46 protein-coding genes and 1 tRNA gene (2 of these 47 running past the window's edge) are annotated in these 57,671 nt (G+C 51.5%); 20 read left to right on the plus strand and 27 right to left on the minus strand.

All coding sequences use genetic code 11. The features are described 5' to 3' along the window. The 3 genes from REH51_RS07830 to REH51_RS07840 all read right to left on the minus strand — a co-directional run. Positions 1 to 1,025, minus strand: the 5' portion of a protein-coding gene (locus REH51_RS07830; RefSeq protein WP_009723101.1) for a sodium-dependent transporter. Its footprint begins 436 nt before the window's first position; the window shows 1,025 of its 1,461 coding nt (coding positions 1-1,025); its start codon is at positions 1,023 to 1,025; its stop codon lies off the left edge, out of view. A 381-nt stretch (positions 1,026 to 1,406) separates the two neighbouring features. Beyond that, positions 1,407 to 2,969, minus strand: coding sequence for a sigma-54-dependent transcriptional regulator (locus REH51_RS07835; protein ID WP_498937472.1), 1,563 nt, complete (start codon positions 2,967 to 2,969; stop codon positions 1,407 to 1,409). A gap of 85 nt (positions 2,970 to 3,054) precedes the next feature. Continuing rightward, a complete protein-coding gene (locus REH51_RS07840) occupies positions 3,055 to 3,531 on the minus strand; it encodes an Lrp/AsnC family transcriptional regulator (RefSeq protein ID WP_009723103.1) in 477 nt (158 codons plus the stop codon). 129 nt (positions 3,532 to 3,660) lie between these two features. Between REH51_RS07840 and hppD the strand changes: the two genes are divergently transcribed. The 8 genes from hppD to REH51_RS07880 all read left to right on the plus strand — a co-directional run bounded on the left by hppD (position 3,661) and on the right by REH51_RS07880 (position 13,812). Next, the gene (gene hppD, locus REH51_RS07845) at positions 3,661 to 4,767 is read left to right on the plus strand and encodes a 4-hydroxyphenylpyruvate dioxygenase (protein ID WP_498937474.1); all 1,107 of its coding nucleotides are present in this window, start codon (positions 3,661 to 3,663) and stop codon (positions 4,765 to 4,767) included. Positions 4,768 to 4,812: 45 nt separating this feature from the next. Next, positions 4,813 to 5,178, plus strand: a complete 366-nt coding sequence (locus REH51_RS07850) for a Rieske (2Fe-2S) protein (RefSeq protein ID WP_009723105.1) — start codon at positions 4,813 to 4,815, stop codon at positions 5,176 to 5,178. Positions 5,179 to 5,606: 428 nt separating this feature from the next. Next, positions 5,607 to 7,184: a pyridoxal phosphate-dependent decarboxylase family protein gene (locus REH51_RS07855; RefSeq protein ID WP_009723106.1), complete on the plus strand. Its 1,578-nt coding sequence runs from the start codon at positions 5,607 to 5,609 to the stop codon at positions 7,182 to 7,184. 18 nt (positions 7,185 to 7,202) lie between these two features. Then, positions 7,203 to 8,531, plus strand: a complete 1,329-nt coding sequence (locus REH51_RS07860) for a lysine N(6)-hydroxylase/L-ornithine N(5)-oxygenase family protein (RefSeq protein ID WP_009723107.1) — start codon at positions 7,203 to 7,205, stop codon at positions 8,529 to 8,531. Continuing rightward, positions 8,528 to 9,703, plus strand: a complete 1,176-nt coding sequence (locus REH51_RS07865) for an MFS transporter (protein WP_498937476.1) — start codon at positions 8,528 to 8,530, stop codon at positions 9,701 to 9,703. Before REH51_RS07860 ends, REH51_RS07865 begins: the two co-directional genes overlap by 4 nt. Positions 9,704 to 9,705: 2 nt before the next feature. Further along, complete coding sequence (locus tag REH51_RS07870) at positions 9,706 to 12,153, plus strand: GNAT family N-acetyltransferase (protein WP_009723109.1); 2,448 nt, start codon at positions 9,706 to 9,708, stop codon at positions 12,151 to 12,153. An 85-nt stretch (positions 12,154 to 12,238) separates the two neighbouring features. Next, complete coding sequence (locus REH51_RS07875; protein ID WP_498937478.1) at positions 12,239 to 12,760, plus strand: RNA polymerase sigma factor; 522 nt, start codon at positions 12,239 to 12,241, stop codon at positions 12,758 to 12,760. Positions 12,761 to 12,885: 125 nt separating this feature from the next. After that, a complete protein-coding gene (locus tag REH51_RS07880) occupies positions 12,886 to 13,812 on the plus strand; it encodes a YihY/virulence factor BrkB family protein (protein WP_009723111.1) in 927 nt (308 codons plus the stop codon). 10 nt (positions 13,813 to 13,822) lie between these two features. On the opposite strand, the gene REH51_RS07885 is transcribed toward REH51_RS07880, so the two are convergent. Beyond that, entirely contained in the window at positions 13,823 to 15,010 is a 1,188-nt protein-coding gene (locus REH51_RS07885; protein WP_039868887.1) for a toxic anion resistance protein, read from the minus strand. An 85-nt stretch (positions 15,011 to 15,095) separates the two neighbouring features. Next, positions 15,096 to 16,037 carry a hypothetical protein gene (locus REH51_RS07890; RefSeq protein WP_009723113.1) on the minus strand — a complete coding sequence of 314 codons (942 nt, stop codon included), beginning with the start codon at positions 16,035 to 16,037 and terminating at the stop codon, positions 15,096 to 15,098. Positions 16,038 to 16,593: 556 nt separating this feature from the next. Between REH51_RS07890 and dndB the strand changes: the two genes are divergently transcribed. From dndB to REH51_RS07910, 4 genes are read left to right on the plus strand one after another with little or no spacing between them, the layout of a single operon-like run. Further along, on the plus strand, positions 16,594 to 17,670 hold the full coding sequence (gene dndB, locus REH51_RS07895) for a DNA sulfur modification protein DndB (protein WP_039868890.1): 1,077 nt from the start codon (positions 16,594 to 16,596) through the stop codon (positions 17,668 to 17,670). After that, entirely contained in the window at positions 17,667 to 19,190 is a 1,524-nt protein-coding gene (gene dndC, locus REH51_RS07900; protein WP_009723115.1) for a DNA phosphorothioation system sulfurtransferase DndC, read from the plus strand. Before dndB ends, dndC begins: the two co-directional genes overlap by 4 nt. Next, the gene (gene dndD / locus REH51_RS07905) at positions 19,190 to 21,184 is read left to right on the plus strand and encodes a DNA sulfur modification protein DndD (RefSeq protein ID WP_498937480.1); all 1,995 of its coding nucleotides are present in this window, start codon (positions 19,190 to 19,192) and stop codon (positions 21,182 to 21,184) included. The genes dndC and dndD overlap by 1 nt, the downstream gene beginning before the upstream one ends. A gap of 1 nt (position 21,185) precedes the next feature. Continuing rightward, a complete protein-coding gene (locus REH51_RS07910) occupies positions 21,186 to 21,542 on the plus strand; it encodes a DndE family protein (RefSeq protein WP_009723117.1) in 357 nt (118 codons plus the stop codon). Here REH51_RS07910 and REH51_RS07915 read toward each other — a convergent pair. The 7 genes from REH51_RS07915 to REH51_RS07945 all read right to left on the minus strand — a co-directional run bounded on the left by REH51_RS07915 (position 21,528) and on the right by REH51_RS07945 (position 34,226). Continuing rightward, the gene (locus REH51_RS07915) at positions 21,528 to 22,676 is read right to left on the minus strand and encodes a hypothetical protein (protein ID WP_009723118.1); all 1,149 of its coding nucleotides are present in this window, start codon (positions 22,674 to 22,676) and stop codon (positions 21,528 to 21,530) included. The two genes, REH51_RS07910 and REH51_RS07915, sit on opposite strands and share 15 nt — an antisense overlap. Before the next feature lie 2 nt (positions 22,677 to 22,678). Beyond that, on the minus strand, positions 22,679 to 24,619 hold the full coding sequence (locus REH51_RS07920) for a ParB N-terminal domain-containing protein (protein ID WP_498937482.1): 1,941 nt from the start codon (positions 24,617 to 24,619) through the stop codon (positions 22,679 to 22,681). A gap of 102 nt (positions 24,620 to 24,721) precedes the next feature. Continuing rightward, the gene (locus tag REH51_RS07925) at positions 24,722 to 25,852 is read right to left on the minus strand and encodes a PIN-like domain-containing protein (RefSeq protein WP_009723120.1); all 1,131 of its coding nucleotides are present in this window, start codon (positions 25,850 to 25,852) and stop codon (positions 24,722 to 24,724) included. Further along, positions 25,849 to 30,960, minus strand: coding sequence for a DNA phosphorothioation-dependent restriction protein DptH (dptH, locus tag REH51_RS07930; protein WP_498937484.1), 5,112 nt, complete (start codon positions 30,958 to 30,960; stop codon positions 25,849 to 25,851). Before dptH ends, REH51_RS07925 begins: the two co-directional genes overlap by 4 nt. Then, complete coding sequence (dptG, locus tag REH51_RS07935) at positions 30,941 to 32,275, minus strand: DNA phosphorothioation-dependent restriction protein DptG (protein WP_009723122.1); 1,335 nt, start codon at positions 32,273 to 32,275, stop codon at positions 30,941 to 30,943. Before dptG ends, dptH begins: the two co-directional genes overlap by 20 nt. Continuing rightward, positions 32,272 to 33,867, minus strand: a complete 1,596-nt coding sequence (gene dptF / locus REH51_RS07940) for a DNA phosphorothioation-dependent restriction protein DptF (protein WP_498937486.1) — start codon at positions 33,865 to 33,867, stop codon at positions 32,272 to 32,274. Before dptF ends, dptG begins: the two co-directional genes overlap by 4 nt. A gap of 282 nt (positions 33,868 to 34,149) precedes the next feature. Then, positions 34,150 to 34,226: transfer RNA gene (locus REH51_RS07945), tRNA-Arg, on the minus strand. Between the two features lie 143 nt (positions 34,227 to 34,369). On the opposite strand from REH51_RS07945, the gene REH51_RS07950 reads away from it, so the two are divergent. From REH51_RS07950 to REH51_RS07960, 3 genes are read left to right on the plus strand one after another with little or no spacing between them, the layout of a single operon-like run. Next, on the plus strand, positions 34,370 to 35,368 hold the full coding sequence (locus REH51_RS07950; RefSeq protein ID WP_498937488.1) for a TRAP transporter substrate-binding protein: 999 nt from the start codon (positions 34,370 to 34,372) through the stop codon (positions 35,366 to 35,368). Continuing rightward, positions 35,368 to 35,892, plus strand: coding sequence for a TRAP transporter small permease (locus REH51_RS07955; RefSeq protein ID WP_009723125.1), 525 nt, complete (start codon positions 35,368 to 35,370; stop codon positions 35,890 to 35,892). Before REH51_RS07950 ends, REH51_RS07955 begins: the two co-directional genes overlap by 1 nt. Further along, complete coding sequence (locus REH51_RS07960; protein WP_009723126.1) at positions 35,889 to 37,151, plus strand: TRAP transporter large permease; 1,263 nt, start codon at positions 35,889 to 35,891, stop codon at positions 37,149 to 37,151. The genes REH51_RS07955 and REH51_RS07960 overlap by 4 nt, the downstream gene beginning before the upstream one ends. Positions 37,152 to 37,309: 158 nt before the next feature. Here REH51_RS07960 and REH51_RS07965 read toward each other — a convergent pair whose 3' ends face one another. From REH51_RS07965 to REH51_RS07995, 7 genes are all read right to left on the minus strand, one after another. Further along, on the minus strand, positions 37,310 to 39,103 hold the full coding sequence (locus tag REH51_RS07965) for a methyl-accepting chemotaxis protein (protein ID WP_039868894.1): 1,794 nt from the start codon (positions 39,101 to 39,103) through the stop codon (positions 37,310 to 37,312). 302 nt (positions 39,104 to 39,405) lie between these two features. Beyond that, the gene (gene ureG / locus REH51_RS07970; RefSeq protein ID WP_009723128.1) at positions 39,406 to 40,038 is read right to left on the minus strand and encodes an urease accessory protein UreG; all 633 of its coding nucleotides are present in this window, start codon (positions 40,036 to 40,038) and stop codon (positions 39,406 to 39,408) included. A gap of 23 nt (positions 40,039 to 40,061) precedes the next feature. Beyond that, complete coding sequence (locus tag REH51_RS07975) at positions 40,062 to 40,784, minus strand: urease accessory protein UreF (RefSeq protein ID WP_498937735.1); 723 nt, start codon at positions 40,782 to 40,784, stop codon at positions 40,062 to 40,064. Then, on the minus strand, positions 40,774 to 41,334 hold the full coding sequence (gene ureE / locus REH51_RS07980) for an urease accessory protein UreE (RefSeq protein WP_009723130.1): 561 nt from the start codon (positions 41,332 to 41,334) through the stop codon (positions 40,774 to 40,776). Before ureE ends, REH51_RS07975 begins: the two co-directional genes overlap by 11 nt. A gap of 150 nt (positions 41,335 to 41,484) precedes the next feature. Beyond that, positions 41,485 to 43,200 carry an urease subunit alpha gene (gene ureC / locus REH51_RS07985; protein ID WP_009723131.1) on the minus strand — a complete coding sequence of 572 codons (1,716 nt, stop codon included), beginning with the start codon at positions 43,198 to 43,200 and terminating at the stop codon, positions 41,485 to 41,487. Next, on the minus strand, positions 43,197 to 43,517 hold the full coding sequence (locus REH51_RS07990; protein WP_009723132.1) for an urease subunit beta: 321 nt from the start codon (positions 43,515 to 43,517) through the stop codon (positions 43,197 to 43,199). The genes ureC and REH51_RS07990 overlap by 4 nt, the downstream gene beginning before the upstream one ends. A gap of 38 nt (positions 43,518 to 43,555) precedes the next feature. Further along, positions 43,556 to 43,858, minus strand: coding sequence for an urease subunit gamma (locus REH51_RS07995; protein WP_498937489.1), 303 nt, complete (start codon positions 43,856 to 43,858; stop codon positions 43,556 to 43,558). 373 nt (positions 43,859 to 44,231) lie between these two features. On the opposite strand from REH51_RS07995, the gene REH51_RS08000 reads away from it, so the two are divergent. The 5 genes from REH51_RS08000 (at position 44,232) to REH51_RS08020 (ending at position 50,478) form a co-directional block, all read left to right on the plus strand. Beyond that, entirely contained in the window at positions 44,232 to 45,167 is a 936-nt protein-coding gene (locus REH51_RS08000; protein ID WP_498937491.1) for a helix-turn-helix transcriptional regulator, read from the plus strand. Between the two features lie 127 nt (positions 45,168 to 45,294). Continuing rightward, positions 45,295 to 47,439 carry a TonB-dependent alcaligin siderophore receptor FauA gene (gene fauA, locus REH51_RS08005; protein WP_498937493.1) on the plus strand — a complete coding sequence of 715 codons (2,145 nt, stop codon included), beginning with the start codon at positions 45,295 to 45,297 and terminating at the stop codon, positions 47,437 to 47,439. A 7-nt stretch (positions 47,440 to 47,446) separates the two neighbouring features. Beyond that, positions 47,447 to 48,424 (plus strand): ABC transporter substrate-binding protein, encoded by a 978-nt coding sequence (locus REH51_RS08010; RefSeq protein ID WP_498937495.1) that lies wholly within the window; start codon positions 47,447 to 47,449, stop codon positions 48,422 to 48,424. A 14-nt stretch (positions 48,425 to 48,438) separates the two neighbouring features. Further along, entirely contained in the window at positions 48,439 to 49,440 is a 1,002-nt protein-coding gene (locus REH51_RS08015; protein ID WP_498937497.1) for a FecCD family ABC transporter permease, read from the plus strand. A 3-nt stretch (positions 49,441 to 49,443) separates the two neighbouring features. Next, a complete protein-coding gene (locus REH51_RS08020) occupies positions 49,444 to 50,478 on the plus strand; it encodes a FecCD family ABC transporter permease (protein ID WP_050801090.1) in 1,035 nt (344 codons plus the stop codon). On the opposite strand, the gene REH51_RS08025 is transcribed toward REH51_RS08020, so the two are convergent. The 8 genes from REH51_RS08025 to urtC all read right to left on the minus strand — a co-directional run. Continuing rightward, entirely contained in the window at positions 50,479 to 50,754 is a 276-nt protein-coding gene (locus REH51_RS08025; protein ID WP_498937499.1) for a DUF3325 family protein, read from the minus strand. Next, positions 50,751 to 52,265, minus strand: a complete 1,515-nt coding sequence (locus tag REH51_RS08030; RefSeq protein WP_009723140.1) for a PepSY-associated TM helix domain-containing protein — start codon at positions 52,263 to 52,265, stop codon at positions 50,751 to 50,753. Before REH51_RS08030 ends, REH51_RS08025 begins: the two co-directional genes overlap by 4 nt. Before the next feature lie 19 nt (positions 52,266 to 52,284). Further along, positions 52,285 to 52,566 (minus strand): hypothetical protein, encoded by a 282-nt coding sequence (locus REH51_RS08035; protein WP_009723141.1) that lies wholly within the window; start codon positions 52,564 to 52,566, stop codon positions 52,285 to 52,287. A 97-nt stretch (positions 52,567 to 52,663) separates the two neighbouring features. Further along, a complete protein-coding gene (locus tag REH51_RS08040; RefSeq protein WP_009723142.1) occupies positions 52,664 to 53,548 on the minus strand; it encodes an urease accessory protein UreD in 885 nt (294 codons plus the stop codon). 182 nt (positions 53,549 to 53,730) lie between these two features. Next, entirely contained in the window at positions 53,731 to 55,098 is a 1,368-nt protein-coding gene (locus tag REH51_RS08045) for a diguanylate cyclase (protein ID WP_498937501.1), read from the minus strand. 182 nt (positions 55,099 to 55,280) lie between these two features. Next, positions 55,281 to 55,991 (minus strand): urea ABC transporter ATP-binding subunit UrtE, encoded by a 711-nt coding sequence (urtE, locus tag REH51_RS08050; protein WP_498937503.1) that lies wholly within the window; start codon positions 55,989 to 55,991, stop codon positions 55,281 to 55,283. After that, entirely contained in the window at positions 55,991 to 56,827 is an 837-nt protein-coding gene (gene urtD / locus REH51_RS08055; RefSeq protein WP_498937505.1) for an urea ABC transporter ATP-binding protein UrtD, read from the minus strand. The genes urtE and urtD overlap by 1 nt, the downstream gene beginning before the upstream one ends. Next, positions 56,824 to 57,671: the 3' portion of an urea ABC transporter permease subunit UrtC gene (urtC, locus tag REH51_RS08060; protein ID WP_009723146.1), read on the minus strand. Its footprint extends 298 nt past the window's final position; 848 of the gene's 1,146 nt are visible here — the last part of the coding sequence; its start codon lies off the right edge, out of view — the gene reads right to left on this strand; its stop codon occupies positions 56,824 to 56,826. Before urtC ends, urtD begins: the two co-directional genes overlap by 4 nt.

Genomic DNA, 57,671 nt, shown 5'->3' on the forward strand with positions numbered 1-57,671 from the left:
CTTGCAACGAGCCAGGCCACTGTCGCCTCGATCATCGAAATCGACGATGTAAGTGCGGCCATCGACAACATCACAAAGAACAGGACGCCAAACAACGTACCAAACGGCATTGCTTGGAAGGCCAATGGCAAACTCATGAAGATCAACCCTGGTCCTTGGCCGGGATTCATTCCGTTAGCGAAAATAATCGGGAAAATAGCCAAGCCAGCCATCAGAGCGACAACGGTATCAGCAATGGCCACGCTGAATGTCGTACGCGCGATGGAGTGCCCTTCTGGCAGGTAAGAGCCGTAGGTAAGAATCGCACCGGACGCGAGCGACAAGGTAAAGAAGGCATGCCCCAGTGCCGCCAACAACCCTTCACTGCTTAACCCTTCAGTATTGAAAGAGAACAGAAAAGACCATGCTTCAGCAAAGCCACCGGAAAAAGCCCCGTAGCCAATCAGTATGCCCAGCATGATGACCATGCCTGGCATCATCCAACTGACACTCTTTTCAATGCCCGCTTGTACGCCCTTGCCCACGATGAACATGGTTAGCACCGTCACCAGCGTGCTCCAGGCGCCTAGCGTGAAAGGATTGGCATTATTCGCGGCGAAAATTGCCGCCATGTCATCGACGCTGTTGCCCGCCAGTCCGCCGCTCAGCATTTTCCACAGATAGGAAAATGACCAGCCAGCGACCACCACATAGAACGACAGGATCATGAACCCACAGAGCATGGCCATCCAACCGAAGATCGACCAAAAACTGCCATGGCCCGATTCATGTACCACTCGGCGGATAGCGTCAATCGGGCTGCCCCTTCCACGGCGGCCAAAGCTGATTTCAGCCATCATGATAGGAACACCTACCGCCAATATGCAGGCCAGATAGACCAGCACAAAAGCGCCACCCCCGAACTCGCCAGTGATGTAAGGAAACTTCCAGATATTACCCAGGCCCACTGCAGAACCAGTGGCTGCCAGTACAAACCCCCAGCGCCCCAGCCACAGCGTTTTGGGAGGCGTATTTGTCGTTGTCATTGGGAAACCTTATAAATTTATATTGTTTTTTAGGCTATTTATTGTTGAGCAGCTAGAACAGCTACTTAAGAGCGATTAGCTGCCTATAAAAGCCAACCAACTGCGGTCAACCGGTCATAAAGAGCAATCTATAAGGAGTCTATGGGGATAGCGATAGGGCAGGAATGGGGTTAAATCGCATTCGGCGAGACGCTGCCCGTATAAACGGGCCGCAACTGTAAATTAATCGTTACATTTAAGAAGAAATGCCGGAAGGTGGGGTCCAGCCGTTGCTTTTTCCTGACACCCCGTAAACAAATCGTGACAGTTAATTTACCTGTCATAAGGACTTTTTTAAGAATTCGCTTAAGTATCCTCTTGAGGACTGTTTTAAGGACTGCTTTAAGGGCTGTCTTGGGCACCAATGCCATAACGTTTGAGCTTATTGGCAATAGTGGTATGCGAAACGCCTAACCGCTTTCCTAACTGGCGACTGGAGGGGTACTGCTGATACAGCGTACTTAAGATATTTCTTTCCACCTCACCTAGCATGTCACTCAAGCTTCCCTCTAATGGAATACCCGCCAGTTCAGAAGACGCTTCGCTATGGGGAAGGCGCAAATGCACCGGCTGAATGGTCTTCTCTTCACACAGCGACACCGCCTGGAACAGAACATTTTCCAGCTGACGCACATTACCCGGCCAGTCGTAGCGGGTGATTTTTTCCAACGCTGCAGGCGAAAGCTCCGGCAAAGGGCAGCCTATCTGACGCGCCGCACGATCAAGCACATAGGCCGCCAACTCTTCGATGCCGTCCAAGCATTCACGTAAAGGTGGCACCTGTAGCGAAAGCACATGGAGCCGATGATAAAGATCCAGCCGAAACAGTCCTTCGCTACACAGCTGAGGCAGGTTTTGTTGGGTGGCACAGATCACTCTGACATCCAGGAAGGTTTCCTCCTCGCTCCCCACACGCCGGAAGCCGCCATCCTGAAGAAAGCGCAATAGCTTCGTCTGCAGCCGTGAGCTCATTTCACCGACTTCATCCAGAAAGACCGTGCCGCCCTCATTAAGCTCTAGAAGGCCAAGCTTGCCTTCTGGGCGAGCGCCCTCGAAGGCACCGGGTGCGTAACCGAAGAGCTCTGTCTCGGCCATTGATTCGGGAAGCCCAGCACAGTTCAGAACCACAAACGGCGCTTGTCCGCGCGGGCTTGCTAAATGACAGGCGCGGGCCACCAGTTCTTTCCCAGTCCCCGTTTCACCCACAATCAACAGCGGTGCATCCAGCGGCGCCATGCGACGCGCCTCGTTAATCACGGCTGACAACCGCGAACTCGACTGAAAGATAGCCTCAAAACCACGCAGTTCCTGGCGCTGCACCTGATAAATACGTGCACCGATACGGTCGGCACGGTGCAACGTCACCACCGCCCCGGCTAATGAGTCCACTTTCGTGTCTTCGGTGTGCAGAGGCGCAATATCGGCAAGATAGGTGTCACCTTTTAGTTTGATCCGCAGCCCATTGATGCGTGAGTTGTTGCGGCGAATCAAATCGGGAAGATCGACTTCGTCAAGGTAACGATCCAGCGAGAGCCCTGGCACTTCTTGAACACGCACCCCCAACACCTGAACGGCGATACGATTGGCCGCTACAATCCGACCCTGCATATCTATCGACATGACAGGGTCAGAAAGCGAGGATAACAGCGCATCCAATTCCAAATGACGGCGCTCACTGGGCATCAAGTTAGCGCGCTTAACCCCAAACACGCCGGGGATGGCTTCTAATACCGGCTTAAGTGTCAGTAGCTGCGCATTGAGTAATTTCGGGACATGTAAATAGATGGTATTGCCCTGATCCCCGCCTACTTCTCCCCGCGCGACATTAATTCGATAGTCAGCAAACTGAGCCACTATATCGCGAAGAATGCCGATTCGATTCTGACAGTAAAATTTAAGACGCATAGAACCCTCAGGGCATAAAAAAATCACTTACTTAACAAGCCTTTGATTAGGCGTTGCCTGAAAAGCCGGCGATTTCGGACAGAGCCTAGCTACCACTCACCGGCAGTCCCTGCTCCTCTTTCATACTACGCAGTATGATTTCAGAGCGAACCTGGGTGACATTAGGATGAGGCAATAAATGATGATGAATAAAGTCCGAAAATTCGGTTAGGTCCTTGGCGATAACGTGCAATACATAGTCCGCATCCCCCGACACAGAATAGGCCTCACGAACCATGGCGTGTTTTGTCAGTAATGTCACAAAATCATCATCCATGCTTTCACCATGCGCCTTGAGATTCACTCTGGTGATGGCACGCAACCCAAACCCCAAGCTAGTCGCATCTAGTCTCGCCGAATACCCCTTAATCACCCCTTCGGCTTCTAACCGCGCTTTGCGCCGGGAACACTGAGAGGGAGACAGGCTGACGCGCTCACCTAATTCTGAATTGGTGAGGGCTGAGTTCTTTTGCAACACTGATAAAATTGCAAGATCATAACGATCTAAAGAAATCCCGTGCATAGAACACTCCAGTTGCGCACAAGCTGTGCGCTATTTGGCTTCATCCTAGGTTAGTTTGCAACCTAATTGCACCGCCTCTTCCCTATACTGAGCTTGTTAACTTACAAGACAATAATAGGAGAGATAGCGATGGGTCCTTTTCCTCATGACGCGCCAAAAGTAGCCATTAGTGATGCAAACCCAGCGGGTACAGATGGCTTTGAATTTGTTGAATTTGCCCACCCTGAGCCGGAGAAGCTAGACAGTCTGTTTAGGCAAATGGGCTTCGTCCCCGTTGCAAAGCACCGTGACAAGTCAATCACCGTTTATCGTCAGGGTGACATCAACTACCTGCTTAACAGCGAGCCTAACTCGCATGCATCAGCGTTTATTGAGGCGCACGGCCCCTGTGCACCGGCAATGGCTTGGCGTGTTGTTGATGCTCAGCATGCCCTAAAACGTGCTGTTGATTTAGGTGCTGAAGAGTTCACTGGCAATAAATCTATCGACGCACCTGCCGTTATTGGCATTGGCGGCTCGCTGCTTTATTTTATTGATACTTACGGCGAAAAAGGCAGCTGTTACTCAAACGAGTTTGAGTGGTTAGATGAGGAAGACCCTAAGCCTAAAGGATTTGGTTTTTACTATCTTGATCACCTCACTCATAACGTTATTCGTGGCAACATGGACACGTGGTATAAGTTTTATCACGATACCTTTAACTTCCGCGAAATACGCTACTTCGATATCACCGGTAAAGTCACCGGTCTTCCCAGCCGTGCATTAACTTCTCCCGACGGTAAAATCCGTATTCCTATTAACGAGAGTGCCGACGATCACAGCCAGATTGAAGAGTACTTGCGTGAGTATAACGGCGAAGGTATTCAGCATATCGCCATTGCCACAGACGATATCTATACCGGCACTGACTTAATTGCAGCTGAGGGGCTCGAATTTATGCCTGGCCCGCCGAGCATCTATTATGAAAAGTCGCTTGAACGCGTGAAAGACCACCAGGAGCCTCTCGATAAACTTCGTAACCGTGGCATTTTGATTGATGGTGAAGGTGTCGTGGGCGGTGGTGAAACTAGAATTTTGCTACAGATTTTCTCAAAAACAGTGATTGGTCCGATCTTCTTCGAGTTTATCCAACGTAAAGGCGATGATGGTTTTGGAGAGGGCAATTTTAAAGCACTTTTCGAATCCATCGAAGAGGATCAAATTAACCGAGGCGTGTTGCAAAGCACTGCAGAATAGTAAAACGCTGAATAACAAGATTAGCGATATTGAAAAGGAAACCCTGTGCACGACGCTTGGCGTAATTATGCAAATGCCCCCCAAGAGGGGGCTATTGTTTGTCCTTCTAACGTCATACAAGAAGGTAAATCACACTGCCTGGAAATCATTAACAACGACGGATCTTTCCCTGTCATTGCAACGCGCATAGAGGGTGCTATTTATTGCTACGTTAATGCCTGCCCCCACCAATATTTACCTTTAAACTACCGGTCGGACAGTATCATTTCGTCAGATGGAAGCCGTTTGCTATGCAGTGCCCACGGAGCAGCGTTTGATATTAAAACAGGCAACTGCTTAACCGGCGCCTTCGATAAACTTGATGCAATACCAGTATTTGAAGACCAAGAGGGAAACGTATGCATCGGTTAATCTGACATTAAATTAGACTCTTTTAATTTTCTTAACTGATGAAACGGCTTGCCTAATGCCGTTTATTAGCTACGTCCCTGCTAACTCACCTCTGTTCTGCCAGTATTACAGCTTCCTCCCTCTCTCTAGCAATTATCAATTAACACCTACTCGCGAGGTTAGGTGAGCGTCTTCTGCCGCCTATAGATCGCGGAATTTATGTGCCCTCCTTTTTCCAGCTAGACGCTGTTGTCTGCCTCCCCAACAAAAAAATTGCCTTTGCCGGTTCAGAAAGCGGCTGCCGTTACGTCGTTTGTCATGAGTAAAATATAATGATTATCATTTCATTAAATTCACTGGCGTTGCTCCCACTCGGCGCCATGGCAAGAGACGCATAGCTATCGGCAGACCTGCTGCCTTGCAGCACAACGGATAAACGAGATGACACCATGACGACAAAGGTTCTAGACGAGAGCAAGCCCCTCAGCAGTACATTCGCCCCACTGGCAACGAACCAGCTGTTCAATGCCCGCCATTCAGAGGCCTATTGGCAACAGGCCACCCGTTGCATCGACTTAGTAAGGCGCAAGGTAGCTCAAGTAGACCGCCCCTTCACCGGCGCTCGCCCAGAAGAGCTGCGCGGATTGTTCCAAGCCATCGATCTTGACGCCCCGCTTGGCAGCCTGGAGCCTGCTCTCCAAGAGTTGTCACGGCTCTACTTGGATGATGCCGTTTACTTCCACCACCCTCGCTACGTGGCACACCTCAACTGCCCCGTTGTGCTACCAGGCATCCTCGCCGAGGCGATTCTCTCACCAATCAACTCGTCCCTGGACACCTGGGATCAGAGCGCCGGAGGCACCTTCGTCGAGCAGTCGCTCATCGACTGGACAGCTGCCCGCATCGGCCTGGGCCAGGACGCCGATGGCGTCTTCACCAGTGGTGGTACCCAATCGAACCTGATGGCGTTGATGATTGCCCGAGACCATTACGGAGCGTCTCTTGAGGGGCACGGCGGCAATAAGCATGAGGGCCTGTCGGCAGACTTTCGGCGGCTGCGCATTCTCGGCTCGGAGGTCAGTCACTTTAGCTTGCAGAAATCAGCGGCGATCCTCGGGCTTGGCTATCAGGCGGTGATGCCGGTGGCTTGCGACGACCACTACCGTATGAGCCCCGAGTCCCTCAAGACGCGCCTAGAAGAGTGCGTGGCGATGAACCTGATTCCCATCGCTGTGGTCGCCACTGCTGGCACCACCGACTTCGGCAGCATCGACCCTCTCGAGGAGATCGCCGCACTTTGCCGGGAGCATGGTATCTGGCTGCACGTGGATGCCGCTTACGGCGGTGGGTTGCTGTGCTCGCAACGCTACCGTTACCGCCTGGCGGGCATCGAGCACGCCGACTCAGTCACCATCGACTATCACAAAACCTTCTTTCAACCAGTGAGCTGCAGCGCTTTCCTGGTTCGGCGCCGCAGCGACCTGCGTCACGTCACCTATCACGCTGACTATCTCAACCCACGGTGCCAAGCCGAGGCCGGCACCCCCGACCAGGTCAACAAGAGCCTGCAGACGACCAAGCGCTTTGACGCCCTCAAGCCATGGCTGACCCTGCGTATCATGGGCGCCGATGCGCTGGGTGAGATGTTCGAGCGGGTCATCGATTTGGCCAGCGAAGTCCACGACGAGCTAGTCCGCCACCCAGACTTCGAGGTGCTGCTCGATCCTCCCATGAGCACCGTGGTGTTCCGTTACCGCCCAGCTAGCCTGCAGGAAGCAGAACGACATGAACCAGAACTACACGAAACAGAGCTAGACGAGCTCAACACCCACGTGCGCTCGACACTGTCCCGCAACGGCGAAGCGGTAATTGCCGCCACTCGCGTTGGAGGGCGGCTTTACCTCAAGTTCACTCTACTCAACCCAGATACCAGCCTGAAAGATCTGGTGGCCATCATCGAGCGCATCTCTCACCACGGCCAAGCATGGTGCGATGCCCAGACGCCAACCCGCGCAGTTGCTTCCTGATTCCAGCGAGATCCGACCATGACACAGACTGTCCACGACTTTATCGCCATTGGCCTTGGCCCCTTCAACCTTGGCCTAGCCTGCCTCACCGACCCAATTGATGAACTTGATGGCCTCTTCCTCGAACGCAGTGACTGCTTCGATTGGCACCCCGGAATGCTGCTTGAAGATGCCACTCTGCAGACGCCTTTCATGTCAGATCTGGTCACCATGGCCGACCCCACTAGTCGCTTCAGCGTTCTCAACTACCTGAAACAACAGGGCAAGCTCTACAACTTCTATATCCGCGAGAACGTCTTCCTGCTGCGCAAGGAGTACAACCACTACTGCCAGTGGGCAGCCGCCCAACTAGACAGCATCCGCTTCAGCACCGAAGTGACTCGCATCGATCACGACGAGACCGCAGGGGTCTACCGGGTGAGCTGCCGCGACACCCATAGCGGCGAGGCGCAGATCCATCTGGCACGGCGACTGGTGCTTGGCACCGGTACTAGCCCCTATCTGCCGGAGGGCTGCCGAGAAGTAGACCCACGCCCGCTGCACTCCAGCGAGTATTTGCAGCACAAGGCCGAGCTGCAGCGCCAGGAGGCTATCACCCTGATTGGCAGCGGCCAGAGTGCCGCCGAGATCTACCATGATTTGCTCGCTGACATCGACCGCTTCGGCTATCGCCTCGACTGGATCACCCGCTCACCACGCTTCTTCCCACTGGAGTACGGCAAGCTGACCCTGGAGATGACTTCGCCGGACTACATCGATTACTTCCACTCCCTGCCCGAAGCCACTCGCAACGGGTTAATGCAGCGTCAGAAGAGTCTCTACAAGGGCATCAACCTGGAGCTGATTGATGCGATTTACGACCTGCGCTACACCAAGGAGCTGGGCGGCAAGGTCCGTTCCGACCTGCTCACCAACACCAATCTGGAAACCTGCCGCTATGATGCCGAGCGCAGCGAGTACGACCTGACCCTGTGGCACACCGAGCAGCAGCGCCACTACCGTCACCGCACTCCAGCGCTGATCATGGCCACCGGATACCGCTACCATATGCCAGACTTCTTAGCGCCTATCACCTCGCGCATCGCCTTCGACACCGCCGGACGCTATGCCGTAGGCCGCTTCTATGACATCGACGGCGGGCGCGGCGAGCTCTTCGTGCAGAACGCCGAACTGCACACCCACAGCCTGGTGGCTCCAGATTTGGGCATGGGACCCTATCGCAATGCCTGCATCATCCGCGCCTTGACCGGTAGAGAGGTCTACCCCATCGAGAAGCGCATCGCCTACCAGCACTTCGGCGCTCCGAGCGAGGCCGTCTTTGAACCGATGGACGCGGAGCCTGCATGAGACCGACGCCCTGGCTGGTAAGTGTCACCGCCGTGGCGGTGGTCAGCGATTCCATGCTACTGCCCTTCTACCCGCAGTTTTTTGCCGATAGATTCGGGGTGACCGCCCCCGCCCACGTCGGCGGCTACCTGGCCATGAGCTGCCTGGTGGTGATGCTGGCACTGCCCATCTGGGCGTTGCTGGCCCGACGGTTCGGCACTCTGCAGCTGCTGGTGGGCACCCAACTCGTCGCCGGCGGCCTGAGTCTGTCCTGCGCGCTGGTCACTTCACTGCCGCTTTTCTGGGGGCTGTCGCTGGCCATGCTGGTGGCAAAGGCTAGTTACCTGCTGGTCTACCCGTACCTCATGCACTTTGAACCCCAGGACCGCCACGCCACCCTAATCGGCATGCTGTCAGTGGTGGTACATGCTGGCGGCATTCTCGGTGCCATCGTCGGTGGCTTGGTACTGGAGCTCTGGCAGCCGGCCCGCGTGTTCCAGCTGATGGCGGTGAGCGATATTCTCCAGGTGGCGGTTTGCCTGCTGTTGCTCAGCCGCGGACAAGTCCCCCACGCGGCGCCCGCCACTCCAACCTCCCCGAGCGCCAACGGCGCTATTCTGCGCTTGGGTGTGGTGATGCTGCTGTTCACCTTCAGCGCCTATCTGGCACGACCCTTTTTCGCCCAGTACTGGGCGCTAGCCTCGGGCCAACCGAGTGCGACGCTGGCTGGCGCGGTCTTCGCGATTCCCGGCGGTGTCGCCGTAGCGCTGCTGGCTTTCGACTTGTTGGGCCGACGCCCAAGCGGTGCGGCCATCGTTATCCCACTGGCAATCGGCCTCACGGGCCTGCTGCTCCAAGCCAGTGGCGAGGTTATCGCCATCCTAACGGGTCGGCTGCTACTCGGCTGGGCACTGTTTCGCGTCTCTGTGCGCCTGGAAGTACGTCTCTTCCAGCTCAGCACACCAAAACGCTACGCCAGCGACTTCAGCAAAATCCATATCTTCCAGGGGCTCGGCGTGCTCATCGCCTCCTGGGGCGCTGGTCGCTTAGTCGACACCCAGGGCCTGGCCAGCCCCTTTTTCGTCGCGGCGTTAGGTTTCGCTCTCTGCGCCCTCGCCTATCGTCTGCTGCTGGCCGGATCACCGGCGAACAAGCAAGCGCAGCCAACTGATCCCGTTTCTGCAAGGACCTAACCATGAATCTCTTCCAACCGACCCCAACCACGCGCATCACCTACAGCCGCCACGCTCAAGGGCTAGGCTGCTTCAGCCTCCGCCCACTGCACCTGCCCGAGGACCTGCTCCTGATACATGACTGGGTTACCGCACCCCGAGCAAGTTTCTGGGGTATGCAGGGCCACTCTGCTGAGCGCGTTTTTGCCTTCTACCGCGACCTGCAGGAAAGCAATCAAGCACAGGGCTACCTAGGACTATTCAACGATCAACCTGCCTTTCTGGTGGAGTGCTACGACCCGCGCCACGACCCTATCGGTGAGCACTATGATGTGGCCGAGGGCGACCGCGGCATGCACTTCTTAGTGGCTCCTGCCAAGACGCCACTGACCGGTTTCAGCGTCCAAGTGATTACCACTATCCTGGCCTTTATGTTTGAGGACCCCGCTACACGGCGCATCGTGGTGGAGCCGGACGTTAATAACCGCAAGATCCACCCGCTCAACCGCCGAGTAGGCTTTGTGTACGAATGCGAAGTGGAACTGCCCGAGAAGACCGCTCACCTCGCCTTCTGCGACCGCGAGGCGTTCGCCTCGGCAGTGAGCCGCGAAAACCCGCGCCTCACCCAGGTACTGGCCGCCGACCCCACACGGGTCACTTCACACCTAACCCCCGACCACTGGGCTCAGGCCAACCGCTGTCTGACCCGCAAGGCGATTGCTGAGTTCTCCCATGAGCGCCTGCTGGCCCCCGAGGCACTGCACGTGGATACCAAAGGCAACGGCAACTACCGACTGACCGCCCCGAACGCGGCGGTCGAGTACCACTTCCGCGCCCGTTGTCTGGCGCTGGATCACTGGATGATCGACCTCGACTCCCTTGATAAGCGGGTCGATGGGGTCTCAGCCGAGATCGACGCACAGCACTTCATCCTCGAATTCCGCCAGCCCCTGGGGATCAGCGATGAGATGCTGCCGGTTTACCTGGAAGAGATTGCCAGCACCCTGTTCGGCAGCGCCTACAAGCTCGACGACAACCGCCCAGATGCCGATGGGTTGGCCGATGCCGACTTCCAGACGCTGGAGGCGGCCATGACGGAGGGCCATCCTGTCTTTGTGGCTAATAATGGCCGCATGGGCTTTGATGCCGTTGATTACCACGCCTTTGCCCCGGAGGCCGCAGCACCGATCACCCTGGTATGGCTCGCAGTACATCGCGAAGACGCTCATTTCAGTGCCATCGAAGGCCTAGACTACGAGGCACTGCTTTGCGAGGAGCTCGGCACAGCAACATTGAAAGACTTTCACCAACGATTGGAAGATCGTCATCTCGACCCCGCGGACTACCTGATGATGCCCGCTCACCCATGGCAGTGGTTTCACAAGCTAGCAATCACTTTCGCCTCTGAGGTAGCCCGGAACCGCATCGTCTGCCTAGGCTACGGCCACGATCAGTATCAGGCCCAGCAGTCGATCCGTACTTGGTTCAACGTGAGCCAGCCAAATCGGCGCTATGTGAAGACCGCACTGTCGATTCTCAACATGGGCTTTATGCGTGGTCTCTCGCCCAATTACATGCGCGCCACACCGACCATTAACGACTGGATCAAGGCATTGGTCGACGGCGACCCTGAGCTTCGTTCCCAGAGCTTCACGATCCTCCGCGAGGAGGCCGCTATCGGCTTTCGCCGCGACGCTATCGAGCCAGCCTTCGATAGCCGCAGTGCCTACAAGAAGATGCTGGCCTGCCTTTGGCGGGAGAGCCCCATGCGCTACCAGCGCGAAGGTCATCAGCTGATGACCATGGCCGCCTTACTACATGTCGATGCACATCAACGCGCGCTGCTGCCACGGCTAATCTCTATTTCAGGGCTTTCCACCAGCGGCTGGCTGGACCGCTACTTAAGGGTTTACCTGCGCCCGCTGCTGCACTGCTTCTATGCCTATGATCTGGTGTTCATGCCTCACGGAGAAAACCTGATTTTGCAGCTCAAAGACGGAGTTCCGGTGCGCGCCATCATGAAAGACATTGCCGAGGAGATCGCCATCATGAACACCGAGGTGGAGCTGCCCGAGGCCATTTCGCGAATCCGCCTCGATATGCCCGAGCCGCTCAAGGTATTGTCGATCTTCACCGATGTATTTGATTGTTTCCTACGCTTCATGGCGGGGATTCTGGTCGAACAAGGCGACATAACGGAAGACGCTTTCTGGGAGCGGGTGGCACGCTGCGTCGTTGACTACCAACAGGACCATCCTGAGTTCGCTAATAAGTTCGACCAGCACGATCTCTTCGCACCAGCGTTTACCCTCTCCTGCTTAAACAGGCTTCAGCTCAGCGACCATCAACAGATGCTTGATTTGGCCGACCCAGCAAAAAACCTGAAATTCGCCGGCAACCTCGCCAACCCCATTGCCGCCTTCCGGCCCATCGCATGCGCAAGGACAACCCAGCAGCTGGAACTGACCTGAGCCACGACGACACCGGGCCCGCTGCAAGGGCGGGCCCTACAAGAACCAACATCATTCGAGCCCCTGACACCATGATCGTTTTCCCATGACCGACTATCTGGATATCACCCGTCTTTATCGAATGCACGCCGGTGATTTGAATGGCTATTTACGGCAACGGGTACGCTGTCCTGCCCTCGCTGATGACCTCTGTCAGGAGGCGTTTTTGCGCCTGAGCCAACGGCCATCCACCGAAAGTCTTGAAGAGCCACGCGCCTACCTGTTTCGCATCGCCAATAACCTAATGATTGATCATCATCGCCGCTGTCACTCGCGCATTGACCACCAGCCACTCGATGATCCTCGTCTCTGCCTCGCCTGTCCCTACTCTTGCCCAGAAACAGCAACCGAAAGCGCCCTGTGTCAGCGCCAGCTACGGCGAGCCATGGCATCGTTGCCACCACGGCTTCTCCAGGCATTGACCTGGCACCGCCTGGAAGGGCTGACACAAGCCGAGATCGGCCGACGCTTCGGGGGTTCTGAACGCATGGCGGGGCGTTACATCGCCCAGGCGCTAGAACGCTGCCGCAGTGAGCTGACTGGCACCCCGTCGCTGTGTGTGGAATAAACGCCAATCCGATCATTGCCTATCATTTTGCTGGTCTGTGCGTCAGTCTATCCCCTGACTCTTGTTGTCGCTGAACAATCAAACCGCCAGGGCAAAACGTTGGCGTACAAGGAGAATGGCAAGCGATGGGACGCAACCACACAGTACTTAATGCCGTTTTGCTCTTGCTGCCTCGGCTGACCCAATTCGCCTGGCGTGTACTGTGTCATTTCCTGAAAAACCGCGGCATCCTGCTGGCCGGTGGCGTGGGTTACAACATTTTGCTCTCTATCGTGCCGCTATTTGCGGTGCTGGTCGTGCTGTTAACGCAGGTGGTGGATCAACAGCATTTGCTCAACGTTCTCGCCGTACAAGCACGCCACCTAGCACCGGCCCATGCCGAGGTTTTGATGGACGCCGTGCGTGGCCTCCTGGAGTCCCGCGACGTCATCGGCATTCTTAGCTTACCCATCCTGCTACTCTTCAGCTCCTTCGCCTTTCGTATGCTCGAAGATGCCTTGGCGATTATTTTCCATGCGCCAGAAAGCCCCCACATCAAGCGCAGTGTGTGGGTTTCGGTGATGCTGCCTTACGCTTTCATGTTGGTACTAGGGGCGGGGCTGCTGGCCTTAACACTGGTAGTCACTCTGGCTAGCTCGCTCAATACACTGATGATGGCGCTCTTTGAGCGAGAATTGCCGTTTGCAGGGTTTTCCGAACCAGTACTTAACTTATTCAGTTTTGCTGGGGTTTTCTTATTGTTCAGCGCTATCTATAAGGTGCTACCGGTGGTGCGTATCGCGTTACGCCGAGCGATAATCGGCGGTTTCGTCGCGGCGCTGTTATGGGAAGGCGTGCGGCTGCTACTGGTTTATTATTTCACCCACCTCTCGTTCGTCAACGCCGTTTACGGTTCCCTTGCAACGCTGGTCATTGTTCTGATCAGCCTGGAAGTCGGCGCCATCATTTTATTACTGGGCGCCCAGGTCATTGCTGAGCTAGAGCGCAACACACGCCTTGGCCTGCCCTGGCATATTGACCCCGACCGCCAGCCCATCACCCATGTTGATTAAGGTGCACGGCTTACTGGGTTGATGAGGGTTGATCAAAGCGGCCGTCCTGCAGGTGCGATTCACTCCCTTCACGGAGGCGCTCAATGGAGGCGCTGCCCTGTTTGGACAAGGTCGCCAAGCGGTCAATCTGCTCATCCAGCCGCGGCAGCGCTTCTTGGCGATAGGTCGAGAGATCATCAATAGCGCCCATCACCTCACCAAAAGCATCTTCCAGCATTTGCATATCGAGCATCGCCGAAGAAGCACGCTTCTGGATATCCACGCCCTGCTGACGCAGCGCCTTGGCGGTTCCGCCAATCATTTGCGAGGTCGTGGTATTGAGAGCTTCAATGCGATCCAGTACTAGGCGCTGATTAGCCATGCCCATCGCCACGGTGACCGCAACGGTGAGCGCCGAGACGGTGACGTTAATGGCCCTGTCTACCCCACGCATCAACTCCCGATTGTTGCGAATGATCACTTCTAGCGCCAGCACGCCTTGCTGGCTAACGGCCAGTTGCTGCTGAAGATCGACGATGCGCTGACGGAGGGGAAAGAGCAGTTCCTCCTCAAGAAAGTGACGCCGCGGATCATCGACAGCGCGCGTGTCGATGTCATCTTTCAAGCGACGGTCAATCAGGCGACCCAGCGTAACCTGGCGGTTCAATTGGGACAAAATGTTCCTCAGCGCTTGCTGGTCATCGTTCAAGGTGAGGTTGTCACGATGCAACATGTCGCGACCGCCCTCCAACTCGTCGATGATTGCATCCAGCGCCTGCTGAGCGTTCTCAAACTTGCGAAAGTAGCGCTGCAGGCGGCTGTCGAGGCCAGGAATCATCGCCATCACGCGATCCAGGGCACTCGGTGCCAGACGATGGCGGGCAGGATCAAGCCCCTCCATGCGACCACGCAGATCAGATAGCGCCTTGGCGACTGGCCCGCCTTCGTCGCCTTGATGCGCCAGCTGTCGCAGTGGCGTCTGTAGCATGGCGCTGCGGTGGGCCGCTTGCTGCTGCAGTTCAAGCCCCATCTCGTCCACGGCACGACGCTGGTTAACCACCGATGCTTCGTCACCTTCAGCCAGAATTTCCGTGACAAAGCGCTCAGCCATGGCCTCAAGTTCAGGATCAGCACCGGGATCATCGGAAGTAACCGCGTCTGCAATCTCCTCGACTGGCGGTAGGGAAAGGCGACCTGTGTCATCGGATGGCTGAGTCATTGGCATCTCCACTGTCCTTGAAAATCGTTCTTGAAACCGTTCCTAGAAACCGTTCCTAGAAACCGTATGGCAGCACGCTATCGAATTAATCTTTACGCGCATAGCGACCCGCGCCTTCGACGAAATGGCGCAAGTCATCCAGTGCTTTCTCCGTGGTGACCGATGCCTGAGGGCGTGCTGTTTCGATACGCGCCATGGAGACGGCTGTGTCGTCGAGCACGGTCAACGCCGACTCCACCTGAGCCGAGAGCTCCTGAAGCCGCTTTTCAGTCTCGCCGAGCAGATCCAGGCGCCGCATCAAGGCAGCCCGTTCTTGCGTACTCAATCGCTGGCTTTCCCGTGTCAGGCGGTCGCGAACGTAATTACCGTCCACACTCACCACGCTGCGCGCCTGAGAGGCCATGGTGGTCAGCGTATCTACCGACCCAAAACACACCTGCGCGACCAAGCCTTGCGAACGCTCAAAAGCCAGCTCACCACGTTGAAATCGGCCACTGAGCACCTCCATCACATGGTGGTAACGGCTATAGAGGCGGTCAGCCAGGATCGCCAGATCAGGACGCTGAACGTCCAGCAAGCGCTGTTTAGCGTGGCACATTGCCATTACCAAATCATCGGCTCCCTCGGGCGGCGCTGCCGGGTCGAGCACCAACACGCCAGCTTCATGGGTATTGCGCGCTTGTTGAGCACGGCGCTGTTGCGCTTTGGCGGTCATCTCGGCCTGCTGACGACGCGCGCGACGGCGGGCCAGCCAGCCTCTCAGGGTTCGCTCAATGGGCAGTGCCACCGGGATAGCGACAATCCCCGCCAGCCACCCTAGCAGGCTTGGGCTGAAACCGCCCCACAGTGAGGTCAGCCACAGCAACATGCTGATGAAAGGCACTGTCAGGCAATAGCGCAAAATAACATGCAGCCGACCAGGCGCCGCCACCGGAACTGCCAAGCCAGGGTTGAAGAGCCCTACCAACAGCCAGGGCAGGCAGGTCATAAAAAGACCATAGGAAAATCCCTGCAGGAATCCCAACATTGCTTCGGCCACCCTTATGCGTGGAACGCAAATCACAAGATGCAAATACCCAGGATAGTATCACTAAAAACAGGGTATCCAAGATGAGACGTAAATCACTCGGGAGCTGCCAAGCGTTGAGGGTGCAGTGGCAGCTAACTGTTCCACGGCCTAACCCACGAGGATCTCAGCGAAGTAGGCATTGGTAGTCCGCTCAGCACGAAGGAATGACGGTCGGAGGAGTAGGTGGCAGCATATAAGTGCGAGCGAGCAATCGCAGTCTCTTAATACGGATATGTGCTTGGCAAAGGATCAGAACACGGCACTTCCTTAAATCTTCTCAAGACTGTCTAGTGTTTCAGCCACCAATTACTGGAAATACTTAGAGTGGCTAACAATTGGCAATTATATCCAGAAGAAATTTGATTTCATGAATCAAGCTTACAAACGCAATCATTTATCAGTGCTTGTAACCACACAAACACATCAGTCAAAATTGACGACTCATTGACCTGGAAGTCAAAATTTAGTAAGTTAACTTCCATATATTTTTTAACTTCCAGCCGTCGGGGGCTTCATGGCCGAGTTCTCTCATACTTTTCCAGCAGCTCGTGGAATCCAGTCTGGACGGCCATGCTACGTGGCAATGTGCCCGCTTAGATTAGTGCCAAAAATTTTTATCTTTGACGGGCAAGAAGTCCCTCCTGAGCTTCGAGCCCAGCGAGTTCTGAACCGTACTCGTATCCCTGATATTGTAAGTTACCTAGTAGACAACCCTTCTGACTACACGCTCTCTGGTATCACCGCCTCCGTTGATGGGCAGGTTTCGTTTGAGCCCAGCACAGATACGGGACTTGGGCAAAACCTTGGACTGCTGTCTATTCCAATGGACGCTAAGATCTTAATTAACGATGGCCAACACCGCCGGGAGGCTATCGTACAAGCGATTGAGCAAAACCCCGAGCTCGGGTACGACAACATACCAGTGCTCTTCTTCATCGACGACGGCCTTAAGCGCAGCCAACAAATGTTCGCTGACCTTAACAAACACGCAGTGCGGCCAAGCGACTCCATTAGCACACTCTATGATCATCGCGATGCATTATCTGAACTTGCTAGAAATGTTGTTCGTGAAGTGAAAGTGTTTTCAAGACTAACCGAAATGGAGAGATCAAGTATCTCGAATCGGAGCAGTAAATTTTTTACGTTGTCAGCCATAAAAAACGCATCCAAAGCATTACTGATGAAGGGAAAAAATACCCCCATCACGGCAGAAGAGGAGAGTCTAGCAATTCAGTTCTGGAACGAAGTGGCAAAGAACATGCAGGACTGGCAGCTAGCTCTAGAAAAGAAAGTCGCCACTTGTGAACTGCGTGAACAGTATGTTCATGCTCACGGCGTTATGTTGCAGGCTATGGGACAAGTCGGTTCTGATCTTATTTGCAAGCCCAAACCCCAGTGGAGCGCCATTTTACAAGGCCTCCAAAAAATTGATTGGGCGCGTGCAAATAGTGATTGGGAAGGGCGCGCCATGCATCATGGCCGTATCAGCAAAGCACGAAGTAGCGTAGTTCTCAGCAGCAACTACATCAAACAACAGCTCGGTGTTCCGCTTACCCCGACAGAGCAGGAATACGAGGAGTCGTTCAAATGATGGCCGCAGAAGAGAAATTTATTTTTTCAGATCATCTTTCAATGATCCAGGACTACACCATTGGTGGCCGTCCACTCGTAGATTTAGTGCGAGAAATTCAGACTATCTACTGCTCTGATGACCGTCCTTGGATCATTGGCTTTAGCGGTGGCAAAGACTCCACCTGTATTTTATCGCTGATTTATATGGCGCTACTTCAGCTACCTATAGAGAAGCGCAAAAAGCACGTATATGTCGTATCGTCTGACACATTGGTAGAAACCCCTGTCGTCGTTGACATGATCAAGCGAGTAATAGCCACCATCAATGAAGCAGCACCTCGTGAAAGCTTACCTATGAGCGCTCACAGCGTGGTGCCGAAAACCGATCAAACATTTTGGGTAAATTTACTGGGCCGTGGCTACCCAGCGCCGAACCAATCTTTTCGTTGGTGTACGGAGCGAATGAAGATTGATCCTGTCAGCGAGTTCATTCTCGATAAGGTCGCTGAATTCGGTGAAGCCGTTGTCGTATTAGGCTCCCGTAGTCAGGAGAGCGCTTCACGAGCCCAGGTCATCTCTAAGCATAAGATCGACGGCTCTGCCCTAAGCCGTCATAGCTCACTCCCGAATGCATATACGTATATGCCAATCGAAAACTGGTCGGCAGATGAAGTATGGATGTATCTAATGAGCGCCCCTTGCCCCTGGGGGGGCTCTAATAGAGAGCTGCTAGAGCTATACAAAGGGTCCAACCAGGGCGAATGCCCCATTGTTATCGACAAAAGCACCCCCTCTTGTGGCAATAGCCGCTTTGGCTGCTGGACTTGCACCGTTGTTACCGAAGACAAAGCGCTTCACGGTTTGATCGAGTCAGGGGCCAGTTGGATGAAGCCTCTGCTAGCTTTCAGAAACATGCTCTATCAATCTCGGCAACCTGAAAATTCCGAGGAGTATCGCAACTTCCGTCGCCGGACTGGTCGCGTGTCATACAACTCTGGCGATATCAGCGATGACAGCATTCATGAAATTCGCCACATACCTGGCCCTTATTGGCTATCAAAGCGCCAAGAATTTCTTCGTGAACTTCTGACCATTGAGAAAGAAATTAACGAGAGCGGAGAGTCCATCGAACTGATCACGCGACCTGAATTGCATTTGATCAGAAGAGAATGGCTGAGAGATCCAAACGAGCCGGACTGGGAAGACTCCCTGCCCCACATATACCGCGACGTATATGGTGAAGACCTCGACTGGGTGGAAGACGATGCCGGAGCATTCACACGTGCAGACTCGGAAACGTTGGAAAAGCTTTCAGATACGTATGGGGTTCCGTCTGCTCTAATCCGAAAGATGCTTGAAGCAGAGCTTCAGGTGTCGGGCCTTGGAAAACGTAGAGGTATTTTAAATAGCTTGGAAAGCATCCTTCAGCGCGATTGGGAAGAGCTTGAAGCTATCAACGAACGTAATCAGTCCTTTCGCAAGCGTGGCAAGTTGTACGTTGAGGAAGTAAAAGACGAATTTTCAGAGTTTTTGCATTAATGCTTATCAAAGAGCTTACGCTGACCGATTTCCGTGTTTATGCTGGAATCAACCATTTTAATTTAGCGCCCGAAAAGAACTTCGGAAAAACCCGTCCCATTATTCTCTTTGGAGGACTAAATGGTGCGGGTAAGACAAGTATTCTTTTAGGGGTAAGGCTTGCCCTCTACGGGCGCTTATGTCTTGGCTCTACCGTTTCTCAAAAACGTTACGACGAGTTTCTCCTGGACGCTCTACATCACTCAAAAGAGACTGACCGCTCTGCGAACCAGGCATCTGTTGAGCTAACGTTCACGTATGCCAAGCTTGGCACGGAAAACCAATATCATGTTCTACGTGAATGGCAACGGAAGGGAAGCAGTGTCAAAGAAACTCTGACAATCCTTGAAGACGGAACTCTTATCAAAGGTCTCAATTACGACCAAGCGCAGAATTTTCTTAATGAACTTATTCCTGCTGGCGTATCTGACTTGTTCTTTTTCGATGGTGAAAAGATAGCTCAACTAGCGGATGACACAGGTGGAGCCGCTTTAGAGCAATCCATTAAGAAGCTACTGGGACTGGACGTAGTTGAAAGGCTTTCCGGCGATTTGACGGTACTCAACCGCAATCTGACCAAACGATCATCAGCTCAAGAGATTCGAGCTCAAATAGATTCCGAACAATCCAACCTCCAGGATTGCCGTACTCGTGTCGAGTCGATTCGACAAGAGATCACTACGGCTCGTGTTCAACGTGCTGAGATTCAGGATCGAGCGAATAAGATCCAAAAAAGGATTGATGATCGAGGTGGACACTTTTCTACCTCTCGAACACAGCTCATAGATGAATTATCAGAACTGCAAGATAAACGGGAACATCTAGTTTCTCAGATTAATAGCCTTGTATCTGATACGGCACCTATCGCTCTTGCAGAGGAGTTCTGTGCAAGGACGGAGACCCAAATAGAGAGCGACCTAAACCTCCACAGTCTTCTTCAGGAGCGTAGAATTCATGAAGAGTATCGTACGAAACTAATTGAGTCGCTTGACTCAAAGTTATCGGAAGATACTTTAAGCATAGTTCTCAATGGATTAGATACGCTTAACCGATCTTCAAAAGATCGGAGCCTCGATCAGCCAATTCATGATTTGACACCTTCCCAAGCAAGCCACCTTTTCACTACGTTTAATCAGGCTCGAAAGCAGCGTAAAGAAGTATCAACATTATTCGCGTCGTTAAAAAAAATTAAAGCCGCTCTCGATGAGATAGGTGCTTCACTAGCGCGCGCACCAGACGACTCACTGATCGCTACGGATTTCGAGAATCTACAGCAACTACAGCAAAAACTTGGCAGGCTAGACGCTGAAATCGATACCCTTCGAAAATCAGGTAAAGAGACAGCGTACGAGGCTGTTGATATTGCCCGTAGACTTGATCGTCTTTACGAAACCGCTGCGAAATTAAGCGACCAAAAACGTGTACTCGACTATATCAATAATGCGAATGGCCTTCTAACCGACTATGTAGACCAGACAGCTAAAGCTAAAATTCAGGATCTTGAAGTACAGTTCACGGAATGCTTTGCAAAGCTCGCTCGTAAAGAAGATTTGGAACTACAAATCCGTATTGATCCCAAAACTTTTCATGTAAGCCTTCTCTCCGGCAGAGGTAGAGAAATTGCGAAAGATGAGCTTTCTGCCGGTGAAAAGCAGATTTTCGCAATCGCAGTGCTCGAAGCGTTGGCAAAGACCTCAGGACGCCAACTGCCGATGATCGTTGATACCCCTCTAGGGCGACTAGACTCAGAGCATCGAACAAAGCTAATCGAAGGTTATTTTCCAACTGCGAGTCATCAAATGATTGTTCTTTCGACAGATACGGAGGTCGATGAAGCATTTTATTCAGCTCTCTCACCAGATATTTCAGGAGCCTATAAACTCGAATATGACCCTAAAGCAGGAGCAACTCAGGTTCGTGAAGGCTACTTTTGGCAAAAAAAGGAGACAAACTAACATGATCCCAACTCGTATCTATCTGAGCAAAAAGTCTTGGGATCGATTACAGTATCTCCAAACAAAAACTAGACTTACCCCGAATGTAATTGCACGAATTTCAATATCATTAGCACTAAAAGATATTCGCACAGCCTCAATTAATGTAAGTAAACCTGAACAGACTCACATCATCAATCGTGACGTATTATTTGGCGCCCACGAGAAAACTTTTGAAGCTCTTATCCGTCAGTTTTGTAAGGAGCAAAGAATTGAAGCTGATATACAAGATATAATTCGTTCTTTAATTGACAGCGGTTTACATAAAATTGGACATATAAAATCCATTTTGGACATTAAGCCTTTATTTAACGCTTGACGTAGAATTAACGTCACTCAACCCATAATTCTCTAAAAGTTTTTCCTTATTCATAGTAACCACGTAAGAGCTAAACTCATGAACTTCGAATAAGACATCTAAAGTAATACCTTTAAGAGAAGTGACTGCCTTCAAACCTTCTGACCAAGTGGATTTAACCTCAACAATCGATAAATTAATTTTACGCGCCTCCGAGTGATACCTTTTAACTTCTTCAGAAGAAATGGAGTAAGATGAGTGTGTTATTAATAAATTATTTCTGGCGTTATTTATACGTCTGAGATCATAATTTTCATCATCTCCTAAAAAAAGTATATTTTGCTTTTGTAAATATTCTACTGTTTTCATCAGAGAGGGTAGGGATTTCTCTCCGAGATATTGTTTATAAACCAAACCATGCTTCCCAGCACTCACTACATCTTTTTTTAATGCTATCGAATGGACAGCAAAATCTAAGCTTCTCTGTGTAAATAACAATACTAAATCGTGCTCTTCTCGCTCAACAGCTTTCAATGCTAATCCATACGCTATACCTGACAAATAAACATGCTTGCTTGAGGTGTCAGCATCATTGAACTTCTTCAGGAACTCTCGAAGGAAGCCAATGCTTCTCTCGATGTTCTCTAGAAAAGAACCTTTTTCAGGTAGCTTTTTAATAGAGAAAGACAACTCATCCAATAATGCAGTTAAGTCAATTGAGTCATCCCACCAATTACTAATAAAGTCTTTACTGCTTAAACCAGGTCTCATACAACTTCTTTGAATGCAGCTTTTCACTTTCAAGTAACACTGAACAAACTCACGAAAAACAGTAAAGTAAGGAAACATTCCTGATGGGGCAATTATATCGCCTAACCCACTATCCTCTTTCTGCAATAGAGAAGAGGTTATTTGGTACCAATGTATAAAATCTCGGTTTGTCAATTGAAGTTCTATCGAGAGATCTATCCCCAACCTAGTTGAAAGAAACATAGATATTGGTGCAATTAGTTCATCAGCATCACTAGAAACTCTATGAATACGGCTAACTAAAGAGCCTGACTCTATAAGCTCTAAAGCGAGTTCCTCCTCATTATGTGATAAATATATAGTTTCAGAGTATAACTCACAACCTGGAGTCCATAGTCCCAGCATAATTAAATTCCAAAAGCTGCTTTAAGCTTCGTCTCGGCTTCCCTATAACGGTTTAGAGCATATTTTCCAATTTTATTATTGAATTCCTCTAATGCATCTTCATCCCCTTTCATTGCGGCCACGTCTAAATCCTCAAGCTCTTCCATGACCTGTTCATCAAGCTCTTTATCACGCCAATACTTCCTATAATCCTCCTCGATAACCTTTTTCAAATCACTTAAGTAGCTCTTAAGAGACTCGCTCGATTTTTCTTTAAGCAAACTCAAGTCCTCTTTTTTAAAACCTGACACACTTGCTTCAAACTTTGAAAGCACTGCCTGATTCCCAAAACTCAAAAGTATCAATCTCTCCCAATTATTTTTAGCCCTCTTATTAACAATAACTTTTGAACCGTTAAAGATAAGCTTCTGACCATACAAATTAGCTGCATCAAAACGCTTATCATCAATCACCATAAAATGATCAATTGAAGTAACGAGCGCTTTTGCTATGGCAACTGGACTAAATCCTGATTGAAATAACAAGCGAGTTAAAGTTATCCAAGCTCTAATTAAACCTTGCTGAAATACATTGTAAAAATGAATACTGCTAGGCGAAGCATTTAATACTCTCTTTGAAAATTCTCGATAAATATCTCTTGAGCTTGGAGGATCTAGTTCATTAGGATCTCGATATTGATCTAAAATACTCAATTTACAATGTTCAGCACCATCAACTTCTTTGGATATCATTTGATTAAGCCACTCAGCGGCTTTATTAGTCGCTTCAATCCTTTTTTTATAAACTGCAGGTTCAAAAAAGAGTACAGCAAGCGCTGGTGCTACCATTTCTCGAGTTAACTTTCTAAGAAATTCTATTTGCGAAATTGAGAAGCTCTCTTCAGAAATTTCATCCACAGGGATAGATCGTGAGTCAGTTTCTAGATTTTCTTTAAATGCTTTCAGATTAAGTAAGTATCGAGCTCGACCTGCTAACTTAGGATCGAACGCATGCTCACTTAATGTGTCCGAAATAATTTGTATAGTTGTTATCGTGTATGGACGATTTATCTGAGAGGCAAGTCGATCCACACGTTGGTTCCATTCGACGCAACAAAGATAATTCAAGCCATTTGATAATTCTTCACTCTTTGAGTAGTTGCAAAATTCACGTACAGCAAAAGAACTCAATCGTCTATCATTAAGCAAAGCGATAAAGTGACCTGAGACCTTCTTCCCTTCTGAATTGATCCTCACAAAAAGCTCGCGCATATCACGGTTCATTGATTCATGGGCCCCCTCACCTTCTACCGCTTCTGGCGAAAATAACAAGCAAATTGGTATTGATAAGTTTTTAACCACTTTTTTATTTGCATGGTCACTACTATTCCAAAGACTCTTCAAGGCTTGAAGTCGATGTTGACCATCAATTACTACTAGTTTAATTTTATTACTATTCAAACGAAGGACAGACCAATAAGGAGCAATATCGATATCTTTATCATGCACTTTTACTTGATGACCTGTTGCTGAATCAAGAGTAGGCAATATAAGCTGAAAACGATCTCCTCCCCAAGTCAATTCTACACTATGATCTTTTAATTCTTCCCGTACACTTTCATAACGCCCAAGAATCCCTTCATCACCTAATGCTACTAACGACACTAACAAGGGAGGAAAAAACAAAACTCTATCTTCACCTTTCTTTAAATAGTCATCTACAATATTTATCACTCGCTCTTTATCAATATCACGTTGGATCAGCTCTTCAAAATCCAATTCATAGGATCTGAAGGCTTCTGATGCTGTTTCTAACCAATTTACACTTTCAATTGAAATAGAAGCTTGAACATATGATAAGGGATAACTTTTATCTGACTGAAATCTTCCGTAACCCCCCCTAATCGAACGATCAAAAACATCAGGAGACTGTTGAGCTGGGCGTAACTGTATGTTTTCACTCATGTCAAACTCTCAATTAATTAGATTTAAAACCAGCTATTCAACTATAGACTGATACGAAATTATATCCAAGACACAACTGAAATAAAATTGTAATAAAACCTATCAACTATAACCCAAAATCTTCCATCGACCAGAAGAAACTTGGGTATATAAATCCTCCTTATTCAAGTAAATATCAGTTTCAGACGAATAATGATATATAGACTTTCTGACTATAGACTCAAAAGAAGCTGGTACATTACCTTGCCTGTTATTTTTCACTTGTTTATAAATCTCCTTCAAATCCGCCTCACCACCCAACTGTCTCAATGCATTATACACCTCGTCTTTCCAATTCCCTTGACGCTTGGCTATTTCCCCAATCTCGTCAACCTGACTAGTTTTAATTTCAGCATCAAAAGCCATTTTAGCTAATGACAAAAAACGTTTTGTATTAAGAATATAAAAATCGTTCCCAGTTATATTTTTAAACTCCATGCGTAGTTCAGGTCGAGGTATAGGACCCTGCATTGTTTTTTTAATCCAATCTGGCTTCTCATCATCTGTAATGAAGATAATAGGTTTTTTGTGCTTAGCCCCCTCTCTAATCATCTGCTCCCAAATAAAATAATCGCCACACTTTTTAGGAAGTGGTATACCAGAAAAACTATACGCCCCCGGTTTATTCGCATCCTTGCCATAACCAGGTGGTATCTTATTTTCTTGCCGCAGAATACAGGTCTCTATCAACACATCCACTTCTTCATTGGGTAACGGCGGGCCTACTTTATCGTCTAGCATAATTTCTAGCTGACTCAATATTGACTTTCTATCAAAGGATTTCTGAATTTTCTTTTTTTCTAGCGCAACCACTTTAACTATTCGGTCAAGATCATTAGATATATTTTTATAAAGATCGGAATATATACTACTTTCTTTTATAGTCTCTGTTAAACCAAAATTCTCTTTTTTAAATGACTTGATAACCCTTACAATATCATCAACTTTCGTAAATGGTTCGCCTGAGACCTCGTCGAGGTTCTCATAAAACTCTAACGCAGCATGATGAGGCACAAATAGTCTTTTGTTAATACTTTCATTCGACAAAATTCGAAAAATGATATCTCTATGTATTTTCTCAAACCTGAAAAAATTAAGCATAATATTTGCATCAAGAGATAAAGTAGCTACTCTAAGCAGCTCCTGTATTTCTGATTCAGTTAATGGATGATATCCCTGAAATTCCTTTTTCATGTCAAAATCTCCCAAAAAGCCAAGTCTTTGACTTTTGTCACTTTCTTTTTCCCATCTACACACAAACTATAATGCTTTTCCAACTTACGAATCTGTCCCATAAAATACTCTTCGTCATTTTTAGACTGAGTATTAAAGATAGCCTTAATTTCCTGAGATTTGATATTTGCCACCTGATGAATAACCCAAGAAAGAATCAGAGTTGAATAATCATTATCACCGGTTTTAAAATGCGTAAGTTCCTGAGTCGATAGGATAGTCCCAACCCCAAATTCCCGACCTTCTTTCAGAATTTTCTTCAGGCTATCGAAATCCTGTGACATAAAGTTGTCGGCTTCGTCGACTAGAATCATCTTGGAAATCTGGCGGTAATTACCATCTAACGTCGAACTACCCTGCTGATGCATTTGGGTATAGAACAAATCCAAAGTCAGAGCGACAACCAGATTTTGAATGCTGGGATCATAACCTGATAGGTTAATCACCGTTACGCCGTCTACTAAATCATAGAGCGACTGCGTTTTATTGGTATCCGGCTCAAAGATTTTAAAGCCAATCAGGTCGTCTAGAGCAGCGTAGAGAGAATCCTGCTCGATCTTGTCCTGCGACTGATACTCTGCCCAAACATCCGCGAGCGTTGGAGCTGATTTGCTCCACGTAGAAGGATCTTCCGGATATATTCCGGCTGCTTCATACGCATCCATCACAAGGGTACGCACTTTGTTCTGTTGCTTTGGGCCAAGCCCAAACGCTTTGGCTACTGTGGTGCGGAATAGGTTGGCCGTATGCATCGGCTGGATTGGCCGGTTACCAAATACTGCGAACGGGTTAAAAGGTAGATGGAACAGGTCATATACCTTGGCATTGGTCGCCTCTACAAATTCATCCTTAACGTAATCAGCTTTGTAGTCGAAGATTAGGATGCCAATATCAGTACCACCCACATTGTTTTGTTGATTTCTCACCAGCTGAGTAATCATAGACTTAGTAAATTGCGTCTTCCCTGTACCCATCGTGCCAATAATTCCGGTATTCGTATTGAAGAGCTTTTCGGTATTCGTAGGCTCCCAATAGATTATCTCACCGCTTTGCACATCCTTGCCAAACTCGACCTTGAGTGGCTCAGCGGGTGTCGCAGGTACGAAATTGTCTACCCTCTCTTCGGAAGGATCATCAGCCGCAGCAGGGAAGACACCACTATCATGCTTTGAAAACGGGTACATAACCGTTTCCGACTGATTAGAACCAGACTCCTTCGCTGTATCTTCTTTCACGTCTGTAAGTTCTTGTTCAGTGAAAGGCTGCAGAAAATATTCCTTGGGCACGTGAAGAAGTGAGGAATTGTCGATTTTCTCTTTGAGTTCTTGGTAAGGGGTTCTTATCAGCTTATCGAGAAGCCCCATCGGTATTTCAGCCTGTAGAACACCCTCCGTGAGCTCGTACTTCTCTTCAAAACAGGATTCATTATTGATATGAGCAACGACCATGGCGCTGGGATAATTCTGCAGCTGACCAATTCCATACTGCCCTTCTAGCCACTCTTCGCGATGGTTAAGGAAGTCCGCAAAATGGCTATCCTCGAACACTTGATACAACTGATACTTCTCGATTTGAAGAAGCACCTGGCGAATGAATAGTCCGCGATAGAGACGCGACGCAAGCGTATCCGGCCCCAGGAGGTCTTCTTCCATGTATCGCTTCAACTCAAGCGCCTGCTCTCTCGCTTTGGAGAAATCAGGGCGGCCCCCGGCTTTTACCTCCACAGGTAAAAGGTAGAGCTGGCCTTCCCTAAAACCTGCGAACAAGATGTCGTCAGAAATTGCACCTTTTTTAATCTTGCGATTGTGGCGCGAGAAATCACTATCGGTCATTGCAAGGCCAATATTGCCAGCCACTCTTATCATCTCGGCGACAGAGATAGGAATCCACGTGATACCTGATTCGGCCAAAAGGGCACTAACGATTTTATAGGCACCGATAATGCCTTCTTTCGCAATCTTTTCTTTCGAGTGATCGGTAATCAGTCTGAGTAACCATTCACCATTGAACGCATTGAACTCTCGAATTAATTCATTGCCAGCATTGCCCAAGACGTTCTTATAAAGATCAACTTGCTTGGTTACGGTGATCGCGTCATAACCCGACGAACTTGTGTATTGATCGGAGTAATGAATCAAGATCACGCCTTCGGTGGCTTCAAAGAACTTCAACGTGACCTTTGGATCTATGATGGTCGTCCATACAGAACTATCGTAAGAACGTTCCAACAAGGACATAAATTCCTGACTCACTGCTAGGCTAGTAGCCGAATGATCATGATAGACATCATTCTTCGACTGAGAGGGACGCCAAAGCATTCCTATTAACTTAGCCAGCTTCAGGTGAGGTAAAGAGCTATAATCAACACCTTTCAAGCCAAATGCCGTGAAGTATCGGTCGCCCTCACTCCTCGAAGATTCACCTGATAATACTCCAGCACAAGCGACACCCGAGAGGTGTTCATCAATGTTATTGTCAACAGCTTCTACTTTCTGATCATTCTTGAAGAATGTCAGATGAGCATAAGCTTGCTCTTCCACATGGTTATGCTGAAACTTGCTAAACGTTAGCCTTGTCCGCAGCAAATCAATTACCGCATCAGCGTTACGACGTGCAGCTCCCCGATCGAGCCCGTACCGTTCTTTGATTTCGTCATACATCCCCATCTCAGCGAAAAGATCAAGCTCAGTCTCGACCAGCTCCTCGTCATATAGATTGACGTGTATGTGACACCCGCCGAGTAAGTTCGCCTGATAGTAGGACACCAGTCCTCTAAACAACTCTGCGTTTTCTGCGTTGTTGACGGAGTTAATCAGCAGCGGGGCATCATCGACCTGGTGGAATAGCTGCTCAAATGTAGACGTGAACTCCTCGATCTTGTGCTTTACAAGGTTTATCACAAAATCGAAGCTTGTATCCTGATGTGCCACTACCTCCAACCAGAGAGGATCCTCTGGTACGGCCTGTGTATAGCTATAACGATTATCTCTGTCGAAAAGATGAGGGATCAATCCCCGTGCGTTTAATCGTCCTTTAGTAACCTCTGGTAGTTCACGAAAGCTACGCGCTTCGCCATCTTCTACAATTTCTTCAACCAGATTCAGATAATAGGCCATCACCAGCGGATGGAACGGAGTAAAAAATCGGCGCTCCTCTACTGTTGCCAGCCCGATGCGAATCACAAGCCGTTCAGAGCTGTTGAGCGGCTTGCCCTTCTGAATTTGGTCCAAGTAGTCAACGCAAGCCAAAATATACTCTTTACCTAGGGCAACGAGTTCAGGTCCCCAACTAGCCAACGAAGGCAACGTTTTGCGCTCTTGGAAGTAAGTAATAAGTGCCCTGTAGGCTTGATATATTCTGTCGTCTGCAAGTGGAAGACTTGAAAGTGGGGTTCCTTTACGTCGATCATTGTCCCATTCAATACACTCTTCATTAACGAAGGACGACTCAGCCTGCAGCAAGGCTTTTCGGAAGAATACTGGCCCCGATTCTTGGTTATCGAAGACAACCGTCTCTTTTCCTGGCCGGTACACACCGTTGAAATTATCGTCTTTAAAAAGCCTGGCAAACCGGCTTGTGTCAAAAATAACTGGTAGTCGAAGTGCTTCTCTGCTCGGTTCACCTTCGACGAGTACAAAGAGTGAACTGTCACCATTCGTCAGGGTGAAATTAACTTCATCAGACTCATCATAGAGCTGATCGAAATCGACCTTTCCCACCGAATTTATATCAACTGTTTCACCACTGTCGGATAACACCGCTTCGGTGGTTAGGTCAGGATTAACGTCAAGGCAATGTTGGTCTGCCTGAAATACGAGCGCTCTCCTCTTTCTATCGATGAGAAAGCGATTCTCAAAGGCAGACAGATGAAAGTCTCCCTGTTGGACGACTAGGCAATGGAAGTTGTATTTTTCGTTCGAAGAATCTCGATTGAGTCTCAGGCTAAAAAATTCAGGTTTACTACTACATGGTGCCGAGATGGTGAAGGTCGACTTGTCACCTCTAAAAGAGAAATCAATGTCAATAACGTCAGACATGGCTTTTGGCGTAACCAAAAGCTCCTTTTTTTCTAATCGCTGACCAACGAACTTGATCTTGAAACTGAACATGTCCTGACCACTCGGAACTTCAATAATCAGATGCTTATCTCGCCTCCCCACCGAGGTATCTTTCTTGTCTCGTACATCAATTTCGCAGCCCTTAACCTCGATCCCTGCATAGTCGAGTGTCAGCTTTTTCTGGAGCTCCTCCTCGTCTCGAAACTCTTGGTAATTGAGTTCGGTCCAGGGAACCTCGGCTCCTTCTCCAAAATGTTCTTGTATGAATTTTGATCCAAACTTAGTCAGCTTGTCTTCCAGGTCATTCGGGAAATGCTCAACAGCAAACTCTATCTCTTCTCTTAGCTGTCGATTCGACTCCAGTCGGCGCGCTACCTGCTTCTCGCTTGAGTTGCTTAACACCTGAGGGTCGTTGAACAGCCCTAGTTCCTGGAAACGCAAGTCTCCGTTTAGCAATGCATCATGGAGGTGCCGAAATCCGAATACACTGGAGCCTTCTTCTGTGATTATCCGAGCTTGGTGCTCTAAGAGACACCGGGAAGCAACTTGATTCTCAAGCCCACCAGATATCATGAGATCCAGCTCATTTTTCGTTTGACGCGGCGACCAAACAGCGTCGCCCTGAGCCAGGTCGAACGCACTATTAATCAGGGTATCAAGGAGGCTGTTATGCACGATCAGCAAAGCGCATCCCTCGAAAGGAGGCATCTGAGCCGCCACGGTATCTCGCAGGTTTGATATATAGTTTTCCGTATAACAACCATTCTCGATATCAGGTTGCTCCAAATGCCCTGCCACCAGCAAACGCACATCATTAACTTCGAGATATGAGAGTTCATGCTCGCCATAGCGTAGTTGACCATCGCTCCGCGTTAGCAACTCAGAGACAAGGGCATTCGTATTTTCTGGGTCTGGTGACTTGAACTGATACCGGGCGCCAGCTTCTATACGGGACTGAAGCCAACCACGTAGGTTGCTTACCAAGAAGGCTTCAAAGTGTTTTTCGGACATAAACCGCATCTCCGCTATCGCTCATTCGCTCGACGTTACCAATTCGCTCCAAAAACCTGATGATCGCTTGCTCTGACTGCCTGTCAAACCAGACCCCACGTTTTCTAAACTCCTGAAGCAGCTCTTGGAACTGAACCTGCTTTCTACTACCGATAGCTAGGTTTGTGAGTAGAAGTAGATAATCTTGAGAAATGGTCAGCACTCTCCCTGAGCGACCTCTCACCTGGACAAAGTGCGGTGCAATTTCATTCACAAATGCGTTAACATACCTATTGTTTACATCGTTTTGGTTCGTACCTTTTGTTCCAAAGATTTCCTTGGCAGTTATACTAAGTACCTCAATCAGTTCTTTCGTTGTTTGAGGGTACTCTTCAAAGGGTGGAAGTTTCCTTTTTTCTCGATATCTTTCGCAGAACTTTATTAGTGATTCATTAACGTTATTTCGCTGTAACGCATCCATTTCATTGATCTCTAGAAAAAACTTCCAAAGCGGAAATTTTTTCGCTTTCTTATCCTTCGGTTGATTCAGGTATTCAAGCATAGAAAGGACAGGGAATAGATCGAAAGCTTTTATCCTCAAGTGCCGAAAAGCTTCTCTAACCTGATTTCGCTCCAAGCTAGCCTTCTCGGTATCAAGAATGAAGAAAAGTGGTTTACTAACAGGTTTCTCCGTCCAATCGTTGATATTTAATGCCAACTGAGAGCTATACATAAATGTGTAAAGACTAAAGAACACTCTAAGGTTGTCAAGGAAATATCCGGGGTGCTCTAAAAGAAAACCCAGATCTTGAGCAAAGAGTTCGGCCATAAATGGCAGATAAGGACTCTCAACGGGATCTTCTTTACAATCAGTCAATCGCTGTTGGAACGCTTCAACAAGTTCTTGCTCTAAGAAATTCACTTCACTACTGAGCTTCAAAAAGCTTCGGCCTGAGTTACAAATGAAACCGATAAAAACTTGCGCAATATGTTTATTAGTAGACGCCTCAGCCTGCGCTGATTTAAAAATTAGAAATTCCGGCGAAACTTTAAACAAACCGGCCGCATTATCATCGAAATACATTTTTTCGATAAGAGGCTGAACTTCCTGATCTGTAAGTTTATACTGCAAACTTTCAAAAAAGTAAGATTTAAAGCTTTCTAACGTTGACCCCTTTTCGAGCCGCTTTTGAAGCGCCGCTTTCAATATGCTTCCAGCTATTGCTTCGAAATCAAGGCCAGATGTCTGAGACCGAAACGGCAGAAAATGGTTAACCAAGTTTACGCCCTTAATTTCTTGCTCATCCAACACAAGCAAGTTATCGGAAATACTCATTCGACACCTCCGACGATAATCTCACTGTCTTCAATTTCATTTGTAAGATAAACGTGTTGATTACCATCTGAAAGCATTAATTTTTTTGAAACAATGATGGCCTTTATCACGTCGTCGACGACCTCCTCCAAAATCACGATCGTATTCTTATCGTGTTTATTTGGTCTATAGCCATCGTTTATTTTATAAATCAACTCATAAAAACTAAGATTTACATTAAACGTTTTAAGAGTTTCATCACCAACCTTAAGACAAACCGGAAACTCGTGGATATTAGCCATCTCTTCATTTTCAATTCTTTTAAGGTCAGGCTTAATATTGGCAACTGCCGAAACAAAGACGCCATTTCTGGAGCACAAAAATAAATGCTGCTTTGCAGTTAATGACGGATCCAACCTATTTCCAAATCGAACCAGTGCCGATAAAAGCTCATTCTTATAGAAACTTCTCAGCTTTTTACGCTCCTCAGCGCTTCCATCATAGCTTTTATGTAAACGCCAAATCTCAATGTACCTGTCGTACAGCGGCTGGTTAAAATCATTTTGAAACTGTTGATGGAAGTCATTTCCAATGGCGACATCTTGAAACAGGTAAAAAAATCGCAACCAACCAGCCGACTCAATGTCGGCTATGCCAAAGGTTTCCTGCACTGAATTCTGGAAATCATCGAAAGCCGCCTCTCTTATGCCTAGAGAATGCTGTATGAGAAACTGGTCAATACTCCGAGACCTAATCGTACATGGGTCAAAGTGGCTGATAATGTCACTCAAATCATTATGGCCAGCCACAAATAGATTGTTGAAAAGTAAGCTGGGACCGCAAACCAAATGGTGTACGAAATCAAGCAGGGCCCGCGCAGAAAGAAATTGATCAAACTTTAACCTAGCAGAAAGAAGCAGGTGGACTATCCGATCACGCACCTGCTCGTGTTTGAGCAACTCATAGTTCAGCGTCAGTTTGCTGGGATTCGTTCGCACCGCATCCAGATATGCCAGATGTAGCGGATTATTTTCAGTGGAAGCAACTACGCGCGAAACCAGTTCACTAATAAAGCTCGACCCAGTCTTTCCGTCCTCAATACTGAATTTTGGGTATTGCTCAAAGTTCAGGAACTTATACGAAATTGAAGTTTCCTCTCCACTTTGGAGGTACGATTCAATGGCACTCCTGATATTTTCGTGGCGGAGATGTCCTTGGGACGCAAAGTTAAATAGCATCCCGACATTTATTCCAATGACTAGTGGCTTTTCCGACTCACTGTGTTCGTCAAAGAGCTGGTCTAACGCTTCAATTGCGTCTTGATCAGGCTTAAACGCATGAGTGGCATCTAGGTGAAACCTGACTCTCTTCGAGTAGGTCTCGTGATAGCGTTTTAGAATTTCAGACTTGCCGTCACCAGATGAGCCACATAGGAAAATCACGGTATCCGGTGTGAGGTTGGAGTCCAGCAATCTTCTAAAATCTTTCTCGATTTCAGTTTCAACGTAGAGGTAGCTTTTTAGCTCATCTTGTTCTTTTTGTCCCTGTCCGAGCGTAGTGACCGCTTGAGCTGACGACCTAGCAAGAGTGTCTAATAGCTGTGTGAATTGCACGTTGTTTTCTCATCCCTGGTGTGACGATCACAATGTATGTCGCTATGTCCAACACACCTCAAAAGCCGAAGGTCATTTCAGGCTACCATAGTGCTTAATTTTAGTGAATTCGAATGAACGTACATATGTGACCATACTGGTGGCAAGAAAAAGCCAAAGGTCATAATCGGATAGACATATCAGGAATGTAATGAAGAGATTGTGGCCACAATTTGGCCCCAGCAGAATGGACATAGCCAAAACAAAAGGGCCTACGCGTTAACGTAAGCCCTATATATGTTTTGGCGCGCCCGGTAGGAATTGAACCTACGACCTTCGGCTTCGGAGGCCGACACTCTATCCAACTGAGCTACGGGCGCTTTGGGTGCGTATCGTACCCGCGTGGACGCGCTGTGTCCAGCGAGTCAGGGGTTTTACAGGCGCTTTGATTGACCGTTTTCGTTTCTCTAGTGCATGCTTTGAATGCACTTCCTATCCTTAGTGAAACTGGGAACACACTATAATGAAAACTTTTGCACGTAACACGCTGGCACTGGGCATTTCACTGGCGCTGGTAAGCGCCGCGAATGCCGCTGATTTTGCTGATATGGACCCCGTTACCCTGCGTTTGGCTCACGTGGTCAACGAGCAGGATGGTTTCCATATCGCCGCGACCAAGTTTGAAGAACTGGTGGAAGAACGCACCGATGGCAAGGTCAACATCGAGATCTACCCCAATGCCTCGCTGGGTGACGAGCGCACGCTGCTGGAAGGTATGCAGATCGGCACCGTGGATATGGGGGTGATTACCAACGGCCCGGTGGCCAACTTTGTGGAAGAGATGGCGGTGTTTGAACTGCCGTTCCTGTTCCCTTCCCCAGAAGCCGCTTATGGCGTGTTAGATGGCCCGATCGGCCAGGAGCTGCTGGATAAGCTGTCTGACGTGAACTTGAAAGGCCTGGCCTACGCAGAGCGCGGCTTCCGCAACCTAACTAACAGCGAACGTGCGGTGAATTCGCCGGAAGACCTGGATGGCCTGCGTATTCGCGTCATGGAGAACCCGGTGTACACCGATACCTTCCGCGAGCTGGGCGCCAACGCTATTCCCATGGCGTGGACAGAAGCACTGACCGCCATGCAACAGGGCACCATCGATGGTCAGGAAAATCCGGTGAACGTGATCCATTCGTTCAAGCTGGATGAAACCCAGAACTACATGACCCTTCCCCGCCATACCTACGCACCGGCGATTTTTGTAATGGGCATGCCCGTTTGGAACCAGCTGCCAGAACACGCACAGGCGGTGCTTAAAGAAGCCGCCCAGGAAGCTGCCGAGCATGAGCGCCAAATGAACGCAGATATGGAAGCCGACCAGTTGGCGGCGCTGCGCGAAGCCGGTATGGAAATTAATGAAACACCGGATATGGAAGCCTTCCAAGCAGCCGTCGCGCCTGTATATGAGAAGTACGGCGAGCAGTTTGGTGACTACCTGCCACGCATTCGGGAGGCGCTGAATCAGTGATGGCCTTTGCACAGCCTCTTTTGACGCTGCTGCAACGTATTGAACGCGGGCTGGATGCCATCATCCAGCCCGTGGTCTTTGCGGGCATGGCAGCATTAATTGGCGTGATTACTCTGCAGATTGTGTCGCGGGTGCTATTCAGCGCCGTCGGCTGGACGGAAGAGGTCGCGCGCTTTCTGCTGGTGTGGATTACATTTTTAGCCAGCACGCTGGCTTTCCAGCGCGGGCGGCATATCGCCGTGACCTTTGCTGTGGATGCGCTTCCCCTGCCCTTGCGCAAACTGGCGCGCTTGGCTGCACTGGCGGTGGTGCTGGCGTTTATGATCACGCTAATCATGATTGGCTACCGCTATATGCAGGTGCAGAGCTTTCAGAAATCGGCCTCACTGCGGCTATCGATGACCTACGTTTACGCGGTTATACCGCTTTCTGCGGCCATTATGGCGTGGTACGCCCTGGTGGATATGATTGACGTACTGGTGAACGGTGAGCCGACAGTCGCCGCGCCGGAGGAGCCACTATGACGCTGGTGCTGTTTGGGCTGTTCTTCCTGTTTATGTTGCTGGGCGTGCCGATTGCGTTTGCGATTGGGGCAAGCACGCTTTATGCGCTGTACCAGTCGGGCGTGCCACTGATGGTGGTCACCCAGCAGATGTTCCAGGGCATTAACTCGTTTGCCCTGGTCGCTATCCCGATGTTTATTCTGGCCGGTGACTTAATGGCCCAGGGTAAGGTCAGCGAACGGTTGGTGAGCTTTGCCGATTCGTTAGTCGGCTTTATGCGGGGCGGGCTTTCGGTGGTGTCGGTAATGGCAGGCATGTTCTTCGCGGCGATCTCCGGCTCTGGTGCGGCCACCACCGCGGCGGTGGGTTCAAGCCTGGTGCCAGAGCTTAAGCGTAAAGGCTACGATCCTGCCTCTGCGGCCAGCTTAATTGCTGCCAGCGGCACGATTGGCGTTGTGATTCCCCCTTCGGTGCCGATGATTATCTACGCGGTGATTGCTCAGCAGTCGGTATCAAAGCTGTTTTTGAACGGCTTTTTGCCGGGGCTGGCAATGGGGCTGGGGCTGATGGCCATTGCCATCACTCAGGCCTATAAGCGTCAGTACCCCAAAGGCACACCGCTGTCGCTGCCAACTATTTGGCGTACGCTGAAAGCGGCTAGCTGGGGGCTGATGACGCCGGTGATTATTCTGGGGGGTATCTTCTCGGGGATTTTCACGCCGTCGGAAGCGGCGGTGGTAGCAGTCAACTACGCGCTGCTGGTGTCGCTGTTTGTGTATCGGGATTTAACCCTACCCCAGGTGTATAAGCTGCTGATTCGCTCGGCGATGACCACCGCGGTGATTATGCTGGTGATTGCCATGTCGGCAGTACTCAGTTGGACGCTTTCAAGCTGGCAGGTACCCGGCGCGATTGCCCAGGCGGTGCTGTCGCTTTCCACCAATCCTTACGTGATTATGCTGCTGGTCGTGGCCGTGATTCTGCTAACGGGGGTATTTATCGAGACCGCTAGCGCTTTGATTATTCTTACCCCGGTGCTGCTGCCGTTGGTACTGCAGTTGGGCATCGACCCTATCCACTTTGGTTTGATTATTGTGGTGGGGCTATCGATTGGCATGATTACCCCGCCAGTGGCAATCAACCTTTATGTGGCTTCGTCAGTCACTCAGCTACCGCTGGAGCGCATCACTCAAGCGATTATCCCGTATCTGTTAGGGTTGATTGGCGTGCTGCTATTGGTGGTTTACGTACCGATCCTGCTGGGCTGGTCGGGTAGTTAGCAAGCCGTTAATACTGAGCTGAAATGCGTTGATATGAAATGCGTTGATATGAACAAGGGGCTTGCCATGTGGCAGCCCCTTTTTCTACTTCACCTGTTGGCTACTGCTGGCTTTTTAACAACGTGTGTTTTCAGCCAGCAGTGAGCATAACGTAAGGCTTAGAACTCCTCCCAATCGTCGTCGCCTGCTTTAACAGGGGCTTGCTTAGAAGAGAGCGCAGGGCGCTTGAGTTCCTGGCGTGCACTTGGCGCACCAGAAGGCAGAGACTGACGCGGTTGATTTAACGCTGGCTGTGTCGATGAGGTTTGTGGCTCATCGTCGCCAAGCACGAAGGTGCTGATCAGCTCATTAAGGTGCTCGGCGTGACGGCGCATATTGGCCGCTGCCGTGGTGGATTCCTGCACCATGGCAGCGTTTTGCTGGGTCATGGTATCCATTTCCGCAACAGCTGTATTGATCTGGCCAATACCGCTGCTTTGCTCCTTGGCGCCAGCCGTAATCTCACCGATCACATCGGTCACCTTCGAGACACTTTCAACAATGTCATGCATCGTCGCACCCGCCTTACGCACTAGCTCGGCACCGGTGTGGGTGTGCTTAACAGAGCTATCAATCAGCGTGCGGATCTCTTTCGACGCATTGCTAGAGCGGCTAGCCAGTGTGCGTACTTCTTGCGCGACGACCGCAAAGCCACGGCCATGCTCACCCGCCCGTGCGGCTTCCACCGAGGCATTAAGTGCCAGAATATTGGTCTGGAAAGCGATGGCGTCAATCATGGTGATGATTTCGCTGATACGCGTCGCCGAGTCATTGATATCGTGCATCGTCCGCTCGACCTGCCCCATGGCTTCCTCACCATGGTGAGCCACTTCAGCAGTAGACTGCACCAGCTGGTTGGCCTGCTGGGCATTATCCGCACTGTGATTCACGGTCGAGGTGATTTCTTCCATGGAAGCCGAGGTTTCTTGCAGGTTAGCGGCGGCCTGCTCGGTACGGGTAGCCAGTTCCTCAGAGCTATGGGAAATTTCCCCCGCTGAGTGATAAACACTCATTGTGCTACGGCGCACATCACGCAGGGTTTCCTGCATGCGCTCGACAAAGGCATTGAACTGAACCGCTAGGTTGCCAACCTCGTCATTACTTTCTACCGCTAGGCGGCGGGTAAGGTCACCACGGCCTTGGGCGATATCGTGCATAGCGCTGGCGGTGCGTTTAATCGGCCCTACAGTGCGGCGGACAAAGCCAAACGCGAGCAGTGCCACTGCAACCAATAAGACAGCCCCCAACAAAATAGCGAACAGGATAGACTGGCGCAGATCCGCGTTAGCGGCCGCCTCAAGTTCAGCAACCACCGCATCAACATCTGTGACGTAAACCCCGGCACCGATCATCCAGCCCCACTTTTCTAAACTCTCTACATACGAGTGTTTGGGCTCAATTTCACGGGTGCTTGGGTATTCCCATAAGTAGCTATGAAAACCGCCACCGTTCTTGGCAACCTGAAGAATATCGCGAATAAGGTAATTTCCGTCTGGGGTTCGTACGTCCATCATGTTGGTACCTTCACGCTCTGGCGCAGGGGCCGTCACGATATTGTTACCATCGAAGTCGTAGATAAAAACGTAGTTATTACCTTCAAAGCGCATGGCGCGCACGATCTCTGCTACCTGCTGTTTGGCTTCCTCATCATTGGCACCTGCTTGCTCATAAATAGGGGAAATGGCGGTCGTTGCCACTTGAACAATGTCGCGCACCGCATGGCGGCGCTCTTCAATCAGCACTTCGCGCTGATTCGCCAGCGTCTCGCGAGTGTTTTGTATGCGCTCATAGGCGTTAAACGCCACTAACCCTGCGGTCACTATGAAAAGCGGCAGTAGGACAAGCGTCAGCACTTTAGCCTGTAAGCTAAGGCTTCTTTTTGGCGGAGTCGAAGAAGAAGGAGGAGTAGCCATAAAGTGTTTCTCAGTAGGTCATCGGAAGAATTTTTAATAGTTTTATGCATTTTTTATCGACCTAACCTGTGTCAACTTTAACCACTTCGCGTATTTTTTTGTTTATGAACAGCAAATTAACGCTCAAAATTGAGCTTTCATAACCTGCGTTAAGGTTATCTTTGCCCTATCCGGTCACTGTAGGGGTGTGGTGGCCAAGGACGGCCCGTTTTAGCAAGCCGCTAGCCACGTCTTTTTGACTGCTCTGCCCCCTATTGGGGCAGGGCAGTTTTTTATTGGGGGCGATTTTCGCATCGCAACGCTTATGCCGTTGCTGCCTGGGGCCGACGCTCTTCCAGCATGCCTTTATCGAGAATAAAGCGGATGATCTCCTCAAGCCCAACGCCATCGTAGAGGTTGGTAAACACAAAGGGACGCTCGCCGCGCATTTTCTTCGAGTCCCGCTCCATCACCTCTAATGAGGCATGTACCTGCTCGGCAATATCAATCTTGTTGATAATCAGCAGGTCTGACTTGGTAATGCCTGGCCCGCCTTTACGGGGGATCTTATCGCCTGCGGAAACGTCAATCACGTACAGCGTGAGATCGGAAAGCTCAGGGCTGAATGTGGCCGATAAGTTGTCGCCACCGGACTCCACTAGTACCAGCTCTAGTTTTGGATGGCGGGCGTGCAGTTCGTCGATGGCCGCCAGATTCATTGAGGCATCTTCGCGGATGGCGGTATGCGGGCAACCGCCGGTTTCTACGCCAAGGATACGGTCGGCAGGCAGCGCATCGTGTTTGAGCAGAAAGTCGGCGTCTTCGCGGGTGTATATGTCGTTGGTTACGACAGCTATATCGTAGTAATCCCGTAGCGCCGAACAGAGCTGCTTGAGCAGTGCGGTTTTACCGGAACCCACCGGGCCACCCACACCTACGCGTAAACAGTGCGTCATTGTTCTCTCCTACTAATAAGCGTTTAACTTCTAAACAAGCGTGAATATTGTGTTTCGTGCAGAGCGCTTGCCAGCGCCACACCGGGCAGTACCGGGCCGAGCTCATCATCTTCTAGCAATAGTGCCTGATCGACGGCCGCCACCAGTTCCCCGCGCAGCTGTTCAATCACTCGCTGGGCGGCGGTGTGGCCCAGGGGCAGTGCTTTGCAGGCCACTGCCAGCTGATTTTCTAGCCACGCCCAGCCAAACCCTAACAGCGCTTGGCGCGGGGGCACGCCCCGCATGTGGGCGGCATAGCTAAATAGCGTCACATAGCCTGCATGGGCAGGTAATAAAGGCGGCAGACAGCCTTCACTTCGCTCATCCTGGCGGGGGAATAAATCCAGGCTGCCCAGCAGGCGCTTGAGCGAAGCACCCAAGCGGCTATCTTCAGCGGCTAATTCAGCGGTTTCGCGGGTGGCGGCTAGCCATTCGTCCCACTGAGCGATTGCATCGCTGTCCTGCTGCTCAAGGGCGGTGTAAAAGCGCGCGATCAGCGGCAGCTCACAGCGGGGTAGGCCATCTTCCAGTACGCCAGAAAGCCACTCAGAAAGGCTTTGTTCATCACTTACCCAGCCTAACTCAAAGGCACTTTCCAGCCCTTGGGAAAACGCAAAGGCACCGATAGGCAGCGCGGGGCTGACCAGTTGCATTAGCCCTAGCAGGGCTAAGTCATGGCCTTCTGGTGCGGCATGCTCAGTGGGCATGATGATGCTCATGCGTGTGTGAATGATCATGTGGATGCTCATGGTCGTGGGAGTGCCCATGACCATGAGAATGACCTTGAGAATGTCCGTGAGAATGCCCGCCGCCACCTACTTGGTTATAGGCGCCTGGTTCTGGGTCGAAGGTGGCGTTGTGATGCTCAAGCTCAGCCCCCAGTAGTTCCGCCAGTTCTTCTAGCACATGGTCGGGTGGAAAACGCACCCAGCCACCCTTTTCGTCTTCGCCCAGCGCCAACTGTACATGGCGATTGCCAAGATGATACGCCAGCCGCGCCAGGGGTAAGCCGGTGTTAACTCGCGCGGTCACCACCGGCTCGATGGCGGCACGTATGCGCACCACTTCGCCACTTTCAGCTTTTAAGCCTTCGCCATCGTGCAGCACCGGGCCACGGTCTAGAAACAGGCCCAAGGCTTGGCCGCTGTCGCTGTCCGCTTTTAAGCGCCCGCGAATGCGCAGTTCGAAGGGTAGTGTCAGCGTGTCGCTGGCGGCGTGCTCTTCCACCGGCCCTAAACGTTCTATCAGTTTCAGCATCTATCTCTTCCTATTAAAACCACCCAACGCCTAGCCGGAGGTAGGTCGAAGTGAGGGTCTTTTGCCATGGATGGCAAAAGTAGCGTACAAGGATGTATTCACAGCGCCCTCACGTAGTCCTACCTCTCGGCGCTCCTCGTATTGCGTCAATCAGAACAAGTGATAGCGCTGGGCTAGCGGCAATTCGGTGGCGGGCTCGCAGGTGAGTAGCTCGCCATCGCAGCGCACTTCATAGGTTTGTGGGTCAACAGTGAGCTCTGGGCAGGCGTCGTTGAGCTTCATATCTTTTTTACGCACGCCGCGCACGTTCTTGCATGCCGCCAACGTGCTGTGCAAGCCCAGGCGCTCTTTAACCCCTGCATCAATGGCGGCTTGGCTAACGAAGTGTAGCCGCGTTTGGCTGGCGGCCTTTCCAAACGCCCCAAACATAAAACGATAATGCACCGGCTGGGGCGTGGGAATAGACGCGTTGGGGTCGCCCATGGGCGCTGCCGCAATCATGCCGCCTTTAATGATCAGCGAGGGCTTTACACCGAAGAATGCCGGCTTCCAGAGCACTAAATCTGCTAGCTTGCCAACTTCGATAGAACCTACCTCATGGCCAATGCCGTGGGTAATCGCGGGGTTAATGGTGTATTTGGCGATATAACGCTTGGCCCGCAGGTTATCAGCGCCCAATGCTTCATCTTCAGGCAATAAGCCGCGCTGCACCTTCATTTTATGGGCCGTTTGCCAGGTACGGCAGACCACTTCGCCCACTCGTCCCATGGCTTGGGAATCCGAGGCAATCATCGAGATCACGCCCAGGTCGTGGAGAATATCTTCGGCGGCGATCGTTTCACGGCGAATACGTGAGTCGGCAAAGGCCACGTCTTCAGGAATATTAGGGTCCAGGTGGTGGCAGACCATCAACATGTCCAGGTGTTCGTCGATGGTGTTAACCGTATAAGGCCGCGTCGGATTAGTGGAAGACGGCAGCACGTACTCTTTTGAGCAGGCGGTCAGGATATCCGGCGCGTGACCGCCGCCTGCCCCTTCGGTGTGATAGGTGTGAATGCCGCGCTCTTTAAATGCCGCCAGGGTGTCTTCCACAAAGCCGGATTCGTTGAGTGTGTCGGTGTGGATCGCGATCTGCACATCGTACTTTTCTGCCACGCTGAGGCAGTTATCAATGGAAGCAGGCGTGGTGCCCCAGTCTTCGTGGAGTTTGAGCCCCATGGCACCTGCTTCCAACTGCGCTTCCAACGCTTCCGGTAGGCTGGCGTTGCCTTTGCCCAGCCAGCCGATGTTCATCGGCATATCATCCACCGATTGAAGCATTTTACCGATGTGCCACGCGCCAGGCGTACACGTCGTCGCATTAGAGCCCGTTGCAGGGCCAGTGCCGCCGCCCAGCATGGTGGTCACGCCGCTCATCAACGCTTCTTCAATCTGTTGGGGGCAAATAAAGTGAATATGGGCGTCGATGCCGCCTGCGGTAAGTATTTTGCCTTCACCGGCAATCACTTCAGTGCCGGGGCCAATCACTATATCCACATCCGGCTGAGTGTCGGGGTTGCCTGCCTTGCCAATCGCCGCGATGCGTCCGCTTTGCAGGCCAACATCGGCTTTAACGATGCCCCACCAGTCTAAAATCAGCGCATTGGTAATCACCGTATCCATCACCGTGTCATCAACACGCTGGCTTTGCCCCATGCCGTCGCGGATCACCTTACCGCCGCCGAACTTCACCTCGTCGCCGTAGTGGGTAGCGTCTTTCTCCACTTCGATCCACAGCTCGGTATCGCCCAGGCGCACGCGATCGCCCACGGTGGGGCCATACATATCGGCGTAGGCTTGCCGACTGATTTTGTTAACCGGTTTCATTGTTTATCTCCATCGAGCGCACCCATCACATCGCCACGGAAGCCGTAAATTTCGCGCTTACCGACGAAGGGAATTAGCGTGACCTCGCGGGTCTGGCCAGGCTCAAAGCGAATCGCGGTGCCCGCTGCGACATCTAAGCGAAAACCACGGGCTTTGCTACGATCAAATACCAGCGCGGGGTTGGCTTCAGCGAAGTGGTAGTGAGAGCCGATCTGAATGGGGCGGTCGCCGGTATTGGCCACTTCGACGCTAATCCGCTCGCGGCCCACGCATAGCTCAATATCACCGTCTTTTAACTGGTACTGTCCTGGAATCATTGGGCCGGAAATCATGGCAGCCTCCTGGTTGCTGACGACTAGTTGATTGGCGTGTGAACGGTCACGAGCTTGGTGCCATCCGGAAAGGTGGCTTCTCCCTGCCCCTCATCCCCCATTTCCGCCACGCCATCCATGACGTCATCACGGCTAAGGATTTCACGACCGTAGCTCATTAAGTCGGCAACACTTCTGCCGTCACGGGCGCCTTCGATAATTTCGAAGCTGATCAGCGCCACGGCTTCGGGGTAGTTAAGCTTTAGGCCGCGTGCTTTGCGGCGCTCGGCAAGCTGGGCAGCAGAAAACAGCAGCAGCTTATCTTTGTCTCGTGGGGTCAGTTCCATGGGGGCTCCATTGGCTTGATCAGTGGGAGCGCTCAACAGAAACGACGGTGCAGGATTCGGAACAACGCTCCCAGACTATCGAAACCGAGCACGCCTATTTGAAGCAATACAGCGCAACCGCCGTACCAAAATGGTGAATAAAAAAAATAGTTATTATTATTCAATAGTTTGAAAAATATCGACTTTCTCTTATTCGCACCAAAAGTGCACCACGCCAATTAACCGGCCCCTTAATCGCACCAAAAAAGTGCAACAAAACTCTCCACTTAGCATTTACTATCAAATAGAAATAAAACACATTACTATTTAGGCGCGTCTTTTAAATAAGGCTTTTGTTGAGCCTCTATTTCTACACCAGGTTGAGACACACCACGTGACCATCAGCACCCGCTATACCGTTGATCATTTTTTGGGCTACGGACGCCGATACAGTATCGATTACTGCTTTCCCATCACCTCCAACACTGCCTGCACGCCGAAAACATCGATCGCTCAAGGGCGTGTAGAAGAAGTTAGCTTAGCGGCGGGGGTGGAACTTTTTATTTCTGATTTGGATGTGCTGCGTCCTTATCAATCGTTCTCTAAGGGTAATACCGACCTGCTGATTGTGGTGATGTTAGAGGGCTGCGCACATTTCGATATTGATGGCCAAAAGCGTTGGATAACAGCAGGGGAAGCTTGCTGGCTAAGGCTGGATACAGGGTTAACGCTAAGCGCTTTTCATCCTGCTAATCAACGGCTTTGCACGCTATGCCTGTCGCTCGACGCATCAGCGATGCACGCTTGGTATGGTGCTCACATCTCATCGGCATCCCCCCATGTCTGGCAACTCAGCCCTGGGTTACAGCTAACCATCGATGAAGCGTGCCGTGCTTCCAGTAGCGCTGAGTCACAGCGCATGCGCTTTCAAGGGTTGGCACTGCAAATCATCGCTCAGGGGCTGGACTGCCGTTCGCCATATACGGCTGACAGTGGCGCACTGTATCGGCAGCGCTTGGCGCTGATACGCCGCTGGCTGGATGAAGAGCCGTCATTTGACCACACGCTACAACGCTTAGCGGATCGTGCGGCCATGAGCCCAAGTACGCTAATGCGGCATTTCAAGATGGCTTACGGCCTAGCGCCAATCGACTATTTGCGCAAACGTCGGCTTTCGCTAGCACGCGAGCTGCTGCTGAGCGGCCACAGCGTTCAACAAGCGGCACATTTAAGCGGCTACCGTCATGCCAGCAACTTTATTACTGCATTCAAGAAAAACTACGGTATCTCGCCGGGTGCTTTGACAGAAAGTTCCCTTAAACGCCCCTAAAACGATACGGCTGACGTTTGCGCATAATCAATTGCGCGGTGGGCATAACTGCCCGCCCACCATAAGTGGAATAATTCTCATTATGAATTACTAACTATTGGTCACATCCACTTTGGAAAACCGCTCCATGCCCTTTTCATATCGATCAACATGTACTGCGCTTATTCTTTCCTACCCGTTGCTTGCCTTCGCTGAAGCTCCTGACGAAACATTGGACAATTTGCTCGTGACCGGTGAGCGCCTCAGCACCAGCAGTGAGGGCACTCAACGCTACACAGTTCCCGCTAGCCGCAGCGCGGTCGGGCTGTCATTAACGCCACGCGAGACGCCCCAATCAACAAGCGTTATTACTCGCCAGCAGATCGACGACCGTGCGGTACAGACAGGCGGTGATGTTTTAGCCCAAGTACCCGGTGTTTCGCCAAGCCGAGCTGACAGTAACCGAATTAGCTATGCCGCGCGTGGCTTCTCGATACGTAGCGTGCAGTTTGACGGACTCAGCATTCCGCTCAGCGGTTTTTGGAATTTTGGCGATACCGACTGGGATGCTGCGATTTATGACCGTGTTGAAGTGGTGCGCGGGGCAACCGGTTTACTGACCGGCGCTGGCGAACCCTCGGCAAGCGTTAACTTTATTCGCAAACGCCCGTTATCCGAAGCGGCTGCGTCTGTTTCCGCAGGCATCGGCCGTTGGGATCGTCGCCGCGCCACTGCGGATGTGTCTGTACCGTTAAGCAGCGATGGCACGACCGGGGCCCGCTTTGTCGTGGCTAAAGGCCAAAACGATAGCTTTATCTCTCATCTCGAAGATGACCATGAGACACTTTATGGTGTTATCAGTAGCGAGCTTACACCCGCTACTCAATTAACCGTAGGGGTTGAATATCAGCACAACGAGACGGTTGGCGCAGGGGCCAGTGTCCCGGCTTTTTATGCTGACGGCAGCCGAACGGACTTTGACCGCAGTGCATCTAACAACACCGACTGGTCAACGTTTTACAACGAGACCACTCGCGTGTTCGCTGACCTTAGCCACCAATTGGATAACGGCTGGACGTTACGTGCCGCCGTTAGCCATAACGATGGTAACTATGGCCTAGAGTACCTTTATCGCGGCGGTTTCCCAGACAGGGAGACAGGCCTTGGTATGTCCAGCTCCTTCTTGAATTCCCGCGGCAACCGTACTCAACAAACCGTGAACGTTACGGCCGAAGGTGATTTCAGCTTATTTGGTCGCCAACATGAGCTGGGCTTTGGCTGGATGCATAACGAAGATGACTTTGAGATAAAACTGGCCACGCCGGTTGGCACGCCGCCTTCCGCGGGCAGTTACTTTAATTGGCGAGACAGTGTGGTGGCCAAGCCTCAGTGGGGGGAATTCAGCAGCTCAGACAATATGCAGGTAACGCAAAGCGGCGGCTATATGGTGTCGCGCTTTTCGTTGAGTGATCCGCTTAATCTCATTCTTGGCGCACGCCTGAGCGATTGGGAATTGGATCAGACTTATTATGGGTCTGAGCGGCAATACCGGTACAGCAACGAAATAACGCCTTATGCAGGCATTATCTACGATATTAATGACTACGCCTCTGTTTACGCGAGTTATACCGAGATTTTCCAGTCTCAGAATGCCCGGCGTGAGGATGGCTCTCTGCTGGATCCTATTCAGGGTCGCAGCTATGAGCTGGGCGCTAAGGCAACCCTTCTGAACGGCCAATTGGATAGCAGCATTGCACTGTTTAGAACAGAGCAAAACGGTGTGGCCGAAGCCATTCCTGGCGTTGATGTGATCGGCCAGCCTGGAACCTCAGCCCACCGCAGTGTTGATGGTAATCAGGTCAATGGCGTAGAGGTCGAATTGATTGGCGAAGTGGCCTCTGGCTGGAATGTGAGCGCCAGCTACACGTTAGCCAATGCAGAAAATTCCGACGGCGAGCGTACCAACACGACCCATCCGCGCCAACAGATCAAACTGTTTACCACCTACCAACTGCCGGGCGCATGGAGTGGCTTAACATTGGGCGGCGGGGCACGTTGGCAAAGCGATATTTGGCGGAACACATCTAGCCCCAATGGCCAGGTTAAAGTTGGGCAAGACGCTTACGCCGTTGCTGACCTGATGGCACGCTATCGCTTCAACGATCAATTAAGCGCGCAGTTGAACATCAACAACGTGTTTGACAAGGACTACTACGAGCAAATTGGTTTCTACAGCCAGTATTGGCTTTGCGAACCGCGTAGTGCCGTTATGTCAATCAACTGGGATTGGTGAGAAGCTAATGATGCTGCGCTCATTCATCACGCTGTTGATTGCAGCTGCCCCCATGGCGGGGGGAGTGGCTGGTACCTCTCTCTTTCCCGTTGTCATCCAAAGCCCACTGGGAACAGCCACTATTGACGAGCCACCTCAGCGTGTCGTCACCCTTGGCGTTGGTGCTGACGACATTGCTATTTCACTTGGCATTGTGCCGGTAGGCATCAGCCGTGCAGAGTGGGGCGGCGATGACGACGGCTATTGGCCATGGGTACGAGACGCTCTGGAAGCACAGGAAACGCTGCTCCCCACGACGATTACGCAGTACCCCGAGCTGGATGTTGAAGCACTGCTCGCGCTGGAGCCGGATGTCATTCTGGCACCTTCAAGTGGAGTTCCGGACGCCATTTATGATCTGTTGTCGCCACTGGTGCCCATTGTCGCTTACCCAGAGCGCCCTTATCTCACCTCTGTCGATGAACAGATTGAGCGTATTGCTAAAGCGCTTGGCGTGCCGGAGAAAGGCGCTGCCTTAATGCGTCATCTCGAAACATCGCTGAGCTCTGCAGGCGAGGCTTATCCAGGCCTTGCGGACACCACTTTTGCTTATGTACGGCCCGCCCCAGCCTCTGGAAATGTCTCCGTGTATTTAGCAGATGACCCTCGCGTTGGCACACTGACAGGCCTTGGGCTTCTCTTGTCACCAACGGTTGAAGGCCTATCACCAAGCGGCAATCACTTTGCGCACTACCTAGGGTTTGAGCATCTTCCCATGCTGGAAGATGTCGATTTAGTGGTCTCTTGGTATCACAGCGAAGAGCAGCGCGATAGAGTGGCTGAGCTACCGCTTTTTGCGTCTTTGCCAGCCATTTCACATGGCCGCTATCTGGCGCTGACCGATCAACCATTAATCGTTGCTAGTTCTGCCGGTTCGCCACTAGCGACTCAATGGATGATCGAGCGGCTATTGCCACGCCTTGCCGAAGCAGCTGAGCGGCGATGAATGCTGGAGCGGGTATGGTGAACGATCTATTTCCCTCTTTACGGCAGCGAACACGCTGGCTGGCAGGGCTAACGGGGGCGGTGCTTCTGTTTGGCTGGGTCAATCTCTCGGTGGGAGCAGAAAATCTCTCCCCTTATCAAGTATGGCAGGCGCTTCAAGCGGCAGGCCCCAGCTACGCCAACGACTTAGTGGAAGCACGCCTGTCACGCACACTGCTCGCCATCGCTACCGGCGCTGCGCTTGCCGTCGCCGGTACGCTGCTACAAAATTTGACCCGCAACCCACTTGCCGAGCCGGGGCTTCTGGGCATCAATGCGGGCGCAGCCGCGTCTCTGGTTACCGCTGGCTTGGTGCTTGGCTCGTTGCCTGCAGGCGCTTTTTGGTTAGCGCTACCTGGTGCGCTTTTCGTGGCTGTTTTAGTAGGCGTTCAGAGCGCTTACCGCCAGCATGACCCATCACATTTGCTGCTGTTAGGGGCAGCGCTTAACGCCGTTCTATTTGCCTACGTACAAGCCGTCACCCTTACTCACCCCGCCTTATTTGCCAACTATCGCTTCTGGATTGTTGGGTCCATCAATGGGCATACGCTAGATGAGGCCCAGCGGCTATTGGGCTGGATAGCGGTCGGACTAGGCCTGTCGTTTATCCTCCCGCGCTTTTTACACGTCCTACAAATGGGTGACGGCGTGACCAAAGCGCTGGGGCTGAATGCGGGTTGTTTGAGGCTGGCGGTGCTTAGCGGGAGCGCGTTGCTAGCGGCGTTTTCACCCGCCACAGTAGGCCCTATAGCCTTCGTGGGCTTAGCCGTGCCGTTATTGGCCAAAAAAATTGCTGGTCATTACATTTATTGGCAACTTGCCATCGCGCTGGTGATAGGCCCCCTAATGATGATACTTGCAGACCTGCTCGCACGCCTTTTGCTAAGCCCTTCTGAAATCATGACTGGGATCCTGACGGCGCTGCTAGGCGCGCCATTTCTATTAGTCGCTTTGCGCATTAACCAGCGCGCTGTGTGAGCCATGATGAAACGCTTTAATACGTTACTGCCAGCCCCCCGTCGTTTGCCATCCTGTCTTTTGCCATCCCTAGCTTTAGCCCCCTATATGTTGGCCAGCATCATTGCTTTAGGGCTATTACTTGGTTCTCTGATGCTGGGAAGCCAGGGGCTTAGCAAGGAAGCGCTTGGGCACCTTATCCAAGGTAATGCGACACCGTTTGAACAGTGGCAGGCGTTTACGCTGCGCTTACCACGGGCATTCGTCGCGCTGTGTGCCGGGTTTGCGCTAGGCGTATCGGGTGCCCTGTTTCAAGGCATCACCCGTAATCCATTAGGCAGTCCCGACATTATCGGCCTTACCGCCAGCGCTAGCCTCGGAGCACTGCTGGCAAGCAGTTGGCTGACGGGCATTGTCTCTACCACGATGGGGGCCGCACTGGGTGCGATCATCGGCACGCTAGCGGTCTATAGCGGCTCTGGGCACGGCTTTCGCCACCCCTCTTCAATGATTATTGCTGGCATCGCTATCAATGCCTTAGCCCTAGCAGGCGTGCAGCTAAATTTGACGTGGCTGGGCCAAGAGCAAGCGCGAGATGCGATGATTTGGCTTAGCGGTAGCTTAGCAGGACGCCAGTGGCACGACCTTTGGCCAATGCTTAGCCTGTGCTTGCTGTTACTGCCCGGTATTGTGCTGATAGCGCCCCGGCTGCGCCTTATGGCACTTGGCGATCCAGTCGCCAAAAACCTCGGCGTTAACTTGGCAGCATCACGCTTATTAAGTGCCGTAATGGGGGCTTTTCTGGCGGGTGGCGCGGTTGCGACGGTAGGGCCGATTGCGTTTGTATCCCTTGCCGCGCCCCAGTTGGCGTTACGCCTTTGGAGAAAACCTGGGCCGCTCCCCTTAGCGGCAGGCGTGGTCGGCGCCCTGCTGCTGTTGGCGGCAGACTTAGCGGCTCAGTACTCATTGCCTTCTGGGGCGTTACCCGTCGGTGTTTTAACGGCTGGGCTGGGCGGTGTCTATTTGGTTTATTTATTAAATCGCCAGCGGCGGGGGTAATTACGGCTGCTGGCGGAAACGCTCAAACATCGCCAGACCAAGAAACACCACTCCCGCCGAGATGCTTAGGCAACCAAGCCATAGCGTTATTGCCAGCCCTGTGCTCCAGGTTTCCATTGCCAACCAAAGCGGCCAACCAAGTATCGCGCTGCCCGCCCAGAACCAAGGTTTTTGTTGAACAGGCTTAAGGCCACAACGGCGTCGATGGCGGGTATCCGATAGCGCAATCAACACAAAGCCAAGTGCGCTGAGTGTCAGAATCGTGAGGAGCATCATGACGCCACCTGAATAGTCTGCACACGGGTGCTCGCTTTTTTAGCGGCTCGTCTCATTTGCCATACGATGATCAGCGCGCTGACCAAACACATCAGGTCAACGCTAACACGCTGCCAATCACCTTCGGCAAGATCACCTAGAACACGATAGGAAGGAACCAAGAGATTCAGTATTGGCAAGCAAAGCAACAAGATAACGGTCAGTGTTAACTGCTCCCACCATGCCTGCGAGGCCGAGCGCCTGAAGACAGCGTGTAGCAACGCGAGCAGCCAGGCGGCAAAGAAAAAATGGATTTCCCATTGGGCACGCCCACTAAGCGCCACCGGTAAAAGTCGGTTGCTGGCTAAAAAGACCAACACGGCAATCGGCATGCCCGCCAGCGTCGCTATGTTAAGCCGCTCGACACACCAGATCCCCACCACACTGCCCTTCTTGTGCTTACGCTTTGACGTCCATAGCAATAGCCCGGTTGCCACCATGCCACACCCAGCAGCGCCCAACGCAAAATAGATCCAGCGCATACCCCAGTCGGCAAAACGTCCTGCATGTAACCCCACCATGACGCCGTGTGCTTGTTCATCAAAACGTTGCGACTGCGTTGCTGCTAACAACGCGCCCGAACTTGCTTCATAGATACGTTGTGGGCGGTGTGCGGATAACGCCTCGTAAGCACTCTGCCAAACTACGACACGCGCGCCCGCATCGCCAGGGTGGCTGACCCTCAGGGACTGCACCGGCTTCTGCCAATGCGCTTCAGCATCACCGACCAGTTCGCTAAGAGCATGTAACGCTGCAGGCTGCCCCGTGGCTGAGTCAGAGAGGGGAAAGGCATGCAGTTCACTGGTCGCTTGGCGACGCGCGTCAGCATCGGGAAACGCGTGCTCTACTCCCCAAGGCATATAGAGCGACATGAGCGTTATCAAGCCGGTATAGGTAATCATTAGCTGAAAAGGCAGCGTTAACACAGAAAATGCATTGTGAGCATCTAGCCAGCTACGGGCGCCCTTTTTGGGCCGAAAAGCAAAAAAGTCGCGCAGGATTTTTTTATGGGTTATCACGCCGCTGATGATTGCCACGAACATCATCATGGTGGCGATACCAATGATCCAGCGGCCATAGACGGCGGGGAAGTGATGCAATTGAAAATGGAATCGGTAGAAAAAATCCCCCCCACGCGTTTCACGCGGAGTAACCAACGCCAGAGTGGTTGGGTCAAGCACCAACTGCTCTCTCCCATCCTCCCCAAACCAAACGGCTGTCGAGACCGACATGCGCTCATTAGGAAAGGTAATCTGCCAGCTTCTCGCCGATGAGGCATGTTCAGCAAGATAGTACTGCCAGTAATCAGCCAGACGTCGGTTATCCCACTCAGCGTTCGCGGCGACACTCGGCAGCTCGGGCTGCATCCATAACGAGATACTCTCTTTGAAGTAACTCAAAGTGCCCGTCAGAAAAACGGCAAACAGCAGCCAAGCAGCTAGCAAGCCGCACCATGTGTGCAGCTGAGCCATATTACGCCTCACGCTGCGCTTAGTGGATGCCATAGGTAGCCACCAATAGAAGGCCGCAAGCGGCGAGACCGATAGCCCCCCAAAGGCGTATCAAACTCGGCGTGATAAACGACCAAGTCGCCACGCCCGCCCAAATAATGAAGCTCCCCATCATGCCGATACGCAGAGACATCATGATATCTAGCGGTAAGCCAAGCGCTGCCACCGAGAACAGTGCAGCGACTATATAGCCGCCAAGCGTCGCGGCCAGGATGCGTAAGATAAGCAGCCAATACGAGGAGGGTAAAACGTTGAGCAACATGGTACATCTCGGTGCAGGTCACAAAACAACACTTTAATGCAAAAGGTTTTCATTTGCATTAGTGGAGGTAACTTATTTAGCACCTGCTGCACAACGTTTAGGTTAACCAAATGCGCGGCGTGTGGGCGGCACGTGAGATCCAGCGCGGGCGTAATAGGTGCCAGGCCTGTTCACACAGCGCCCAGGCTTCATTACGGGAGTTTCCAAGGTAGCGTAGCAGCAGAACGCCCTGGCGAACGGTGACCGCCCAGCGTGGGTTGTCCGGCAGCGCTTCGCGTAGTTCATCAATCGCCGCACCGGCATCTTCTAAACCAACCGCCCACAGCGTGGCTTGCACCGTGGCGCCCCCCTGCCCCCAGCGCCCGTTAAAACGCGGATGTACAGGGTCCAACGGTTGGCGTTCAAGCCACAGCGGCTTGCCATCTAGGGTTAAACGAAAGTGCTGCTCAATGCGGCCTGTTACATAAGGAAGCTCACTGGCAGGGCGACCCAGCGCCATGATTTCCCAGCCCAGGCAGCGGGCGCTGCCATGCAACGCAATATGGGTTCGCTGAGTGCCTTTGGAGCCATCAAAGGCAATGGTTTCCTGGGGCAGCCATTCAAGGATGCCGCCATCTTCCACGTTAAGTTCGGTATCTTGGTTCCAGGCGACGCCCTGACTGTCGGCTTTATAAAGCTTGTTGGCCGCAGGCGTGGTGAGTAGCGCGTGGGCACCACGCTCGATGTGGGCGCGAATCGTCAGTGCATCACCGCTAACCAAGCCACCGGGCGGGTGAAGCACATACACATGGCAGGCTTCTGTGCTGCCTTCAGGATAAAACGGGCGCTGTACGCGTAGAGGCCCTTGGTGACGGGCCTGCACCAACCGGGTTGTGCCCTCACGGTTAGCAAAACGAAGCGCCAGCGATGCCGACCAGTGACGTTCGCCATCAAAGCGGTGGCCTGAGCCAGCAGCGGGTGTCGCGATTTCACTCAAAATCATGGGCGCTTTTGTTTCCTGTTAATCAACACTTCAACTTGAAATGCAAGGAGTGCGCCAAAATGGTGAAAAATGCTCATACGCCGCCAAAACAGCCTCGAGAGGTGGAAAAAGCAGTTTCTCACCTCGCCCGCTTCGCACCAAAATGGATCAAAACCGAAGCAGGTCGCACCGTAATCACACGTTTAAGCGTTTTGTACGACCACTCGGTCACGCCCACTGCGCTTCGCTTGGTAAAGTGCTTGGTCGGCGAGCTGCATCGAACGCTGATAATCAGGATGGCCGTCGTGAAGTGTTACGCCTACGCTGACAGTCACATTAAGCAGCGTATCGGCGGCGGCCAGCATGGGTTCTTTGGCCACTGCCTGACGGAGACGCTCAGCAAATAGTCGGCTGCCATCCGGGTCGCTATCGACCAACACAATCAAAAACTCTTCGCCGCCCATCCGAAATACATAATCACCACCACGGGTGGAACGATCGAGGATACTGGCCACCTGCTGCAGCACATTGTCACCAGCATCATGGCCATGGGTATCGTTAATCGCCTTGAAGTGGTCTATATCCACCATCAGTAGGGCAAAGCGTTTTTCTGAATGGCGACCAATTTCAATTTCCCGGCTCAGCACCACTGACAGAAACTTGCGATTCAACAAACGCGTCAAGCTATCGCCCCCCGCCTCTAGCCCCGAGGCACGCTCCAGCACGTCATCTAGCAGCATTAAAATGGTGCGCGCCGCATCGCGAATATCACTCAGGGCATTAAGCCGCTGGCCCATGTCATCCTGACCCAGTGCAAAAAGCCACTCTTGATCGACCTGACGGATATGTCGCGAAATCGTGGTGATTTCTGGCGCGCCTTCAAAGGCATGGCAGGCTTTGTGAAAATACCACAAGCCAAATTCCGATTTGGAAAGTTTGGGCAGTGTTGCCGTTTCCTGCTGCGCGGCAACGGCAAACATCAGCTCATTTTCCCAGTTCAATAACGCAGAGCGCTGACGCTCGCGTTCGTCCCCAATATTCTGGGTAAGAGCAAATAGCTTGTACGCTTCTTCGGTGCGTGCATTGCGATCATTGGCGACTGAGTAGGCATGGCTCATGATTTCCATGGCCATATCAATATGATCTGAGACGTAGACGCATGCATCACCTGGCGACAGAGGCGTGGCAAACATAGCGTTAATTTGTTGATAAAACGCCTGCTTTAACTGCCTTGCCCCGTTAAGCACCAAGTTAACAGGAATGTCGACACGGGCATGCACATGGCCCACTTTTTCCTGCTGTTCTACCAGGGCGTAAAAATCGGCCTGCTCAACGGTAAACATTGCCTTCAGCCAGCGCCGCATAGACGGGTTTAAACGCTCCCGTACTTGGTCATTAGAGAGAAAAAGCGACGCGTGGGGGTCTTCCAGCATTACCCCATAAAAATGATCCGCAAAGCGGTCGCAGTGGTGCTCTACCAACGTTTCCACTGCTTGGCGCAGCAATATTGGCGTGCGCTCTAAAAGCACTTGCCATTCGGCGGCGAGCTGATGTTTATCTTTGTAGCGCATTGCGCACCCAATTATTATTAAGAAGACGGGTCATCTTACACGCAAAATAATAGTGCCAATGCGTACTCAGCTCAGGTTTTTCATAATAAGTCCGCCATTGACTTGAGTGAGGCGCGATTGTGAATCAGACAACGCTGTGAATAAGATAATGGCGGACGTCAGTGAAACCAGCTGTGGATAACTTAGACGGTCAAATGTTGCTTGATCAGTTCATTGGAAAGCTCAGCAATCTCGCCTTTGGCGCCCGGTCGGCCGCGATCCATAATCACAAAGCGGTCGGCGTACTTGCGGGCAAAGGGCAGCTTCTGCTCGACCAGCAGTACCGTTAAGCCATCTTCCTTGATCAGTTGGCGAATGACCTGACCGATTTGCGCCACAATATTGGGCTGAATGCCTTCTCCTGGCTCATCCAAAATCAGCAGTTTGGGCTCTATCACCAGCGCACGGCCAATGGCGAGTTGCTGCTGTTGCCCACCGGACAAATCACCGCCACGGCGATGCTTCATCTCTTTTAAAACAGGGAACAGTTCATAGATACGCTCGGGGATTTTTTTCAGCCCATCACTGCGCGCTGCCAAGCCAGTGCGTAGATTTTCTTCCACGGTGAGCAGCGGAAAAATCTGCCGCCCCTGGGGGACAAAACCAATGCCCAAACGGGAACGTGCCTCAACGGCTTTCTTCGTCAGTTCAACCTGACCTTCTTTACCGTTGTGATAGCGTAGCTGGCCACTCTTTACGGCCACTTCGCCCCTAATGGCTTTCATTAAGGTGGTCTTACCCACCCCGTTGCGGCCCATCACGCAGGTGCACTGGCCTTCAGGCACGTCGAGATCTAAGTCCCACAAGGTGTGACTTTCCCCGTAAAACTGGTTGAGCTTTTCAATCGCCAGCATTAGGCAGCCTCCTCGTCGTCTGCACCCAGATACACCTCAACCACTTTCGGGTCGCTGGATACCTGATCCATACTGCCTTCCGCCAGCACGCTGCCTTGGTGCAACACGGTCACTTTGCGGGCAATAGAACGTACAAAGCCCATGTCATGCTCTACCACGACAACCGACTGCTTACCCGCTAGGCCCGTCAGCAACTCAGCGGTGCGCTCCATCTCCTGCTCCGTCATCCCAGCAACGGGTTCATCTACCAGCAGCAGGCGCGGGCGTTGCATTAACAGCATGCCAATTCCCAGCCACTGTTTTTGGCCGTGGGAAAGAATCCCTGCCGGCTGGTAGCGCAGTTCGGTCAAGCCGATCGTTTCCAGCACGTCATCAATGCGGTCTTTAATCTCACCGGTCATGCGGGCGGTCAGGGTTGGCAGAATGCGCTTGTCGGCGGCCATCGCCAGCTCCAGGTTTTCGAACACGCTCAGCGCTTCAAATACCGTGGGCTTTTGGAACTTACGGCCAATCCCCAAGCTGGCGATATCCGGTTCATTCATTTGCAGTAAATTATGGCGGCTGCCAAACCACACGCTGCCTTCGTTAGGGCGCGTTTTGCCGGTAATGATATCCATCATGGTGGTTTTACCGGCCCCGTTGGGGCCGATAATGCAGCGCAGTTCACCGTCATCAATGGTCAGGTTTAAGTTGTTGATTGCCTTGAAGCCATCGAAGCTCACCGAGACATCTTCCATATACAGAATCGGGCCATGACGCACATCTACCGGTGAGGCCTGAGGGGCCATAAAATCAAACACCCGATCCCGCGTGGTTAGCGATTGCAACAAGCTCATGCGGTAGCCTCCTTCGGCAAGGTATCGGCTTTTTTGCGACGTTTTAGGTGGAGCAACAACCCCGCCACGCCTTTGGGTAGAAACACGGTGACCAAGACAAACATCGCGCCCAGGGCAAATAGCCATGCATCGGGCATCACGCCAGTGAAAATTGTTTTGGCGTAGTTGACTAAGATCGCCCCGATGACCGCGCCATACAGCGTGGCACGGCCACCCAGCGCCACCCACAGCACAATTTCAATCGAGAAAATCGGCGAGAACTCGCTGGGATTGATAATTCCCACTTGAGGGACATAAAGCGCGCCAGCCAAGCCTGCCAGCATGGCGGAAACCACGAACACAAACAGCTGGAAGCGTTCGACCCGATAGCCAATAAACCGCGTGCGGGCTTCGGCGTCCCGGGTTGCCACACACACCCGACCTAGCTTGCTGGTAACAATCGCCCGACACAGGATATAACCCAGTGCCAACGCAACGCCGGTGGCAATAAACAGCCCTAAGCGAGTGTCGTTACTGCGCAGGTTGAAGCCCAGCAGCTCGCGGAAATCAGTCAGCCCGTTGTTGCCACCAAAGCCCATCTCATTGCGGAAGAATGCCAGCATCAGGGCAAAGGTCAGCGCCTGGGTAATAATCGACAGATACACTCCAGTGACCCGTGAACGAAACGCCAAAAAGCCGAATACCAGTGCCAATAACCCGGGGGCTAACAGCACCATGGCAAACGCAAACCAGGCCATATCAAAACCGAGCCAGTACCAGGGCAGGCTGTCCCAACTGAGAAACACCATAAAATCCGGTAGTACCGGGTCGCCATAAGTACCGCGGTCACCGATTTGGCGCATCA

The sequence above is a fragment of the Halomonas bluephagenesis genome, assembly GCF_054790765.1.

Coding starts and splice junctions, on each gene's coding strand:
- ureC (WP_009723131.1), bottom strand. CDS start 43,200: ATGAAACCGGTTAACAAAATCAGTCGGCAAGCCTACGCCGATATGTAT.
- dptH (WP_498937484.1), bottom strand. CDS start 30,960: ATGTCCGAAAAACACTTTGAAGCCTTCTTGGTAAGCAACCTACGTGGT.
- REH51_RS08025 (WP_498937499.1), bottom strand. CDS start 50,754: ATGATGCTCCTCACGATTCTGACACTCAGCGCACTTGGCTTTGTGTTG.
- REH51_RS07870 (WP_009723109.1), top strand. CDS start 9,706: ATGAATCTCTTCCAACCGACCCCAACCACGCGCATCACCTACAGCCGC.
- dptG (WP_009723122.1), bottom strand. CDS start 32,275: ATGAGTATTTCCGATAACTTGCTTGTGTTGGATGAGCAAGAAATTAAG.
- REH51_RS07990 (WP_009723132.1), bottom strand. CDS start 43,517: ATGATTCCAGGACAGTACCAGTTAAAAGACGGTGATATTGAGCTATGC.
- REH51_RS08035 (WP_009723141.1), bottom strand. CDS start 52,566: ATGTTGCTCAACGTTTTACCCTCCTCGTATTGGCTGCTTATCTTACGC.
- REH51_RS07840 (WP_009723103.1), bottom strand. CDS start 3,531: ATGCACGGGATTTCTTTAGATCGTTATGATCTTGCAATTTTATCAGTG.
- REH51_RS07975 (WP_498937735.1), bottom strand. CDS start 40,784: ATGCCCACTGAGCATGCCGCACCAGAAGGCCATGACTTAGCCCTGCTA.
- REH51_RS07915 (WP_009723118.1), bottom strand. CDS start 22,676: ATGCTGGGACTATGGACTCCAGGTTGTGAGTTATACTCTGAAACTATA.
- REH51_RS07890 (WP_009723113.1), bottom strand. CDS start 16,037: ATGTTGGGATTCCTGCAGGGATTTTCCTATGGTCTTTTTATGACCTGC.
- urtE (WP_498937503.1), bottom strand. CDS start 55,991: ATGCTGGCGATTGAAAAGCTCAACCAGTTTTACGGGGAAAGTCACACC.
- REH51_RS08030 (WP_009723140.1), bottom strand. CDS start 52,265: ATGGCTCAGCTGCACACATGGTGCGGCTTGCTAGCTGCTTGGCTGCTG.
- REH51_RS07950 (WP_498937488.1), top strand. CDS start 34,370: ATGAAAACTTTTGCACGTAACACGCTGGCACTGGGCATTTCACTGGCG.
- urtD (WP_498937505.1), bottom strand. CDS start 56,827: ATGAGCTTGTTGCAATCGCTAACCACGCGGGATCGGGTGTTTGATTTT.
- dndB (WP_039868890.1), top strand. CDS start 16,594: ATGGCCGAGTTCTCTCATACTTTTCCAGCAGCTCGTGGAATCCAGTCT.
- ureG (WP_009723128.1), bottom strand. CDS start 40,038: ATGACGCACTGTTTACGCGTAGGTGTGGGTGGCCCGGTGGGTTCCGGT.
- dndC (WP_009723115.1), top strand. CDS start 17,667: ATGATGGCCGCAGAAGAGAAATTTATTTTTTCAGATCATCTTTCAATG.
- REH51_RS08040 (WP_009723142.1), bottom strand. CDS start 53,548: ATGATTTTGAGTGAAATCGCGACACCCGCTGCTGGCTCAGGCCACCGC.
- REH51_RS07885 (WP_039868887.1), bottom strand. CDS start 15,010: ATGACTCAGCCATCCGATGACACAGGTCGCCTTTCCCTACCGCCAGTC.
- REH51_RS07860 (WP_009723107.1), top strand. CDS start 7,203: ATGACACAGACTGTCCACGACTTTATCGCCATTGGCCTTGGCCCCTTC.
- REH51_RS07835 (WP_498937472.1), bottom strand. CDS start 2,969: ATGCGTCTTAAATTTTACTGTCAGAATCGAATCGGCATTCTTCGCGAT.
- REH51_RS07960 (WP_009723126.1), top strand. CDS start 35,889: ATGACGCTGGTGCTGTTTGGGCTGTTCTTCCTGTTTATGTTGCTGGGC.
- REH51_RS07910 (WP_009723117.1), top strand. CDS start 21,186: ATGATCCCAACTCGTATCTATCTGAGCAAAAAGTCTTGGGATCGATTA.
- REH51_RS07965 (WP_039868894.1), bottom strand. CDS start 39,103: ATGGCTACTCCTCCTTCTTCTTCGACTCCGCCAAAAAGAAGCCTTAGC.
- REH51_RS07920 (WP_498937482.1), bottom strand. CDS start 24,619: ATGAGTGAAAACATACAGTTACGCCCAGCTCAACAGTCTCCTGATGTT.
- hppD (WP_498937474.1), top strand. CDS start 3,661: ATGGGTCCTTTTCCTCATGACGCGCCAAAAGTAGCCATTAGTGATGCA.
- REH51_RS07995 (WP_498937489.1), bottom strand. CDS start 43,858: ATGGAACTGACCCCACGAGACAAAGATAAGCTGCTGCTGTTTTCTGCT.
- fauA (WP_498937493.1), top strand. CDS start 45,295: ATGCCCTTTTCATATCGATCAACATGTACTGCGCTTATTCTTTCCTAC.
- REH51_RS07955 (WP_009723125.1), top strand. CDS start 35,368: ATGGCCTTTGCACAGCCTCTTTTGACGCTGCTGCAACGTATTGAACGC.
- REH51_RS08045 (WP_498937501.1), bottom strand. CDS start 55,098: ATGCGCTACAAAGATAAACATCAGCTCGCCGCCGAATGGCAAGTGCTT.
- REH51_RS08015 (WP_498937497.1), top strand. CDS start 48,439: ATGGTGAACGATCTATTTCCCTCTTTACGGCAGCGAACACGCTGGCTG.
- REH51_RS07865 (WP_498937476.1), top strand. CDS start 8,528: ATGAGACCGACGCCCTGGCTGGTAAGTGTCACCGCCGTGGCGGTGGTC.
- REH51_RS08010 (WP_498937495.1), top strand. CDS start 47,447: ATGATGCTGCGCTCATTCATCACGCTGTTGATTGCAGCTGCCCCCATG.
- REH51_RS07875 (WP_498937478.1), top strand. CDS start 12,239: ATGACCGACTATCTGGATATCACCCGTCTTTATCGAATGCACGCCGGT.
- REH51_RS07855 (WP_009723106.1), top strand. CDS start 5,607: ATGACGACAAAGGTTCTAGACGAGAGCAAGCCCCTCAGCAGTACATTC.
- REH51_RS07925 (WP_009723120.1), bottom strand. CDS start 25,852: ATGAAAAAGGAATTTCAGGGATATCATCCATTAACTGAATCAGAAATA.
- dndD (WP_498937480.1), top strand. CDS start 19,190: ATGCTTATCAAAGAGCTTACGCTGACCGATTTCCGTGTTTATGCTGGA.
- REH51_RS07880 (WP_009723111.1), top strand. CDS start 12,886: ATGGGACGCAACCACACAGTACTTAATGCCGTTTTGCTCTTGCTGCCT.
- ureE (WP_009723130.1), bottom strand. CDS start 41,334: ATGCTGAAACTGATAGAACGTTTAGGGCCGGTGGAAGAGCACGCCGCC.
- REH51_RS08020 (WP_050801090.1), top strand. CDS start 49,444: ATGATGAAACGCTTTAATACGTTACTGCCAGCCCCCCGTCGTTTGCCA.